Origin of the sequence: Pseudomonas inefficax (assembly GCF_900277125.1) — a bacterium.
Lineage (GTDB): Bacteria > Pseudomonadota > Gammaproteobacteria > Pseudomonadales > Pseudomonadaceae > Aquipseudomonas > Aquipseudomonas inefficax.
Genome location: NZ_OPYN01000025.1, coordinates 1 through 55,042 on the forward strand (window position 1 = coordinate 1; position 55,042 = coordinate 55,042).

50 protein-coding genes, 1 tRNA gene and 2 pseudogenes are annotated in these 55,042 nt (G+C 62.8%); 27 read left to right on the forward strand and 26 right to left on the reverse strand.

The window, feature by feature from the left end:
- A partial coding sequence (locus JV551A3_RS02640) for an integrase core domain-containing protein (protein ID WP_137010652.1) occupies positions 1 to 267 on the forward strand: 267 nt, incomplete at its 5' end.
- Positions 268 to 645: 378 nt separating this feature from the next.
- Positions 646 to 936, forward strand: a complete 291-nt coding sequence (locus tag JV551A3_RS02645) for a DUF3077 domain-containing protein (RefSeq protein WP_003257466.1) — start codon at positions 646 to 648, stop codon at positions 934 to 936.
- A 364-nt stretch (positions 937 to 1,300) separates the two neighbouring features.
- Here JV551A3_RS02645 and JV551A3_RS02650 read toward each other — a convergent pair whose 3' ends face one another.
- The 5 genes from JV551A3_RS02650 to JV551A3_RS02670 all read right to left on the reverse strand — a co-directional run bounded on the left by JV551A3_RS02650 (position 1,301) and on the right by JV551A3_RS02670 (position 5,591).
- Positions 1,301 to 2,506 carry a methyltransferase gene (locus JV551A3_RS02650; protein WP_133978308.1) on the reverse strand — a complete coding sequence of 402 codons (1,206 nt, stop codon included), beginning with the start codon at positions 2,504 to 2,506 and terminating at the stop codon, positions 1,301 to 1,303.
- 108 nt (positions 2,507 to 2,614) lie between these two features.
- Positions 2,615 to 3,304: an ABC transporter permease gene (locus tag JV551A3_RS02655; protein ID WP_015268628.1), complete on the reverse strand. Its 690-nt coding sequence runs from the start codon at positions 3,302 to 3,304 to the stop codon at positions 2,615 to 2,617.
- A complete protein-coding gene (locus tag JV551A3_RS02660; RefSeq protein ID WP_112251370.1) occupies positions 3,304 to 3,996 on the reverse strand; it encodes an ABC transporter permease in 693 nt (230 codons plus the stop codon). Before JV551A3_RS02660 ends, JV551A3_RS02655 begins: the two co-directional genes overlap by 1 nt.
- A 54-nt stretch (positions 3,997 to 4,050) precedes the next feature.
- Positions 4,051 to 4,806, reverse strand: coding sequence for an ABC transporter substrate-binding protein (locus tag JV551A3_RS02665; RefSeq protein WP_133969965.1), 756 nt, complete (start codon positions 4,804 to 4,806; stop codon positions 4,051 to 4,053).
- An 11-nt stretch (positions 4,807 to 4,817) separates the two neighbouring features.
- Entirely contained in the window at positions 4,818 to 5,591 is a 774-nt protein-coding gene (locus JV551A3_RS02670; protein ID WP_003255746.1) for an ABC transporter ATP-binding protein, read from the reverse strand.
- Between the two features lie 664 nt (positions 5,592 to 6,255).
- Between JV551A3_RS02670 and gabP the strand changes: the two genes are divergently transcribed.
- Positions 6,256 to 7,641, forward strand: coding sequence for a GABA permease (gene gabP / locus JV551A3_RS02675; RefSeq protein WP_112251372.1), 1,386 nt, complete (start codon positions 6,256 to 6,258; stop codon positions 7,639 to 7,641).
- 182 nt (positions 7,642 to 7,823) lie between these two features.
- Here gabP and JV551A3_RS02685 read toward each other — a convergent pair whose 3' ends face one another.
- The 6 genes from JV551A3_RS02685 to JV551A3_RS02710 all read right to left on the reverse strand — a co-directional run bounded on the left by JV551A3_RS02685 (position 7,824) and on the right by JV551A3_RS02710 (position 13,408).
- Positions 7,824 to 8,267 carry a hypothetical protein gene (locus tag JV551A3_RS02685; RefSeq protein WP_112251374.1) on the reverse strand — a complete coding sequence of 148 codons (444 nt, stop codon included), beginning with the start codon at positions 8,265 to 8,267 and terminating at the stop codon, positions 7,824 to 7,826.
- Positions 8,268 to 8,513: 246 nt separating this feature from the next.
- Positions 8,514 to 9,494: a polyphosphate kinase 2 gene (gene ppk2 / locus JV551A3_RS02690; protein WP_133969966.1), complete on the reverse strand. Its 981-nt coding sequence runs from the start codon at positions 9,492 to 9,494 to the stop codon at positions 8,514 to 8,516.
- A 168-nt stretch (positions 9,495 to 9,662) separates the two neighbouring features.
- Positions 9,663 to 9,738 (reverse strand) — tRNA-Phe (locus JV551A3_RS02695).
- A 90-nt stretch (positions 9,739 to 9,828) separates the two neighbouring features.
- On the reverse strand, positions 9,829 to 10,101 hold the full coding sequence (locus JV551A3_RS02700) for an oxidative damage protection protein (protein WP_003257478.1): 273 nt from the start codon (positions 10,099 to 10,101) through the stop codon (positions 9,829 to 9,831).
- Positions 10,098 to 11,165 carry an A/G-specific adenine glycosylase gene (gene mutY, locus JV551A3_RS02705; RefSeq protein ID WP_133969967.1) on the reverse strand — a complete coding sequence of 356 codons (1,068 nt, stop codon included), beginning with the start codon at positions 11,163 to 11,165 and terminating at the stop codon, positions 10,098 to 10,100. The genes JV551A3_RS02700 and mutY overlap by 4 nt, the downstream gene beginning before the upstream one ends.
- Positions 11,162 to 13,408 (reverse strand): AsmA family protein, encoded by a 2,247-nt coding sequence (locus tag JV551A3_RS02710; RefSeq protein ID WP_133969968.1) that lies wholly within the window; start codon positions 13,406 to 13,408, stop codon positions 11,162 to 11,164. Before JV551A3_RS02710 ends, mutY begins: the two co-directional genes overlap by 4 nt.
- A gap of 408 nt (positions 13,409 to 13,816) precedes the next feature.
- Between JV551A3_RS02710 and JV551A3_RS02715 the strand changes: the two genes are divergently transcribed.
- The 6 genes from JV551A3_RS02715 (at position 13,817) to hisF (ending at position 18,790) form a co-directional block, all read left to right on the forward strand.
- Positions 13,817 to 15,478, forward strand: a complete 1,662-nt coding sequence (locus JV551A3_RS02715; protein WP_133969969.1) for an OFA family MFS transporter — start codon at positions 13,817 to 13,819, stop codon at positions 15,476 to 15,478.
- A 272-nt stretch (positions 15,479 to 15,750) separates the two neighbouring features.
- Positions 15,751 to 16,344: an imidazoleglycerol-phosphate dehydratase HisB gene (gene hisB / locus JV551A3_RS02720; RefSeq protein WP_003255736.1), complete on the forward strand. Its 594-nt coding sequence runs from the start codon at positions 15,751 to 15,753 to the stop codon at positions 16,342 to 16,344.
- Positions 16,345 to 16,983: an imidazole glycerol phosphate synthase subunit HisH gene (gene hisH / locus JV551A3_RS02725; RefSeq protein ID WP_013970493.1), complete on the forward strand. Its 639-nt coding sequence runs from the start codon at positions 16,345 to 16,347 to the stop codon at positions 16,981 to 16,983.
- The gene (locus JV551A3_RS02730) at positions 16,984 to 17,244 is read left to right on the forward strand and encodes a DUF2164 domain-containing protein (protein ID WP_046614499.1); all 261 of its coding nucleotides are present in this window, start codon (positions 16,984 to 16,986) and stop codon (positions 17,242 to 17,244) included.
- A 27-nt stretch (positions 17,245 to 17,271) separates the two neighbouring features.
- A complete protein-coding gene (hisA, locus tag JV551A3_RS02735) occupies positions 17,272 to 18,009 on the forward strand; it encodes a 1-(5-phosphoribosyl)-5-[(5-phosphoribosylamino)methylideneamino]imidazole-4-carboxamide isomerase (RefSeq protein ID WP_003257484.1) in 738 nt (245 codons plus the stop codon).
- A gap of 10 nt (positions 18,010 to 18,019) precedes the next feature.
- On the forward strand, positions 18,020 to 18,790 hold the full coding sequence (gene hisF, locus JV551A3_RS02740) for an imidazole glycerol phosphate synthase subunit HisF (RefSeq protein WP_025337372.1): 771 nt from the start codon (positions 18,020 to 18,022) through the stop codon (positions 18,788 to 18,790).
- 120 nt (positions 18,791 to 18,910) lie between these two features.
- Here hisF and choV read toward each other — a convergent pair whose 3' ends face one another.
- The 3 genes from choV to JV551A3_RS02755 form a co-directional block, all read right to left on the reverse strand.
- Positions 18,911 to 20,089, reverse strand: a complete 1,179-nt coding sequence (gene choV / locus JV551A3_RS02745; RefSeq protein ID WP_112251390.1) for a choline ABC transporter ATP-binding protein — start codon at positions 20,087 to 20,089, stop codon at positions 18,911 to 18,913.
- Positions 20,086 to 20,934 carry a choline ABC transporter permease subunit gene (gene choW / locus JV551A3_RS02750; RefSeq protein WP_177421243.1) on the reverse strand — a complete coding sequence of 283 codons (849 nt, stop codon included), beginning with the start codon at positions 20,932 to 20,934 and terminating at the stop codon, positions 20,086 to 20,088. Before choW ends, choV begins: the two co-directional genes overlap by 4 nt.
- 80 nt (positions 20,935 to 21,014) lie before the next feature.
- Positions 21,015 to 21,962: a choline ABC transporter substrate-binding protein gene (locus JV551A3_RS02755; protein WP_133969971.1), complete on the reverse strand. Its 948-nt coding sequence runs from the start codon at positions 21,960 to 21,962 to the stop codon at positions 21,015 to 21,017.
- A 453-nt stretch (positions 21,963 to 22,415) separates the two neighbouring features.
- Between JV551A3_RS02755 and JV551A3_RS02760 the strand changes: the two genes are divergently transcribed.
- Entirely contained in the window at positions 22,416 to 23,792 is a 1,377-nt protein-coding gene (locus tag JV551A3_RS02760) for an L-serine ammonia-lyase (protein ID WP_133969972.1), read from the forward strand.
- A 499-nt stretch (positions 23,793 to 24,291) separates the two neighbouring features.
- Positions 24,292 to 25,398, forward strand: a complete 1,107-nt coding sequence (gene gbdR, locus JV551A3_RS02770; RefSeq protein WP_112251398.1) for a choline metabolism transcriptional regulator GbdR — start codon at positions 24,292 to 24,294, stop codon at positions 25,396 to 25,398.
- 120 nt (positions 25,399 to 25,518) lie between these two features.
- Here the strand turns inward: gbdR and JV551A3_RS02775 are convergent, their stop codons facing one another.
- From JV551A3_RS02775 to choX, 5 genes are all read right to left on the reverse strand, one after another.
- A complete protein-coding gene (locus JV551A3_RS02775; protein ID WP_046614493.1) occupies positions 25,519 to 25,776 on the reverse strand; it encodes a hypothetical protein in 258 nt (85 codons plus the stop codon).
- A 421-nt stretch (positions 25,777 to 26,197) separates the two neighbouring features.
- Entirely contained in the window at positions 26,198 to 26,674 is a 477-nt protein-coding gene (locus tag JV551A3_RS02780; protein WP_133969974.1) for a thioesterase family protein, read from the reverse strand.
- Positions 26,675 to 26,684: 10 nt separating this feature from the next.
- Positions 26,685 to 27,650 (reverse strand): L-carnitine dehydrogenase, encoded by a 966-nt coding sequence (locus JV551A3_RS02785; RefSeq protein WP_133969975.1) that lies wholly within the window; start codon positions 27,648 to 27,650, stop codon positions 26,685 to 26,687.
- Between the two features lie 180 nt (positions 27,651 to 27,830).
- On the reverse strand, positions 27,831 to 28,715 hold the full coding sequence (locus JV551A3_RS02790) for a beta-keto acid cleavage family enzyme (protein ID WP_133969976.1): 885 nt from the start codon (positions 28,713 to 28,715) through the stop codon (positions 27,831 to 27,833).
- A 124-nt stretch (positions 28,716 to 28,839) separates the two neighbouring features.
- Positions 28,840 to 29,784: a choline ABC transporter substrate-binding protein gene (gene choX / locus JV551A3_RS02795; RefSeq protein ID WP_133969977.1), complete on the reverse strand. Its 945-nt coding sequence runs from the start codon at positions 29,782 to 29,784 to the stop codon at positions 28,840 to 28,842.
- Positions 29,785 to 29,929: 145 nt separating this feature from the next.
- Here choX and JV551A3_RS02800 point away from each other — a divergent pair, with 145 nt between their 5' ends.
- Positions 29,930 to 30,892 carry a GlxA family transcriptional regulator gene (locus JV551A3_RS02800; protein WP_133969978.1) on the forward strand — a complete coding sequence of 321 codons (963 nt, stop codon included), beginning with the start codon at positions 29,930 to 29,932 and terminating at the stop codon, positions 30,890 to 30,892.
- Here JV551A3_RS02800 and JV551A3_RS02805 read toward each other — a convergent pair.
- The 3 genes from JV551A3_RS02805 to JV551A3_RS02815 form a co-directional block, all read right to left on the reverse strand.
- Positions 30,883 to 31,434, reverse strand: a complete 552-nt coding sequence (locus JV551A3_RS02805; RefSeq protein ID WP_133969979.1) for a hypothetical protein — start codon at positions 31,432 to 31,434, stop codon at positions 30,883 to 30,885. The genes JV551A3_RS02800 and JV551A3_RS02805 overlap by 10 nt on opposite strands.
- A gap of 66 nt (positions 31,435 to 31,500) precedes the next feature.
- Complete coding sequence (locus JV551A3_RS02810) at positions 31,501 to 32,217, reverse strand: hypothetical protein (protein ID WP_235874534.1); 717 nt, start codon at positions 32,215 to 32,217, stop codon at positions 31,501 to 31,503.
- A gap of 116 nt (positions 32,218 to 32,333) precedes the next feature.
- The gene (locus JV551A3_RS02815) at positions 32,334 to 32,735 is read right to left on the reverse strand and encodes a lysozyme inhibitor LprI family protein (protein WP_112251414.1); all 402 of its coding nucleotides are present in this window, start codon (positions 32,733 to 32,735) and stop codon (positions 32,334 to 32,336) included.
- Between the two features lie 286 nt (positions 32,736 to 33,021).
- On the opposite strand from JV551A3_RS02815, the gene JV551A3_RS02820 reads away from it, so the two are divergent.
- The 6 genes from JV551A3_RS02820 (at position 33,022) to etfB (ending at position 40,837) form a co-directional block, all read left to right on the forward strand.
- Entirely contained in the window at positions 33,022 to 33,999 is a 978-nt protein-coding gene (locus JV551A3_RS02820; RefSeq protein ID WP_003257506.1) for a dipeptidase, read from the forward strand.
- A 77-nt stretch (positions 34,000 to 34,076) separates the two neighbouring features.
- Positions 34,077 to 34,607 (forward strand): DUF5943 domain-containing protein, encoded by a 531-nt coding sequence (locus tag JV551A3_RS02825; RefSeq protein ID WP_013970507.1) that lies wholly within the window; start codon positions 34,077 to 34,079, stop codon positions 34,605 to 34,607.
- A 15-nt stretch (positions 34,608 to 34,622) separates the two neighbouring features.
- Positions 34,623 to 36,683: a dimethylglycine demethylation protein DgcA gene (dgcA, locus tag JV551A3_RS02830; RefSeq protein WP_025337383.1), complete on the forward strand. Its 2,061-nt coding sequence runs from the start codon at positions 34,623 to 34,625 to the stop codon at positions 36,681 to 36,683.
- Positions 36,684 to 36,871: 188 nt separating this feature from the next.
- Complete coding sequence (gene dgcB, locus JV551A3_RS02835; RefSeq protein WP_133969981.1) at positions 36,872 to 38,824, forward strand: dimethylglycine demethylation protein DgcB; 1,953 nt, start codon at positions 36,872 to 36,874, stop codon at positions 38,822 to 38,824.
- Entirely contained in the window at positions 38,824 to 40,056 is a 1,233-nt protein-coding gene (gene etfA / locus JV551A3_RS02840; protein WP_133969982.1) for an electron transfer flavoprotein subunit alpha, read from the forward strand. Before dgcB ends, etfA begins: the two co-directional genes overlap by 1 nt.
- A 10-nt stretch (positions 40,057 to 40,066) precedes the next feature.
- Positions 40,067 to 40,837 (forward strand): electron transfer flavoprotein subunit beta, encoded by a 771-nt coding sequence (etfB, locus tag JV551A3_RS02845; RefSeq protein ID WP_133969983.1) that lies wholly within the window; start codon positions 40,067 to 40,069, stop codon positions 40,835 to 40,837.
- A gap of 701 nt (positions 40,838 to 41,538) precedes the next feature.
- Here the strand turns inward: etfB and gbcA are convergent.
- Positions 41,539 to 42,831, reverse strand: coding sequence for a glycine-betaine demethylase subunit GbcA (gbcA, locus tag JV551A3_RS02850; protein ID WP_133969984.1), 1,293 nt, complete (start codon positions 42,829 to 42,831; stop codon positions 41,539 to 41,541).
- A gap of 306 nt (positions 42,832 to 43,137) precedes the next feature.
- Between gbcA and gbcB the strand changes: the two genes are divergently transcribed.
- Positions 43,138 to 44,238, forward strand: coding sequence for a glycine-betaine demethylase subunit GbcB (gbcB, locus tag JV551A3_RS02860; RefSeq protein ID WP_085626183.1), 1,101 nt, complete (start codon positions 43,138 to 43,140; stop codon positions 44,236 to 44,238).
- Positions 44,239 to 44,361: 123 nt separating this feature from the next.
- On the opposite strand, the gene JV551A3_RS31290 is transcribed toward gbcB, so the two are convergent.
- Together JV551A3_RS31290 and JV551A3_RS31295 are read right to left on the reverse strand one after the other, a co-directional pair.
- Complete coding sequence (locus tag JV551A3_RS31290) at positions 44,362 to 45,234, reverse strand: methyl-accepting chemotaxis protein (protein WP_404943662.1); 873 nt, start codon at positions 45,232 to 45,234, stop codon at positions 44,362 to 44,364.
- Positions 45,217 to 45,987, reverse strand: a pseudogene (locus JV551A3_RS31295) (MCP four helix bundle domain-containing protein); the annotation flags it as partial. The gene JV551A3_RS31290 and the pseudogene JV551A3_RS31295, both read right to left, overlap by 18 nt.
- 276 nt (positions 45,988 to 46,263) lie before the next feature.
- Here JV551A3_RS31295 and JV551A3_RS02870 point away from each other — a divergent pair.
- From JV551A3_RS02870 to JV551A3_RS31305, 4 genes and pseudogenes are all read left to right on the forward strand, one after another.
- A complete protein-coding gene (locus JV551A3_RS02870; protein ID WP_025337390.1) occupies positions 46,264 to 46,494 on the forward strand; it encodes a hypothetical protein in 231 nt (76 codons plus the stop codon).
- On the forward strand, positions 46,491 to 46,793 hold the full coding sequence (locus JV551A3_RS02875; protein ID WP_133978310.1) for a cell division protein ZapA: 303 nt from the start codon (positions 46,491 to 46,493) through the stop codon (positions 46,791 to 46,793). The genes JV551A3_RS02870 and JV551A3_RS02875 overlap by 4 nt, the downstream gene beginning before the upstream one ends.
- Before the next feature lie 223 nt (positions 46,794 to 47,016).
- Positions 47,017 to 48,045: pseudogene (locus JV551A3_RS31300) on the forward strand (HAMP domain-containing protein); the annotation flags it as partial.
- Positions 48,046 to 48,180: 135 nt separating this feature from the next.
- Positions 48,181 to 48,909 (forward strand): methyl-accepting chemotaxis protein, encoded by a 729-nt coding sequence (locus JV551A3_RS31305; RefSeq protein ID WP_372239042.1) that lies wholly within the window; start codon positions 48,181 to 48,183, stop codon positions 48,907 to 48,909.
- A 106-nt stretch (positions 48,910 to 49,015) separates the two neighbouring features.
- Here the strand turns inward: JV551A3_RS31305 and JV551A3_RS02885 are convergent, their stop codons facing one another.
- The gene (locus JV551A3_RS02885; RefSeq protein WP_133969989.1) at positions 49,016 to 50,056 is read right to left on the reverse strand and encodes a threonine aldolase family protein; all 1,041 of its coding nucleotides are present in this window, start codon (positions 50,054 to 50,056) and stop codon (positions 49,016 to 49,018) included.
- A gap of 338 nt (positions 50,057 to 50,394) precedes the next feature.
- Here JV551A3_RS02885 and JV551A3_RS02890 point away from each other — a divergent pair, with 338 nt between their 5' ends.
- From JV551A3_RS02890 to JV551A3_RS02905, 4 genes are all read left to right on the forward strand, one after another.
- Positions 50,395 to 51,648, forward strand: coding sequence for a serine hydroxymethyltransferase (locus JV551A3_RS02890; RefSeq protein WP_025337394.1), 1,254 nt, complete (start codon positions 50,395 to 50,397; stop codon positions 51,646 to 51,648).
- A 15-nt stretch (positions 51,649 to 51,663) separates the two neighbouring features.
- Positions 51,664 to 52,914 carry a sarcosine oxidase subunit beta family protein gene (locus JV551A3_RS02895; protein ID WP_003255680.1) on the forward strand — a complete coding sequence of 417 codons (1,251 nt, stop codon included), beginning with the start codon at positions 51,664 to 51,666 and terminating at the stop codon, positions 52,912 to 52,914.
- 14 nt (positions 52,915 to 52,928) lie between these two features.
- Positions 52,929 to 53,264, forward strand: coding sequence for a sarcosine oxidase subunit delta (locus tag JV551A3_RS02900; RefSeq protein ID WP_039613194.1), 336 nt, complete (start codon positions 52,929 to 52,931; stop codon positions 53,262 to 53,264).
- A partial coding sequence (locus JV551A3_RS02905) for a 2Fe-2S iron-sulfur cluster-binding protein (RefSeq protein ID WP_133978312.1) occupies positions 53,261 to 55,042 on the forward strand: 1,782 nt, incomplete at its 3' end. The genes JV551A3_RS02900 and JV551A3_RS02905, both read left to right, overlap by 4 nt.

Genomic DNA, 55,042 nt, shown 5'->3' on the forward strand with positions numbered 1-55,042 from the left:
CAATACACCAGCCAGCGCTTCCAGTCCGAGCTGCTTGAGCATGGGATAACGCAGAGCATGAGCCGCAGGGGACAATGCTGGGACAACGCACCGACAGAGCGTTTCTTTGGGACGCTAAAGTCAGAATGGGTGCCGCCCAAGGGCTACAAGGAAGTTGAAGAGGCCAAGCAGGACATGACCAGCTTCTTCATGCGATACAACCGAATCAGGCTCCACAGCTACAACAACTACTTGTCGCCAATAGCTATGGAGCAGCAGGCGGCTTGATCACCGTAACTGGTGTCCGGAAATACTTGACCAGAACAGTTTACCCGCGAAGGGGCCATCAGTTGTACGAAGATTCTGAACTTGGGGGCCAAAAGCTTCAGGGTTTGGTGGCTTCAGAACTATCCTACGCGCGCCGCCGAAGTATCGCTGTTGTCGGGGAAATGGCTCACGGATACCGTTTTCGGGTCGCTCTGACGACCGGGTGTGAGAACCCGATTTTGAACGTATCGGCTGCGTAATGGCGACCGTGCGCGGGCAGACCTCGGTCTGGCCGAGCTTCCTATGTTCACTCGGTTTCTCACCTCGTGCACGGTTGCCGCCTTTGTTCCGTGAGAAAGAATGAACACGGCAACTCCTTTGAACTAGGGAGTTTGAAAATTGAAAACGATCGATACAGATCCTCGCAGCCCCAAGCCCATCACCACCGCAGGCGTTGAAACCTTCCTCGCAGCCGGTAACCCATCCCTCAATCTGCTACGCGTCGAGCCCGGTGTCCCGGTCGATGCTGCTTACGAGCATGTCTCGATTCTGATGGGCTACATCAAGCATCTGGTGCGCGAGGGGGATATGGAGGATGACCATAAATTCCTGGGCGCTGCCGATTATCTGTGCGACATGGCCAAGGCGCTGATGAACGATATCGAGATTGCCAAGAACAAGGCGCACTGAAGGCTCACGCGGTCAATGTAGGAGCGGCCTTGTGTCGCGATGGGCCGCAAGGCGGCCCCCATTTTCGATGCAGTTTCAGGAATCGCCGGGGCTGCGTTGCAGCCCTTTCGCGACACAAGGCCGCTCCTACAAAAGACCGTGTATGCAGCTCTAACTCCAACCACAAGAAATGTTTATGCACAAGTGGCATCGGCGACGTGCGCGAAAGGCATGCCGGACCGCTACACCGCCGGTCTTTGCGCAAACGCCTGTTTTTACTGGCCTTGACGCACAAGCCGGAATAAGCCAAACGCTTGAAATAGCGCTTGGATCCAACAGGTAATCACAAGCTTGTTCACAGAGTTATCCACAGGTTGTGCTGCGGCTAACGGTCGCGTTCGGCAAGGATTAGCAGGTTGCGCGGGGTGAGTGGGTAGTCGCAGAACAGGCCAAGGCGCACGTTGTAGCCTTGTTCTTCGAGGAACAGGGCGCGATCGAGTACCAACCACAGTTCCAGCGGCCGGCGGAACAGGTTGCGCACGCGCTCCAGGTTGCGGACTTCGGCCAGGCGCTGCCAGCCGGCGGCTTCCAGGGCTGCCCAGTCCGGGTTGCCTGTCAGCTGCAATTGCTTGAGTTCGGCCAGGTCGCGGCAGTATTGCTCGAAGGGCTTCTCCAGCCAGGCCACGGGTAGTGACGGTGTCGGCAGGTACTCGTCGGTCTGGCGCTGCTGACGCTGGAGCAGGTCGAAGCCCAGGCGCCGGGCCATTGAGGTGTCGCGCTGGCGCCGCACGCGGGCGCCGGCGGTAACGGTTTCGCTCAAGGGCAGGCCCAGGTCGTCCAGTGACAGCCGCAGGCAGGAGGCTTGGGCGGCTGTGGATAACGCCTGGTATTGCTGCGCCGCGATGCGGTTGTAGCAGCAGGGGGCCACGGCCAGTTGCCGGCAACCTTGCTGGCTGGCCAGTTGCATCAGGCGCACATGCAGGTCGCCACAGGCGTGCAGGGCGACCACGCTTTTGTCGCCAGCCAGGTGGCGGGCGCTGTCTTTGGCCATCACATCCTGATGCACATGCTGCGCCGGCAAGTGGTGGTGCGCGCTCAGGGCCTGGCCGGCAGCGACCAGTTCGGCGTCGTATTCCAGGCAGGTCAGGTGTTGGCCGGGTTGCAGCAGGCGGCGGCCCAGGTGGCCTTTGCCGGAGCACCAGTCTAGCCAATGATGGGGCTGTTCGCGAAAGGCCAGGTGGCTGGCGAAGGCTTCGATCTGTTGCCATTTGCGGCCGGGGACGGCTACGTCGAGGCGGTGGGAAGCGGGGGGCAGGTCGGTTGCCGGGAGGTTGCCGATGGCCGAAAGCTGTCGGGCTTGCTGGGCCAGTTGCGGAAATGGGGCGGGCAACGGGGCAGCGGGAGTGTCGGTTTCGGCGTCTGCTAGGGAGCATTGGCGCAGATGCGCGGCAAGCTCGGGGTGGGCGGTTTCCCAGGCCAGCTGCAGGCTGGTGAAGGGGCGGGGCTTCCACAGCTGTTGGTGCTCGATCAGGAACTGGTCGAGGTCCTGGAAGTGGGTGCTCAGGTGGGGGCTGTGGAGGTGGTTGGGCATGGCAAGGATGTGTGGTGGTTTTGAGGGCCTCTTCGCGGGCACGCCCGCTCCCACAGGTATAGCGTCACCTGTGGGAGCGGGCGTGCCCGCGAAGCAGTCAGTGAGGTTTCAGCGGCCTTGGCACGCATCCACGCGCAACCAGCGCTCCAGCAGCTTGAAGCCTTGTACCAGTACGAACGAGATCACCAGGTAGAACACCCCGGCGGCAAAGAAGATCTCCACCGGCAGGTAGGTGCGGGCAATGATGGTACGGGCCATGCCGGTCAGTTCCAGCAGGGTCACGGTACTGGCCAGGGCGCTGGCCTTGAGCATCAGGATCACTTCGTTGCTGTACGCCGGCAGGCCGATGCGCGCGGCGCGTGGCAGCATGATGTAGAACAGCGTCTTGCCCCGCGACATGCCAAGCGCCCGTGCCGCCTCGATCTCCCCCTTGGGGATCGACTGCAGCGCGCCGCGCAGAATTTCGGCGATGTAGGCAGCAGTGTGCAGGGTCATGGTCAGCACGGTGCACCAGAACGGGTCGCGCAGGTACGGCCACAGCGAACTCGAACGCACCGCGTCGAACTGCGCCAGGCCGTAGTAGACCAGGAACAGCTGCACCAGCAGCGGTGTGCCACGGAAGAAGAAGATGTAACTGAACGGCACCGCGCGCACGTACCAGTGGCGCGAGGAACGGGCGATGCCCAGCGGGATGGCCAGGATCAACCCGGCAACGACCGCGATGGCCACCAGCTCCAGGGTCAGGGTGGCACCCTGGGCCAGGCGTGGCAGCCATTTGATGATGACTTCCCAATTCATTATTCGGCCCTCGCAAAGCCGCGAGCGGCGCGTTTTTCCATGAAGTGCATGCCGGTCATGGCAATGACGGTCAGGCTCAGGTAGATGCAGGCCGCGACCATGTAGAAGGTGAACGGCTCTTTGGTCACGGTCACGCCGATTTGTGCGTGGCGCATGATTTCTTCCAGGCCGATCACCGACACCAGGGCGGTGTCCTTCATCAGGATCATGAACAGGTTGCCAAGGCCGGGCAGGGCGATGCGCCACATCTGCGGCAGGATGATCCGCGACAGGATGCGCCCCTTGGACAGGCCCAGCGCCAGGCCGGCTTCGCGGTGGCCCTTGGGGATTGCCAGGATGGCGCCACGGAACACTTCGGTGGCATAGGCGCCGAAGCACAGGCCCAGGGCAATCACACCCGCAGCGAAGGCGCTGAGTTCCAGGCCAGGCAGGTTCAGGGCTTCACCCAGGGCATTCATCAAGCCCACGGTGCCGAAATAGATAAGCAGTACCCAGAGCAGTTCGGGCACGCCGCGAACCAGGGTGGAATAGAAGCCACCAAGCCATTGCAGCGGCTTGATCGTGGAAGTCTTGGCCAGGGCGCCGAGCAGGCCCAGCACCAGGCCCAGCAGCAAGGCGCAAAGCGCCAGTTTTACGGTCATCAGGGTGCCGGCCATCATGGCCGGACCGAATCCGTGCAGGTCGATATTCATGGGCAGGTCATTCTAGGGACTGGCGCGCCGCAAGGGCGCGCCGGTCGGGGCGGATCATTCGATGCTGAACGGGAAGTACTTGTCGTTGATCTTCTTGTACGTGCCGTCGGCCTTGATCTCTGCCAGGGCCTTGTTCAGGTCGTCGCGCAGCTTGGTGTCACCCTTGCGCACGGCAATGCCGATCTTGTCGCTGTCCATCACCGGCTCGCCCTTGAACTCGAAGTTCGAACCGTCTTTGCTCTTCAGCCACTCGTACTGCACGTACTTGTCGGCCAGGATGCCGTCAATGCGGCCGGAAACCAGGTCGAGGTAGGCGTTTTCCTGGGTGTCGTACAGCTTGATCTCTACGTCGTCACCGTAGTTGTCTTCCAGCCAGGTGCCAGCCAGGGTGGCGCGCTGGGTGCCGATCACCTTGCCCTTGAGCGCGGCCTTGTCGGTCTTGAAGTCGACGTTTTTCGGCGCGATGAACTGCAGCTTGTTGGAGTAGTACGGCTCGGTGAAGTCCACGGCCTGCTTGCGCTCGTCGGTGATCGACAGCGACGACACCAGGAAGTCGAACTTCTTGGCGTTCAGGGCCGGGATGATGCCGTCCCAGTCGGAGGTGACGACCGAGCACTCGACTTTCATCTTGGCGCACAGGGCGTCGCCGATGTCTTTGTCGAAGCCGACCACGTTACCGCTGGCATCCTTGTTGTTGAACGGTGGGTAGGCGGCTTCGATACCCATGCGCAGTTTTTCTGCGGCCAGGGCGTTGGCCGACATCACCAGCGTGGCAGCAGCTGCCAGGAGGAACTTCTTGTAAGTGTGCATGTATTGCTCCGTTAGCGGTGGCTGGACATGAATTGCTTGCAACGCGCCGAGGTCGGGTTCTCGAAGACCTGCTGCGGCGATCCCTGCTCTTCTACCAGGCCCTGGTGCAGGAAGACGACTTCACTGGACACATGGCGGGCAAAGCTCATCTCGTGCGTCACCAGCAGCATGGTACGGCCTTCTTCGGCCAATGCGCGGATAACGTTTAGCACTTCCTGGACCATTTCCGGGTCGAGTGCCGAAGTTGGCTCGTCGAACAGGATGACCTTGGGCTTCATGGCCAGGGTACGGGCAATGGCGGCGCGCTGTTGCTGGCCACCGGAAAGCTGGGCGGGGTAGCTGTGGCGCTTGTCGTAGATGCCGACCTTGTTCAGCAGGGCTTCGGCGGCTTCGATGGCCTCGGCCTTGCTCTGGCCAAGCACGCGGCGTGGCGCCTCGATGATGTTGTCGAGGATCGACATGTGCGGCCACAGGTTGAAGTTCTGGAAGACGAAGCCGATCTCGCTGCGCAGGCGGTTGATCTGGCGGTTGTCGGCGGCGATCAGGTCGCCGTTCTTGGCTGCCTTGAGCTTGAGGGCTTCACCGGCGACCAGGATTTCGCCCTGGTGCGGGTTCTCGAGCAGGTTGATGCAGCGCAGCAGGGTGGACTTGCCGGAGCCGGACGACCCCAGGATGGAGATCACGTCACCGTCGCGTGCGGTCAGCGAAATGCCCTTGAGAATTTCCTGCTCGCCGTAGCGTTTGTGCAGATTGCGGATTTCCAGCGCGGGCGTGGCCTGAGCCATGTGCGGTCCTCATGTGTACGGGTGCGTTCCCAGCTGTTGGCGGCCTTCCTGGCGTGCGCCAAGCTAGCATAGCGGCATTATCACGGCCAACAGGGTTGCTGGGGACTCGGGGCGCTGGTGGGGCAGTTTGTCGCATCGCTGCAGCGCAACGTCGCGCGGATGTCCGCGCAGGTGTCGCCCAGCACCAGAGCCTTGATGAAAAAAGGCGCGATGGTGCCAGCTTTGGCCCGCTCATGGAAGCGGTTTTAGACCATTCGCGGGCACGCCCGCTCCCACTTGTTCTGTAAAAAGCCGAAATGGTTGCACCCTGCGTGTGGGAGCGGGCGCACCCGCGAACGGGGTCGGCCAAGGCGTCAGGTTGTACCTTAAGGTTGCACTTTAATGCATTGCGCTGGTGCACAGGTGTTACCGTGGAGCACCTTTGGTGCGTTTGTAAGTGGGTATTTCAGTAATCCGATGATTTGGTGGCCTTTCGGTCAGCCGCTGGCCGAAAGCCCTCCAAACCGCATGCTAAAAGGGCCGCCGACTTTTCTGACGAATGCATTCAGCACATGGCGCGCTTATTGCCAGTAGGAAACCGCCGATTGCAGCGACGCCCAGGTCAACCCCGGGCGCGCTCCGTAAACGCAGTCGGAGTGGTCCACTCCTTACAAAGGTAGTTTCAATGAGCGGTAACAATTCCAATGACCTCGCTCAGGGGCTCAAACAACGGCATGTGACCATGCTGTCCATCGCTGGCGTCATCGGTGCCGGCCTGTTCGTTGGCTCCGGCCACGCCATCGCTGCTGCCGGCCCAGCCGTGCTGCTGGCTTACGCTGCCGCCGGTACGCTGGTCGTGCTGGTCATGCGCATGTTGGGTGAAATGGCGGTCGCCTCGCCTGACACCGGTTCGTTCTCTACATATGCCGACCGCGCCATCGGGCGCTGGGCCGGTTTCACCATTGGCTGGCTGTACTGGTGGTTCTGGGTGCTGGTGATTCCGCTGGAGGCCAACGCCGCCGCGGCCATCCTGCATGCCTGGTTCCCTGCGGTAGACCTGTGGGCGTTCTCGCTGGTCATCACCCTGGCGCTGACCTTGACCAACCTGTGCAGCGTGAAGAACTACGGCGAGTTCGAGTTCTGGTTCGCCCTTCTCAAGGTGCTGGCAATCATTGGCTTCATTGCTGTGGGTTGTGCGGCCATGTTCGGCTTTGTGCCGAGCAGCCAGGTGAGCGGTGCCAGCCACCTGTTCGACACCCAGGGCTTCATGCCTAACGGCCTGGGTGCGGTGCTGGCAGCCATGCTGACCACCATGTTCTCGTTCATGGGTACCGAAATCGTCACCATCGCCGCTGCCGAGTCGAAAGACCCGGGCAAGCAGATCAGCCGCGCCACCAACTCGGTAATCTGGCGTATCTGCCTGTTCTACCTGGTGTCGATCTTCCTGGTCGTGGCGTTGGTACCGTGGAACGACCCGGCGCTGGCCGAGACCGGTTCCTACCAGACTGTGCTGAGCCGCATTGGCGTGCCGAATGCCAAGCTGATCGTCGACATCGTCGTGCTGATCGCCGTGACCAGCTGCCTGAACTCGGCGCTGTACACCTCGTCGCGCATGCTGTTCTCGCTGAGCAAGCGTGGTGACGCCCCGGCCATTGCCCAGCGCACCACCAAGTCGGCTACCCCGCATGTGGCGGTTCTGCTGTCCACTGCAGCGGCGTTCCTCTGTGTGTTCGCCAACTTCGTGGCCCCGGCCCAGGTGTTCGAGTTCCTGCTGGCAAGCTCCGGTGCCATTGCCCTGCTGGTTTACCTGGTGATTGCCGTGTCGCAGCTGCGCATGCGTGCCCAGCGCGAGGCCCGTGGCGAGAAGATCACCTTCAAGATGTGGCTGTTCCCGGGCCTGACCTGGGCGACCATTGCCTTCATCGTTGCCATCCTGGTGGTAATGGCGCTGCGTGAGGACCACCGCGCCGAAATCATCGCGACCGCACTGCTGAGCATTGGTGTGGTGGCGGCTGGCTTGCTGGTACACCGCAAGCGCGAAGCTGCCGGGCGGGTGGCGCTGGATAACTGATCCGCGCTGGCTGAAATGAAAAGGCCGCGTCCTATGCAGGACGCGGCCTTTTTTGTTGTCTGTTCCGGCCCTTTCGCGGGTGAACCCGCTCCCACAGGTTCATCACAGGCCTTGATGCCAGTGGGAATCCTTGTGGGAGCGGGTTTACCCGCGAAAAGGCCGGCACAGTTCACGCAGCCATATCAGCCGAACTGCTTCTGCTGTTGCTGCTGCTTGGCCACCGCCTCCGAAGCCGCCACATAGGCTGCCTGGAACTCATCGCTTTCCAGCCAGGCCATGGTGGCTTCTTCATCAGCCCCATCCAGCCATTTACGGTAGGCGTTGAACACCAGCACGATGTAATCGGTGGCGTGTTCTTCCTTGTGCCCCTTGAGCACCAGGGCCAGCAGCGGGTCCACCAGGAACACAGAAATCATCGGTACCAGGCCGCCTTCCTGGGCTTCCTTCATTTTCTTGAACAGCGGGTCGTAGCTACCCGACTCCATGGCCTTGTTGTACACCTGCTCGACGCTGGCGCTGTCACCGGCGCTGGCCTTGACCGCCTGGCCGCTGCGCACCATGCGGTTCTGCTTGGCCTTGCTGGCGGCGCGCTTGGCGCGTTTCTGTTGCTTGGTAGGGGTGGCCATGGGAATCCTTGAGTGTGTCGGAAAAGTGCGCGTATTGAAGCGCAGTTGCCCGGGAAACCCAAGTGTTGCGCAAAGCGGGCCGCTGCGCGCCCCAATCGCCGGCAAGCCAGCTCCCACAAGTACAGCGCCAGGCTCAAGGCCGGTGCAAATCCTGTGGGAGCAACTGTCTTACTCAATTTCTGAAGCTGGCGCGATCCCTGTGGGAGCTGGCTTGCCGGCGATGGGCTGCAAAGCAGCCCCGGCGATTCAGCTGGCGAGCGGAGTAGGCTCATCCTCCTCAAACCCCCGCGATGCCCGCCCCACCAGCTGTGCATCCGGCGCATGCGCCACGCTGTGGTCCTTGCCCGGGTAATCCAGCGAATGCAGGAAGTGCCGGATGCAGTTGATTCGCGCACGCTTCTTGTCATCGGACTTGATCACCGTCCACGGCGCATCAGCCGTGTCGGTATGGAAGAACATTGCCTCCTTGGCGGCGGTGTAGTCGTCCCACTTGTCCAGAGACTTGATGTCGATGGGTGACAGCTTCCAGTGCTTGAGCGGGTCGTCCCGGCGCGAGATGAAGCGGCGCAGCTGCTCTTCGCGGTTCACCGAAAACCAGTACTTGAACAACAGGATGCCGCTGTTGCACAGCATGCGCTCAAGGTCTGGCGCCTGGCGCATGAACTCCAGGTATTGCAGCGGCGTGCAGAAGTCCATCACCTTCTCGACCCCGGCGCGGTTGTACCAGGAGCGGTCGAAGAACACCATTTCGCCCGCCGTGGGCAGATGCTGGATGTAGCGCTGGAAGTACCACTGACCTTTTTCCTGCTCGGAAGGCTTTTCCAGGGCGACGATGCGCGCGCCACGCGGGTTCAGGTGTTCCATGAAGCGCTTGATGGTGCCGCCCTTGCCCGCAGCATCGCGCCCTTCGAACAGGATCACCACGCGCTGGCCGGTTTCCTTCACCCAGCTCTGCACCTTCAGCAGCTCGATCTGCAGCGCGTGCTTGGCCTTCTCGTAGTCCTGACGGCGCAGGCGGGTACGGTAGGGGTAGCTGCCTGGCAGGCGAGCCGAGGTGCTGTCTTCGTTGCTGCCCTTGGGGGCGGTGGCAACTTCCAGGGCTGCGGGTTGCTGGCTGATGCTGGTAATCGTCGGCTCCGGCTTGCGCTGGCGTGGGCGGCGCGTGCGGGCTGTGGTGATGGCGGGCTCGCTGGGGGCGGGGAGCAGGAGGGGGGATTCTTCGCTCATGGAGGTCCTTGCTGGTCGATTCGGATGTCCGTCTTCGAGTATGAAGGTGAGCGCTTGGTGGCTATTTGATGCTGGTCAAAGCAAAAATGACAGACAACAAAAAACCCGCACTAGGCGGGTTTCTTGTTGTCGCTTCGGGTAACTTTGCAACCACCAGAAGCTTGAAGGTGGTGCCCAGAGACGGAGTCGAACCGCCGACACGAGGATTTTCAATCCTCTGCTCTACCGACTGAGCTATCTGGGCGACGAGGTGAATTAAATAGACTTTCAGACCGCTCGTCAACGACTTTTTGAAAAAATTTTAAATTAATTCCGTCGCTTACGTTCCGTGGGGTCATTCCGAGGGTGGAACGTAGCCTTCCGCCTGGGCGTATTCTTCGCCGGCGAAAAACTTGTCCATCTCGCCCTGGAGGAACTTGCGGTCCTCGGCGTTCATCATGTTCAGGCGCTTTTCGTTGATCAGCATGGTCTGGTGCTTCTGCCAGTCGGCCCAGGCTTTCTGCGAGATGTGTTCGAAGATGTCCTGGCCTTTGGCGCCGGGGTAGGGCGGGCGCTCCAGGCCTGGCAGTTCTTCTTTGTACTTGCGGCACATCACGGTGCGGGTCATCGGGCGTCTCCTGCAGTCAGTTCGTCGGCCGCGCGTTTGAGCAGCTTTTTCACCGGGGCGGCGAGGCCCAGGCGCGGCGGGGTGGCGAGGTTATACCAGAGCCAGTCGGCCTCGGCCACGTGCTGGCCGACCGGGTCGACGCGCACCAGCCAGGGCTCGATCGCCAGCTGGAAGTGGCTGAAGGTATGGGTCAGGCCGTCCATGGCGCGGCTGCCAGCCAGGCGCAGGCCGTGCTGGTAGGCCAGGTCGTCGAGCTGGGCGATGTCGTCCAGCTCCGGCAGGCTCCACAAGCCACCCCAAAGCCCGCTGGACGGGCGGCGGTAAAGCAGGATGGCGCCTTCGTGGTTGGCCAGCAGTGGCATCAGGGTGCGGCGTTGCGGCAGTGCCTTGCGCGGCTTCGGCTCTGGGTAACGGGTTTCTTCACCGTGCAGGTGCGCTTCGCAGCCGCGCTGCAGCGGGCAGATCAGGCAACTGGGTTTGCTGCGGGTGCACAGCGTGGCGCCCATGTCCATCATTGCCTGGGTGTAGTGGTTGGCCCGCTGTTGCGGGGTAAAACGTTCGGCTGTGGCCCACAGTTGGTTGGCTACCTTGGGCTCACCGGGGTAGCCGGCCTGGGCGGTGTAGCGGGCCAGTACGCGCTTGACGTTGCCGTCGAGGATCGGTGCGCGGATGCCCATGCTGATGCTGGCAATGGCGCCGGCAGTCGAGCGGCCGATGCCGGGCAGCTCGGTGAGCTGCTCGACACTGCGCGGGAATTCGCCGCCATGCTGTTCGACCACGATCTTCGCGGCCTTTTGCAGGTTGCGTGCCCGGGTGTAGTAGCCCAGGCCCGTCCACAGGTGCAGCACTTCGTCCTCCGGCGCTTCGGCCAGGGCTTGCACGGTCGGCAGGGCCTGCATGAAGCGGTCGAAGTAGTTGAGCACGGTGCTGACCTGGGTCTGCTGCAACATGATTTCCGACACCCACACCCGGTACGGGTTGATGCCCTGTTGCCAGGGCAGGTCGTGCCGGCCGTGTTCGTCATACCAATCCAGCACTGCGCTGGAGAACTGCTCGGGGCTCATCGCTTGAACAGCCCCTTGAGCGCGTCTTTCAATTCCGGGCTCACTTTGTCTCCGAGTTTTTCATCGATCTTGTCTTGCAGGCGGTTGCCGGCCAGTTTGGCAGCTACCTTGCCCAGGCCGTCCTGGTCCAGGCGGCAGGCCTTGGCGCCCAGCTCCAGCGGGCCGCGGCAGCGCAGCGGTATTTCGACACCGACATAGCGTTCGTTGACCTGGCAGGCCGGGTCCGGCATGGCGCGCTGGTCGCCTTCGACGACCACGCCAACGTTGTAGTCCATGCCCAGTACACGCAAGTCGAGGTCACCATGGCCATTGGCGGTCAGGCCCGGAATGCGCGCCTTGAGGTCCGGGTTGCTGGCGACGCCATTACGCACCACCAGGCTGCCGCGCAGTTCCTGGAACGGGGTGTCCTTGCCGCGTGGCTCGCCGGTGAGCGATTTGCGGTTCAGCGTGGCGATGGCCTTGCACAGCTGCTGTTCCAGGTTGGCATTGACCAGCACGCCGTCGTTGATGACGAAGTTGGCGTTGCCGTTCAGGGTATCGACCAGGGCCTTCTGGCTGTTGCCGGTGGCGGTCAGGTCGCTGGTCAGCGTTAGCAGGCCTTTGACTGGTGGCGTCTGTTCCTTGCCCTCGGTCTTGATGAAGTGCTCCACCGGCACCCGCTGGATGTTGGTGTTGACGCCCAGTTGCGGCACGGCAGGGCGCACGTCGACGGTGCCCTTGGCCTCGAAGGTGCCGTTGTACAGTTCACCGCGCAGGGTTTGCAAGGTCAGCAGGCCGCCCTGGCCGATGGCCTTGAGCTGGGCGTCTTCGATCGGCAGTTTGTCCAGGGTCAGCGAGCCGAAGGCCAGGTCGGCCTGCAAGTCGAGGGCGCGCAGGCGGTCGACCGGCAGCAGCTTGTCGTCGCTCCAGGCGACCTGGGTCGGGGCGTTGGGAAGCGGCGTGGTACCAGGGCCGGCGACCGCGCTAGCTTCCTGTTGCTTGACCTCGGCCTGACGCGCGGCGGTGGCGCCCTTGGCTTCTTCACTCTTGGCCGGCAGGTAGCGGTCGGCGTTGAAGGTGTCGCCCTTGAGCTGCAGGCGCAGGGCCTGTTTGGCGAAGTCCTCGATGGCCACGCGGCCACTGAAGGTGCTGTCGTCCAGCTTCACCGCCAGGTCTTCCAGGGCCAGACTGTTCGGCGTGCCCTGCAGGCGGGTGACCAGTTCCAGCTTGGCGAAGGCCGCCGGGTCGTTGGTGGTCGGCAGCGGGCGGCCGATGCTGTCGAGGAAGGTGCGCAGGTCGAACTGGGCGATGGACAGGCCGCCGCTCAGCTGTGGCGCCTTGTCCAGGTCACGCAGGTTCAGTTCGCCCAGGGCGCGCAGCTGGTTGGCCGAGACTTTCAGACCGTTCCACGAGGCGACATTGGCGGCCAGGTCGACCAGCAACTGGCCTTGGGCGGCGAAGGTCACGGTCTTGCCGCCGGTGGGCTCACCCGAGGTTTCGCCCGACAGGCGCATGTCTTCGAAGTTGTAGCGCTTGAGCTTGCGATCGAAGCGCAGTTCGCCGGCCAGTTCGGTGCGAGCCTTGATGTTCGGCTGGCTGGCACTGAGGAAGGCGCTGGCCTTGAGCGGGATGTTCGCCCCTTCGTGGACCGGGCCGGTGCTCAGCTGGATGCTTTCGGCACTGTAGCTCTGGCCGGTCTTGGCATCGGTGTACTGCACGCGGGCGTTGTTGACGGTCAGGCTGTCGATGTCCAGCTTGACGGCGCGCTCGTTGCTGGCGACCGGTGCCGACGCCTGTTCGGCCGGCGCCTGGGCTGGGGCACCGGCCTGCGTATCGGCGCTGGCGCCGTTCTGCGCGGGCAGCGGCTTGCCGATGTCTTCCCAGTTGCCATGGCCGTGTTCGTCACGAGCCAGGGTCAGGTTCAGGCCCTCCACGCGCACGTCGCTCATCTGCACTTCGCGGCGCAGCAGTGGCAGCACACGTACCGACAGGCCGAGCATCTGCAGGTCGGCGAATGGCTCCTTGGGTTTGTTCAAGGTGGCGATGCTCGCCTCGTGCAGCTCAAGGCCCAGCCACGGGAACAGGCTCCAGCCAATGTCACCGTTGAGGGTCAGCTCGACGTGAGCCTTGTCACGTGCCAGCTGGCGAATCTCGTCTTTATAGTCGTTGGGATCGAAGAGGTGGGTCAGGGCGAAGCCCAGCGCCACGATGATCAGCAGCAACCCGAGAAGCCCAAGTCCCAGGATTTTGCCGAACGCTTTCATGGGCGAGTCCTTGTAGTCCGTTTTTGAAATTCAGGCGGCAGAGTATAGCGCCGCAGTGATTGCCCCTGCGTATTCGACTAGAGATACGGGGCATTTCCTACGTGTACAGCAGATGGTACGGCTTTCGACAGTATTTTTGCTGTACGCGATCAGCTGTGGGAGCGGCCTTGTGTCGCGAAAGGGTCGCGCAGCGGCCCCACGTTCCCAGCTTCGCCGCAGATATTGCCGGGGCCGCTGTGCGGCCCTTTCGCGACACAAGGCCGCTCCCACAGCGGCAGCGCAGGACTTCAGAAAGAGGACCGTTTCAGCCGAGCAAAAATTAACGATATCAGATTGCTTTCACGCCACTTGATGCTGCTACCCTTGCGCCGCTTTGCCTGCACCCCCCCTATAAGAAGGATCTGATCCATGAGCAGTACTGTCGCGGCAGGGACCTTGGCCAATGCGCCAGGCTTCCTGTCGAAGGAGCGCATCATCGCCCGCCCGGGCTTCAACCGCTGGCTGGTCCCGCCAGCCGCCCTGGCCATCCACCTGTGCATCGGCATGGCCTATGGCTTCTCTGTGTTCTGGCTGCCCCTGTCGCAAGCCCTCGGCATCACCGCCCCGGTCGCCTGCGCAGCGGACATGGGCTTCATGGCCCGTATGTTCAGCGCCGAATGCGATTGGCCGATTTCCATGCTGAGCTGGATCTACACGCTGTTCTTCGTCTTCCTCGGTTGCTCGGCAGCCGTGCTGGGTGGTTGGCTGGAGCACGCCGGACCGCGCAAGGCCGGCTTGGTGTCGGCGTTGTGCTGGTGCGGCGGCATGCTTATTTCAGCCATTGGCGTGAAAACCCATCAGCTGTGGCTGATGTGGCTGGGTTCTGGCGCAATCGGCGGTATCGGCCTGGGCCTGGGCTACATTTCGCCGGTTTCGACCCTGATCAAATGGTTCCCGGACAAGCGCGGCATGGCCACCGGCATGGCGATCATGGGCTTCGGTGGCGGGGCCATGGTCGGTGCACCGCTGGCCACCGCGCTGATGGGCCATTTCGGCAATGCGCAGGAAGTGGGCGTGTGGCAGAGCTTCGTCGTCATGGCGGCGATCTACTTCGTGTTCATGACCGCCGGTGCCCTGGCGTATCGCGTACCGCCAACCGGCTGGAAGCCCGAAGGCTGGAGCGCCCCGATAAAGAAAGCTGGCAACACCATGGTCACCGACCGCCACGTGCACGTCAGCGTGGCCTGGAAGACCCCGCAGTTCGCCTTGATCTGGCTGGTGCTGTGCCTGAACGTGTCGGCGGGTATCGGCATCCTCGGCATGGCTTCGCCGTTGTTGCAGGAAGTGTTCGCCGGCAAGCTGCTGGGCAACGGGTTGAGCTTCAGCGAGCTGAACAGCACCCAGCTGGCGCAGATCGCCGCGATCGCCGCCGGCTTCACCGGCCTGCTGAGCCTGTTCAATATCGGCGGGCGGTTCTTCTGGGCGTCGTTCTCGGACTACATTGGCCGCAAGAACACCTATTTCGCTTTCTTTGCCCTGGGCGTGGGCTTGTACAGCCTGGTGCCGAACATGGGGCACCTGGGTAACGTGGCGCTGTTCGTGGCGGCGTTCTGCATCATCCTGTCGATGTACGGTGGTGGCTTTGCCACGGTACCGGCCTACCTGGCCGACCTGTTCGGCACGCAGATGGTCGGCGCCATTCATGGCCGCCTGCTGACCGCCTGGGCGGCGGCGGGGGTGCTGGGGCCGGTGCTTATCACCTACCTGCGCGAGTACCAGTTGGCGGCCGGGGTTGAGCGTGCGGCTGCCTATGACATGACCCTGTACATCCTCGCCGGCCTGCTGGTGCTGGGCTTTGTCTGCAACATGCTGGTGCGACCGGTGGCCGACAAGCATTTCATGAGCGATGCCGAACTGGCTGCCGAACGGGCGTTGAGCCATGACAAGGGCGCCGACGGGGCACGCTCGCTGGAGTGGAAGGCGGCACCGGGCAGCCTGCCGCTGGTGCTGCTGGCCTGGGCGGTGGTAGTTGTGCCGTTGGCCTGGGGCGTTTGGATTACCCTGCAGAAGACGGCTGTGCTGTTCCATTGATTGGGGGCGCTTTGCGCCCCATCGCGACACAAGGCCGCTCCTACATTGGTCCCCGTTTCATCTTCGAGCGCGGTCCCCTGTAGGAGCGGCCTTGTGTCGCGATGGGCTGCAAAGCAGCCCCATACCCTGCCGAGCCACCTGGTTGTATAGACCGGTAACGGCATCCAGTCCCCGTAATTACGTGCTTTGCCATATGTCATCCGCGTTTCAAGCGGGCGCGTTCTAGGCCTATAATGAAGCCCTTTTCGCCTAATGATTTTGCGGAGCTGGTGATGGTCGAACGTAAGGCTTCCGTCGAGCGCAATACCCTGGAAACCCAGGTCAAGTGCTCGATCAACCTCGATGGCAGTGGCAAGGCCCGATTCGATATCGGTGTGCCTTTCCTTGAACACATGCTGGACCAGATCGCCCGCCATGGGCTGATCGATCTGGATATCGAGTGCAAGGGTGACACGCATATCGACGATCACCATACCGTCGAAGACGTCGGCATCACCCTGGGCATGGCATTCGCCCAGGCCATCGGTGACAAGAAGGGCATCTTCCGCTACGGCCACGCCTACGTGCCGCTGGACGAAGCGCTGTCGCGCGTGGTCATCGACTTCTCCGGTCGCCCGGGCCTGCAGATGCACGTGCCGTACACCCGTGCCAGCGTCGGCGGTTTCGATGTCGACCTGTTCCAGGAGTTCTTCCAGGGCTTCGTCAACCATGCCCTGGTGACTCTGCACATCGACAACCTGCGTGGCCACAACACCCACCACCAGATCGAAACCGTGTTCAAGGCTTTCGGCCGCGCCCTGCGCATGGCCATCACCCTCGACGAGCGCATGGCCGGGCAGATGCCTTCCACCAAAGGGTGCCTGTAAATGCAGACGGTAGCCGTAATCGACTATGGCATGGGTAACCTGCACTCTGTGGCCAAGGCACTGGAGCATGTAGGGGCCGGCAAGGTGCTGGTCACCAGCGATGCCACGGTCATCCGCGAAGCCGACCGCGTGGTATTCCCAGGGGTGGGCGCGATTCGCGACTGCATGGCAGAAATCCGCCGCCTGGGCTTCGACAGCCTGGTGCGCGAAGTCAGCCAGGACCGCCCGTTCCTCGGCATTTGCGTGGGCATGCAGGCACTGCTCGACCACAGCGAAGAAAACGACGGTGTCGACTGCATCGGCCTGTTCCCGGGCCAGGTGCGCTTCTTCGGCAAAGACCTGCAGGAAGACGGCGAGCACCTGAAGGTGCCGCACATGGGCTGGAACGAAGTCGGCCAGACCAACGACCACCCGCTGTGGCACGACATCCCCGACCGCGCGCGGTTCTACTTCGTGCACAGTTATTACATCAATGCCGGCAAGCCAGCCCAGGTGGTCGGCCGCGGCCATTACGGTGTCGATTTCGCCGCTGCACTGGCCGATGGCTCGCGCTTTGCCGTGCAGTTCCACCCGGAGAAGAGCCATACCCATGGCCTGCAGCTGCTGCAGAACTTCGTCGCCTGGGACGGGCGCTGGTAAATGAGCAGGTCGAAGACCAAGGCCCCGGTAATCACCCTGGCCCCCGAGCAGGAGCGCGAAGCGCTGCACACGCTCAAGCGCTTCCTCGAAGACCGTTTCGAGCTGGAGCTGGGGTCGTTCGAAGTGGCCGAGGTCCTCGAGCTGTTCAGCAAAGAAATTGCACCCCATTACTACAACAGGGCGATTGCCGATGTTCAGCTGCACCTCAAGGAGCGGTTCGAGAGCATCGAAAGCGATCTGTGGGCGCTCGAAAAGCCCTGAAACCCCAAGAACAGACAGGTTCCCAAGATGCTGATTATCCCCGCTATCGATCTGAAGGACGGTGCCTGCGTGCGCCTGCGCCAAGGCCGCATGGAAGACTCCACGGTATTTTCCGACGACCCGGTGAGCATGGCCGCCAAGTGGGTCGAGGGTGGCTGCCGCCGCCTGCACCTGGTCGACCTCAACGGCGCCTTCGAAGGCCAGCCGGTCAACGGTGAAGTGGTCACCGCCATTGCCAAGCGCTACCCGACCCTGCCGATCCAGATCGGCGGTGGCATCCGCTCGCTGGAAACCATCGAGCACTACGTCAAGGCTGGTGTCAGCTACGTGATCATCGGTACCAAGGCGGTCAAGCAGCCGGAGTTCGTCGCCGAAGCGTGCAAGGCCTTCCCGGGCAAGGTCATCGTTGGCCTGGACGCCAAGGACGGCTTCGTCGCCACCGACGGCTGGGCTGAAGTGAGCTCGGTGCAGGTCATCGACCTGGCCAAGCGTTTCGAGGCCGATGGCGTCTCGGCGATCGTCTACACCGACATCGCCAAGGACGGCATGATGCAGGGCTGCAACGTGCCGTTCACCAAGGCGCTGGCAGAGGCCACCTCGATCCCGGTGATCGCCTCGGGCGGCATCCACAACCTGGGTGACATCAAGGCCCTGCTGGACGCCAAGGCACCGGGCATCATCGGCGCCATCACCGGCCGTGCCATCTACGAAGGCACCCTCGATGTCGCCGAGGCCCAGGCCTTCTGCGACAACTACCAAGGCTGAGGACTGAACCATGGCACTGGCCAAGCGCATCATCCCTTGCCTGGACGTGGACAACGGCCGGGTGGTCAAGGGCGTCAAGTTCGAGAACATCCGTGATGCCGGCGACCCGGTGGAAATCGCCCGTCGCTACGACGAGCAAGGTGCCGACGAAATCACCTTCCTCGACATCACTGCCAGCGTCGACGGCCGCGACACCACCCTGCACACCGTCGAGCGCATGGCCAGCCAGGTGTTCATCCCGCTGACCGTGGGCGGTGGCGTGCGCACCGTGCAGGACATCCGCAACCTGCTCAATGCCGGTGCCGACAAGGTCTCGATCAATACGGCCGCGGTGTTCAACCCGGAGTTTGTCGGCGAGGCCGCGGACCGTTTCGGTTCGCAGTGCATCGTTGTCGCCATCGACGCCAAGAAGGTATCCGGCCCGGGTGAGCAGCCGCGTTGGGAGATATTCACCCACGGCGGGCGCAAGCCGACCGGGCTGGATGCCGTTGAATGGGCGAAGAAGATGGAAGGCCTGGGGGCCGGCGAGATTCTGCTGACCAGCATGGACCAGGACGGCATGAAGAACGGCTTCGACCTGGGCGTTACCCGCGCGATCAGTGATGCGCTGGGTATTCCGGTGATTGCCTCGGGCGGGGTGGGTAACCTGCAGCACCTGGCTGACGGCATTCTGGAAGGGCATGCCAGTGCGGTGCTGGCGGCCAGTATCTTCCACTTTGGTGAGTACACGGTGCCTGAAGCCAAGGCTTACATGGCTTCGCGCGGGATCGTCGTTCGCTGATCGATTGTTGGGAGGGCTTTGCCCTCCATTCGCAGCACAAGGCTGCTCCTACAAGGTTACGCGATCCTTTGTAGGAGCGGCCTTGTGTCGCGAATGGGCCGCAACGCGGCCCCAATTGCATCAGCCGTGGTTCTTGCCCAGCAGCGCGTGATACAGCTCGCTGTCGCCAAGAATCCCCACCACCTTGTCATTCTCCTGCAGCACCAGTTTGTTCCCAGTCTGGTAGCGAATCTGTAGCGCATCACGCATGCCGATATCCGCATGCACCAGAGTCGGCTTGCGCCCCAGCCCTTCCACCGACTGCCCCGGTGCCCAGTTCTGCATCTCCAGCCCGTTCTGCCCTTGGCGCGCACGCTTGATCGAGTTGCCTTCGCCCAGGTCCAGCCACGAATCGCCACCCGGGTCCAGGCATACCGAGCCGTTAACCCGTTTGCAGTTGTCCAGGCTACGCATCAGGCTGCGCCCGCACAGCACGTTCAGCGGGTTGGTATGGGCGACGAAGGTACGCACATATTCGTCGGCCGGGTTGAGCACGATCTCTTCCGGCTTGCTGTACTGGATGATCCGCCCGTCCTTCATGATCGCGATGCGGCTACCCAGCTTCAGTGCCTCGTCCAGGTCATGGCTGACAAACACGATGGTCTTGCTCAGCTTGGCCTGCAGGCCCAGCAACTCGTCCTGCAAGCCCTGGCGGATCAGCGGGTCCAGTGCCGAGAACGGTTCGTCCATCAGCAGGATGTCGGCATCCATCGCCAGCGCCCGGGCCAGGCCCACGCGCTGCTGCATGCCGCCAGACAGTTCGTCCGGCTTCTTGTTGCGCCACTGGGTCAGGCCCACCAGCTCGAGCTTCTCGTCGACCAGCTTGCGCCGTTCCTTCTCGGGGCGGCCCTGCATTTCCAGGCCAAAGCTGATGTTCTCGCGCACCGTCAGCCAGGGCATCAGGGCGAATTTCTGGAACACCATGGCAATGCGCTTGGTGCGCATCATCTTCAGTTCGGCGGGGGTACAGTGGGCAATGTCGATGTGCTTGCCTTCGTGCTCGACGAACAGCTTGCCGCGGCTGACGGTGTTGAGGCCGTTGATGCAGCGCAGCAAACTCGACTTGCCCGAACCGGACAGGCCCATCAGCACGCAGATCTCGCCCTTCTGGATATCCAGGTTGGCCTTCTCGACGCCCACAACCAGGCCGGTCTGCTTGAGGATCTGCTCGCGGGTCTGGCCTTGGTCGAGCAGGGCCAGCGCTTCGCGCGGCTTGTTGGAGAAGATGACGTCGACGTCTTCGAAACGAATGATGCTCATGCTTCACCCCTTACCGGCAGTTCCGGTTGCTTGCAGATACGGTCGAGCATGATCGCCAGCAGCACGATCGCCAGGCCCGCTTCGAAGCCCAGGGAAATATCGGCGGTGTTCAGTGCGTTGACCACAGGTTTGCCCAGGCCGTCAGCACCGACCAGGGCGGCAATCACTACCATCGACAGCGACAGCATGATGCACTGGGTAACGCCGGCGGCGATGCTCGGCATCGCGTGCGGCAGTTCGATACGGGTGAGCAGCTGGCGCCGCGAGCAGCCAAAGGCCTTGCCGGCGTCCATAAGCTCCTGCGGGACGTCGCAGATGCCCAGATAGGTGAGGCGGATCGGCGCGGCGATGGCGAACACCACCGTCGAGATCAGCCCCGGCACCACACCCAGGCCGAACAGGGTCAGGGTGGGGATCAGGTAGACGAATGTAGGTACCGTCTGCATCAGGTCGAGTACCGGGCGCATGGCGGTATAGAACATCGGTTTGTGCGCGGCGACGATGCCCAGTGGCACGCCGATGGCCACGCAAACCACCGTGGCGAAGGTGACCTGCGCCAGGGTTTCCATGGTTTCCTGCCAGTAACCCAGGTTGAGGATCAGCAGGAACGACAGGGCGACGAATGCGGTCAGCGCCCACTTGCGCTGGATGAAATGCGCCAGGGCGGCGAACAGAGCGATGAGCACGAACGGATTGAAGAAGGTCAGGGCACTGGTGACGCCATGGATCATGAACTCCAGGCCCTGCGCGATGGCGTCGAAGTAGTTCGCGCCGTTCTGGGTCAGCCACTCGACGAACGACGCGATGTACTCACCCAGGGGTATTTTCTGATCGATAAGCATGATAGCGAGCTTCCACCTGCATAGATTGAAATCAACCCGGGGCAGGCACGGCCTGCCCCGAGGTAGCGCTATGGCGTATTGCGTTATTGCGTCAGCTTGGCCTTGGCCGCCTCCAGGCCTGGTTTGCCATCAACGGTGGTGACACCGGCCAGCCAGGCATCCAGCTTGCCAGGGTTGTCCTTGAGCCACTTCTTGGCAGCCGCCTCGGGTTTCATCTTGTCGTCCAGGACATAGCCCATCATGGTGCTTTCATCCTTGAGCTCGAACGACAGGTTCTTCAACAGCTGGCCAACGTTGCTGCATTCCTGCACATAGCCCTTGCGGGTGTTGGTCAATACGGTCGCCTTGCCGAAGTCGGGGCCGAAGAACTCGTCCCCGCCGGTCAGGTACTGCATCTTGAAGCGGGTGTTCATCGGGTGCGGTTCCCAGCCGAGGAACACCAGCGCCTCGCCGCGTTTCTGCGCGCGGTCGACCTGCGACAGCATGCCGGCCTCGCTGGACTGGACGATCTTGAAGCCGGCGTCCTTCAGGCCGAAGGCGTTCTTGTCGATCATGCTCTGGATGGTGCGGTTGCCATCGTTGCCGGGCTCGATGCCGTAGATCTTGCCGCCCAGTTCCTGCTTGAACTTGGGAATGTCGCTGAAGTCCTTCAGGCCCTTGTCATACAGCGCCTGGGGCACAGCCAAGGTGTACTTGGCGTTTTCCAGGTTGGCGCGCACGGTTTCCACAGTACCTGCGTCGCGGTACTGCTTGATGTCGTTCTCCATGGTCGGCATCCAGTTGCCGAGAAACACGTCCAGGTCCTTGCCGGTGGCCAGCGACTTGTAGGTCACCGGTACCGAGATCATGGTGGTGTGGGTCTTGTAACCCAGTGCTTCGAGCACAACGCTGGTGGTCGCGGTGGTGACCGTGATGTCGGTCCAGCCGACATCCGAGAACCGTACCGTCTGGCATTGCTCGGGTTCGGCGGCCTGGGCCAGCAAAGGCGCGGACAGCATCGCAACCAGCAACAGCGAGGGTGAACCTTTCATGGATGGACTCCTGTGATTTTGTCTTCGGGTTCGCGTGGGTCGCCGGGCTTTCTCAGGGTCCGGTCGACCAGGCCTGCAGAGGGCAGGATGCGTGGCCGTGCTTTACGAGTCGCTTTCGATAATCCTCCAGCGCCGGGCAATCGCCTACTGGTGGGGTCGTAACCAGTACGGAACGGGTCGTATCCAGTATGGGCGATGTCGCTTATGGGTTTTTCCACCCCCTCAGCCGCATTTTTACGTCACCAGGCCGCCGGAAAGCGGCCTGGTGAGGGCTACTCCCCGGTAGAAAACAGCGCGGCGCTGCTGGACAAAAGTACGTCGGTTGCAGACGGCGAGGGGTGCGGTAAAAGCCCGATGATGCGTGCATTCAAGGCGGCCCGCTGCTTCAGCCTAGCAGCTGCCCCGCCCTGCGCATGGCGCGCAGAGACAAGCCCAGCAAGAGGTGATTCGACAATGGCCATCAGCGTGTTCGACCTGTTCAAGATCGGTGTCGGGCCCTCCAGCTCCCACACCGTCGGCCCCATGCGTGCTGGCGCCCTGTTCGTCCAGGGCCTGCGCGAGCGTGGTGAGCTGGAACGTGTGAAGCGGATCGAAGTGCGCCTGTATGGCTCGCTGTCGGCCACGGGTGTGGGGCATGGCACCGACAATGCCACCATCATGGGCCTGATGGGCGAATGGCCGGACGCCATCGACCCGACCCAGATTGCGCTGCGTATCGCCGACCTGCGCGAAACCAATACCCTGCAGCTGGACAACCGCCTGCCCATCGAGTTCGTCTGGGCCCGCGACATGCTGCTGCTGGACGAGAACCTGCCGTACCACCCCAACGCCATGACCTTGATTGCCGAAGGCGAGCAGGGCGAGCTGCACCGCGACACTTATTACTCGGTGGGTGGCGGCTTTGTGGTCGATGCCGCGCAAGCTGCCAGCGGCGTGCTGGATGCCGACCAGACGGTGCTGCCGTACGACTTCAATAGCGCAGCCGAACTGCTGCGCCTGTGCAAGCAAAACGACCTCAGCGTGTCGCAATTGATGATGGCCAACGAGAAGGTCTGGCGCAGCGAAGAAGAGATCCGCGCCGGCCTGCACAAGCTCTGGGAAGCCATGCAGGAATGCGTCAATAACGGCCTGAAATACGAAGGCACGCTGCCCGGCGGGCTGAACGTACGCCGCCGGGCCGCCAAGCTGCACCGCAGCCTGCAGGAAATCGGCAAGCCCAACGTGATCGGCTCGACCATGAGCGCCATGGAGTGGGTCAACCTGTTCGCCCTGGCGGTCAACGAAGAAAACGCCGCCGGCGGGCGCATGGTTACCGCGCCGACCAACGGCGCGGCGGGCATCATCCCGGCGGTGTTGCACTACTACATGCGTTTCAGTGATGCAGTGGACGAGTCCAGCGTGGTCGATTTCTTCCTCGCTGCTGCCGCGGTGGGCATCCTGTGCAAGAAGAACGCGTCGATCTCCGGTGCCGAAGTGGGTTGCCAGGGGGAAGTCGGTTCGGCTTGCGCCATGGCCGCGGCGGGCCTCGCTGAGGTGCTGGGCGCGACCCCACCGCAGGTGGAGAACGCTGCCGAGATCGCCCTGGAGCACAACCTGGGCCTGACCTGCGACCCGGTCGGCGGGTTGGTTCAGGTGCCGTGCATCGAGCGCAACGCGATTGCCGCGGTCAAGGCCATCAACGCGGTGCAGATGGCCCTGCGTGGTGACGGCGAACACTTCATTTCTCTCGACCAGGTGATCCGCACCATGCGCGATACCGGGGCCGACATGCACGACAAGTACAAAGAGACCTCGCGCGGTGGTCTGGCGGTCAGCGCGATCGAGTGCTGACCGTTTGGTCTGACCTCAAGGGCCTCTTCGCGGGTAAACCCGCTCCCACAGGAACTGTGCAATCCCTGTGGGAGCGGGCATGCCCGCGAAGAGGCCCTTGAGTTTGACGCCGGTGCAGTACAGCCCCCAATGCCCCCTTATGGTGCAGCGCGACGCATACCGATCGTCGGGTGTCGTTATCAGTGTGGGCGTTGTCGGTGACACTCAAGAGTGTCGTTTCTGGGCATCCTACACTGCGCATGTCACCAAATTGCTCAGCCGTTACAGGCACAGCGCCTAGCACGCCCGTTCCACGAAGATTGGCCAACTCGATCAAAGCACGTGATTTGCCTGATAAAGGCGTCGTTTTCAGGTTTTTTTGGATAGCCGTTCAATTTCAGGCACGGCGTTTGCGTTGAGATTGGCACCAAGGCCCCTGCACATGAAACCGGGGCCATACATAACAAGAAAACAGTGCTCGCCTGAGGCACACCCTGCATTTGTGTGAGGAGAAATCGCGATGACGTCGTACACCTCCGGGACCCCAACCCAGAACCGCACAGCCCCCCAGTCCATCGGGTTTCTCCTACTGGACAATTTCACCCTCATTTCCCTGGCGTCGGCCGTCGAGCCGCTGCGCATGGCCAACCAGCTTTCCGGTCGCGAGCTATACCGCTGGCACACCCTGACCGTCGATGGCGGCCAGGTGTGGGCCAGCGACGGCCTGCAGATCACCCCTGACGCGGCCATGCACAGCGCCCCGCCGATGGATACAGTGATCGTTTGTGGTGGCGTCGGCATCCAGCGCACCGTTACCCGTGAGCATGTCACCTGGCTGCAGGCCCAGGCTCGCCAGTCGCGACGCTTGGGTGCAGTGTGCACCGGCAGCTGGGCCCTGGCCTGCGCCGGTCTGCTCGACGGCTTCGATTGCAGCGTGCACTGGGAATGCCTGGCTGCCATGCAGGAGGCCTACCCGCGGGTCAACATGAGCACCCGCCTGTTCACCCTCGACCGTAACCGCTTCACCAGCTCCGGCGGCACTGCGCCGCTGGACATGATGCTGCACCTGATCAGCCGCGATCACGGCCGCGAACTGTCGGCGGCAATCTCCGAAATGTTCGTCTACGAACGCATCCGCAACGAGCAGGATCACCAGCGCGTGCCGCTCAAGCACATGCTTGGCACCAACCAGCCGAAGCTGCAGGAAATCGTCGCGCTGATGGAGGCCAACCTCGAAGAGCCGATCGACCTGGACGAACTGGCGGTATATGTGTCGGTATCGCGCCGGCAGCTCGAGCGCCTGTTCCAGAAGTACCTGCACTGTTCGCCGTCGCGTTACTACCTGAAGCTGCGCCTGATCCGCGCCCGGCAGCTGCTGAAGCAGACGCCGATGTCGATCATCGAAGTGGCATCGGTATGCGGCTTTGTGTCGACCCCGCACTTCTCCAAGTGCTACCGCGAATACTTCGGCATTCCACCGCGTGACGAGCGCGTGGGCTCCAACACCGCGCAGCAGGTGGCGATGATGCCGATCCCGCAGGCCATGACCCTGTCGCCGCACAGCGGGCCGATGGCGGCCCTGAGCCAGGCGCGCAACGAGTCGACCTTTGCCAGTGTGAGGCTCTGAAACGGAGCCGGCCTCCTCGCGGGTTTGCCCGCTCCCACAAGTACTGCACCGGTTTCAGTAGCGGTGCGGTCCCTGTGGGAGCGGGCAAGCCCGCGAAGAGGCCGGTGCAGGAATACTCGGTCAGGCGCGCTTGTTGAACTGCGCCAACGCCGGCAACAGCTGTTTGTCGATGGCCTGGCGCACCGCCGGCAGGATCGTCGCACTACCGGTATACATCTGCTCCACCATCCCCTTCAGCGCCCGTGCATTGGGCTCGGTCAGCCCACGCACCACCGCTTCGCACGCCTGCTCGGCAGTGGCCCCGGCCGGAATTTCGAACCCGCGCGCGCGCAGGTGGCCTGCCAGATCGTCCTGGTCAATCAAATCCGCATGCATCATGGCTGTTGTCCCTTTTATCGCTAAGAGAGTGCTGCTGTGATTTACGACCGATTCTGTGACGCCGGCGACATGCCCGCAACAACAGAATGGCGCCATGGCTGCTTTGGCTAAGAACAGGTCGTTCCCGGCTAAATCCACCTGCCGCGAGGTGCGCAAACTCAAGCCATCTACCGCAACGGAGGGTTTGGTCACCCTCGTTCGTGCACAGTGGATGTTGCTCGCTCTTGGCCCCGGATGCTCACGGCTTTCCGGGGTTATTTTTTTGCCTGAAGCATCAGCGCAACTGCTGTTGTGACCCTGTCTTGCTCAATACCTGAAGGCGTGTGCATTCTCTGTGGGAGCGGGTTCACCCGCGAATGCGTCGGTAGCTTCACCATCGCATTCGCGGGTGAACCCGCTCCCACAGGGTACGAAGTTTTGTTCAGGACTGGATGTTCAAACCCATTACACGCCCAACGAACTCAGCCGGGGGCATATCCTGCTGCTCATCCACCAAACCTTGCAGCAACCCGACACTACGCTCACTGAACGGCGCCGACTTCGGCCCCGCCAGGTCCACATGCAGCAGCATCTGCTCGCTGGCCGCCAGCGTTTCGTCGAACCCTTCCCGATGCAGGCTGTGGTAGACATGCAGGCGCTTGCGATCGAACCCGATGATCTGCGTCTGCACCCACACCTCGGTCCCTAGCTTCACCTCGTGCAAGTAGTTGATGTGCGCCTCCAGGGTGAACAGCGAGTTACCGCTCTGGCCGCGACTGTCGGCATCCAGGCCGATGCGCTCCATCAGCGCATCGGTGGCGTAGCTGAAGATAAGCAGGTAGAAGGCATCGCGCAGATGCCCGTTGTAGTCGACCCAGTCCTCCTGGACCGGGGTGCGGTAGGTGATCAGTGCGGGCATCGCGTTCTCCTCAGTCGCCGAAAGCCATACCGTGGCTGGCCTTGCTGGTCTTCACCGCTTCCAGCACTGCCAACAGCGTGTCATCACGATAGCGCTCCAACGCGGCGATGCTGCGATCACCCAGTTGCTCGGAGGTCCCTTCGACCACATCGTCGATCAGCTTGTCGGTCAGCTCTGGTGCCGGCAGGTAAGTCCACGGCAGTTGCAGCGCAGGGCCGAACTGGGCCATGAAGTGACGCATGCCGGCATCGCCACCGGCCAGGGTGTAGGTGAGGAAGGTGCCCATGAACGACCAGCGCAGGCCGGCGCCAAAGCGGATGGCATCGTCGATTTCGCCGGTGCTGGCCACGCCGTCGTTGACCAGGTGCAGGGCCTCGCGCCACAGGGCTTCGAGCAGGCGGTCGGCGATGAACCCGGGCACTTCCTTGCGTACGTGCAGCGGGCGCATGCCCAAGGCTGTATAGATGGTCTTGGCGGCTTCGATGGCTTCGGGGGCAGTGCGGTTGCCGCCGACGATCTCGACCAATGGCAGCAGGTAGACCGGGTTGAACGGGTGGCCGACCACGCAGCGTTCGGGGTGGGTGGCCGATTCGTAGAACTCGCTGGGCAGCAGGCCCGAGGTGCTGCTGCCGATGATCGCGTCTGGCTTGGCGGCAGCGCTGATCTTCGCATGCAGGTCGAGCTTCAGGTCCAGTCGCTCTGGCGCGCTTTCCTGGATGAAGTCGGCGTCGCGGACGCATTCCTCGATGGTGGCGACGAACTTCAGCCGGTCTTGTGCTGCACCTGGCGCCAAGCCTTGCTTTTCCAGTGCCGGCCAGGCGTTGGCGATGCGCTTGCGCAAGGCCTGCTCGGCGCCTGGCGCCGGGTCCCAGGCGATCACGTCCAGGCCGTGGGCCAGGGCGCGGGCAACCCAGCCGCTGCCGATTACGCCGCTACCGAGGGCGGCGAAGGTCTTGATCTCGGTGATGAAGGGCATATCGGGTCCTCAGGGTAAACACAGTCGTTAGGGTTAGTACCGATCCTGTGGGAGCGGGCGAGTCGAGGCGTCGAACCGCCGCGAACACCGGCAAAGCCGGTGCCATCCACCGTGTCGCCTGCTTCGCGGGCATGCCCGCTCCCACAGGATTTGTGGCGCTGCTGCAATCTTTGAAAGGAATCAGCGGCGCTTGAGGTTCATTTTTTCCCGGCCTTCTGCCGGGCTGAGCACGCGGCCACCCATGCGAGTGATGATTTCTGCCGCGCGCTCGACCAGCTGGCCGTTGCTCGCCAGCACGCCACGGTCCAGGTACAGGTTGTCTTCCAGGCCCACCCGCACGTTGCCGCCCAGCAGAACCGCCTGGGCGGCCATCGGCATCTGCATGCGGCCGATGCCAAACCCGGCCCAGGTGACGTTTGCCGGCAGGTTGTCGACCATCGCCTTCATGGTGGTGGTGTCGGCCGGCGCGCCCCACGGGATGCCCAGGCAAAGCTGGAACAGCGGGTCGTCGAGCAGGCCTTCCTTGATCATCTGCTTGGCGAACCAAAGGTGGCCGGTGTCGAAGATTTCCAGCTCGGCTTTCACCCCCAGCTCGGTGATGCGCTTGGCGCCGGCGCGCAGTTGGGCCGGGGTAGAGACGTAGATCGAGTTGCCATCGCCGAAATTGAGGGTGCCGCAGTCGAGGGTGCAGATTTCCGGCAGCAGCGCTTCGACATGGGCCAGACGTTCCAGTGGGCCGATCAGGTCGGTACCCGGGCCGAATTCCAGTGGGGTTTCACCCGGGCCGATTTCCAGATCGCCACCCATGCCGGCGGTAAGGTTGACGATGATGTCCACGTCAGCTTCGCGGATGCGTTCCATGACTTCGCGATACAGCGCCACATCACGGCTGAAGCGGCCGGTTTGCGGGTCGCGCACGTGGCAGTGGACTACGGTGGCGCCGGCTTTGGCGGCCTCTACGGCAGACTCGGCGATCTGCTTGGGGGTGACGGGAACAAAATGGCTTTTCGAGGCGGTGTCGCCGGCGCCGGTGAGGGCGCAGGTGATGATGACGTCGTGGTTCATGGCGGGGGTCCTTGTGGTGTCTGTGGTGGCCTTTTCGCGGGTGAACCCGCTCCCACAGGAGCACCGTGGTGTTCCTGGCATGCGCGTAACCTGTGGGAGCGGGTTTACCCGCGAAGGGGCCGGATCAGTTGGCGCCGAGCTTGAGGTTGTCCGCAGCCGGCTTGCCGTCGAAGGTGGTCACACCCTCCAGCCAGCGGGCCTTGTCCTCGGGGTGGTCTTTCAGCCACTGTCGGGCCGATTCCAGCGCATCCTTGTGGTCGAGCAGCGGCTGCATCATGCGGCTCTCGTCCTCGGCGCTGAAGTTCAGGTTGGCCAGCAGGCGGTGGGCGTTGGGGCAGCGTTCGGCATAGTCCGGCGCGGTCACTGTCCACACTGTCGCGCGGCCTTCGTCAGGGCCCAGGGCGTCCTGGCTGTCGCCCAGGTAGACCATGTCGATATTCACGTTCATCGGGTGTGGCGCCCAACCGAAGAACACCACTGCCTCGTTGCGCCGCACCGCGCGGTCGACGGCGGCTAGCATGCCGGCCTCGCTGGATTCGACCAGCTGGAACTTGCCCAGGCCGAACTGGTTCTTGGCGATCATCGCCTTGATCTGGGTGTTGGCGCCGGAGCCTGGTTCGATGCCGTAGATTTTCCCGCCCAGTTCCTTTTCGAACTTGTGAATATCGGCGAACGTCTTCAGGCCCTTGTCGGCCAGGTACTTGGGCACCGCCAGGGTGGCCCGGGCGTCTTCCAGGCTGGGCTTGTCGAGCACCTTGACCTGCTTGGCATCGACGAACGGGGTGATGGTCTGGGTCATGATCGGGTTCCAGTAACCCAGGAACATGTCCAGGCGTTTGTCGCGGATGCCGGCGAAGATGATCTGCTGTGAAGCGCTGGTCTGCTTGGTCTGGTAGCCAAGGCCATCGAGCAGCACCTGGGCCATGGCGCTGGTGGCAATGACATCGGTCCAGTTGACCACGCCCAGACGGACGTTCTTGCAGGCCGCGGGTTCCGCGGCATACAGCGGGGAAGCGACGATAGTGGTCAGGGCTACGGATAACAGGCTGCGGCGGATCAAGCGTTGCATGGTGGCTCTCCATCGGCAGGGCATTTTTTATAGGGGCCGGCCTCTCTGGGCCGTGTGAACACGCTACGCTGCTGCCAGGGTGGTGAATCGCACCCTGGCGACCAACATTTGCACGGAGGCGACCACCTTTGCCGTGGAGCATGCAATGCCGCAAATCATTCATTTCCTGTTGTTGCCCGGGTTTTCGGCCATGGGTTTCATCAGTGCCATGGAGCCACTGCGGGTGGCCAATCGTTTCAAGGGCCCGCTGTACCGCTGGCAGGTGTTGAGCCTGGACGGCGGGCCGGTGCTGGCCAGCAATGGCATGTCGGTAAACGCCGATGCAGCGCTGGCGGCGGGCGAACCTGGCGGCATCCTGCTGATCGTCGCGGGCTTCGAGCCACTGGCCTGTTACGGGCCGGCACTGCAACAGGCGCTACGCCGCCTGGACCATGAGGGGGTGGTGCTGGGGGGTATCGATACCGGGGCGGTGGTGCTGGCCGAGGCCGGCCTGCTCGACGGCCACCGCGCCACCGTGCACTGGGAGGCGCTGGAGGCATTCAAGGAGAACTACCCGAGCCTGCAGGCGACCCAGGAACTGTTCGAAATCGACCGACGGCGCATCACCTGCGCGGGTGGCACTGCCTCGATCGACCTGATGCTCGACCTGATTGCGCAATCCCATGGCAGCGAGCTGGCAGTGCAGGTATCGGAACAATTCGTATTGGGCCGTATTCGGCCGCGGCAGGATCATCAGCGGATGCAGATTGCCTCTCGCTATGGCATCAGCAACCGCAAGCTGGTGCAGGTGATCGGCGAGATGGAAAAGCATACCGAGCCACCGTTGAGTACATTGGAGCTGGCTGCCCGTGCCATGATCACCCGGCGTCAGCTGGAGCGTCTGTTTCGCTTGTACCTGAATGATACGCCCAGTGGTTTCTATCTTGACCTACGTCTGGACAAGGCGCGTCAGCTGCTGTGCCAGACACAGATGAGCATCACGCAGGTCAGCGTGGCATGCGGTTTCGAGCTGCCGTCCTACTTCACCCGCCGCTACAAGAGACGCTTTGGGCGCTGTCCGCGTGAAGAGCGTCAGGCGCTCAAGCCGCAGCTGCCAGATCAGAGTTGATCGAGATCGCATAGCGCCTGGAGGCGGTTTTCGACCTGTTTTCGCCGCGTCTCGAAAGCCCGGAGGTCGAGTTTCGCGCCCAGGTGGTCCAGCTGCAGGGCAAGGCGCGTCCGCGGGGCATCCGGGTCGGTCGAACAGCACAGGTTGAAGATAATCGCCAGCGGGCTGCCGCTGTCATCCACGTCAAACTCGAGGCGCAGGTGCGAGCTGGCCGAGGTGCTGCGCAGCAGGGCGAGGTCTGGCTGTTGCAAACCATGGAGTATGTCCTTGGCAACCCGCTCGAACCCGAGGTTGCGCCTCTGGGGCGCTGGAATCCAGCCGCTGAATACTTCTTGGAACACAGCATCCGTGGGTACGCAATTGATGCTTTTCGTCGTCTGTTCGATCAGTTCGACGCCGCTGTCTTCCAGCCTCTGCAGAAAACGGCTGAACCAGCGCTGGCCATCCTGTTGGCGATCGTGAGCCTGGCTGGCTTCCAGTTGCGCCAGGCGCAGGCAGGCATGAAGGTCTTCCATGGCTTGGGTGGCAGGTTTGGTGGGCATGCTTCTGGCCCTCGCAGCAGGAGTAGGAAGGGGAGCCTGGCGCCGCAGGGCGGCGCCAGGTCCAGGTCAGATGTCCAGCGCCAGGATGTCGAACGCCTGGCTGGCCAGTTTCAGCCTGACGGCTTCGCGCATGGCGCCGAAGTGGCGAACACTGAACGAGCCCTGTTGCGAGGCCCGGTATACCCGGGTGTTCGACTTGTCGATGATGCGGCCAGCGGACCCTGCGGTTTTTTCGGCCTTGTCATAGCTCAGCTGAACGCTGGTCATGTGCATGATCGGCAGGCCTTGCGGAGTCATCTCGCAGGCGGAAATCTGAATGGTGCTGGATTTGCCCGAAACGCTCACGCTGCTTTCTTCAAGCAGTTGCTGCGCCTTCGGTGTTTGCACGATCACTTCGAAGGAGCGTTTTACGCAACGGCTCAGGCGATGGCTGGCGCCGATCTGGACGGTGACGATTTGAGGCACCAGGGTGGCCAGCGTGTGGGTGTCCTTGTCGATTGCTTCCTCGACATGGGCGGCGCCGGTCAGCGTCCAGCCGAACTTGCCCAGGCCGTCGTTGTAGAAGTTGTACCACTCGCGCTGCTGGGTTTCCTTGTCGAACTTCTTGTTCGCCGACAGGTTCATCAGGCGCATGCCATCGAGCACGTCTTCGGCAATGCTGGCGGGTACATCCGGGGCAAAGATGCAGACGGTGTTGGCAACCATGACAGCGCGTTCTTCGCCTTCTTTCTTCAGGGCGGCGATGGCGCTGTTCATGTCGGTCTTGCTGATAGTGGAGGTCATGTCTTGGTTTCCGATCCAGTTCATCATCGGCGCCTCGGGCGAGGCGCCTGGGACGTACTTTGGTTCGGGTCGTCAAGACAGATAAGCCGAAAGCCTTTCCTGCCGAGGAAGTCCCCCTACTGCTGGCCGATGGACTGCAGGTACTCCGAGCGGTCATCGCTGCGCTGTGCCACGCAGGTGTTCCACGCCGCTTCGAACGCCTTGCTGCCGGGCTTCTCGGCGTAGGTTTCGACCTTGCAGTCGGCATCGCGCAGTTGCGTCCACAATTTCTCCGCCGCCTCCATGCGCCCGGCCAAGGCAGCGGCCTTGTCGCCTTCGTCGGCGTACTGGTCGCGAATGCGCTGGATCAGGTCGTCATACGCAGACTTCAGTTCTCGCTCCGCCGTCTGCTTGTTGAACGCCGCGCAAGCGAATGTCTGCTGGTCGCTCTCGACGTTGTCGCATGGGGTGCTTTCTTCCTCGCCGGCCTGGGCGCCCGATACCACCGCCAGCAATACCAGCCATGCCATTGATTTCATCCGTTTTCTCCTCAACAAGGCTGACGAATCGGCTGGATTCTCGCTCAGCCGCAGACAAGACGATAGATCCCTGAAGAAATGTTCATGAAACGGCCGGAAATGTCGTTATCGAGACTGTCTCTCATCGCCAGACGGCGCGCCAGAGGGCGCGATGTCGCGCATTGACGCTTTCGGCAAACCCCCTGTCGTTTTTGCATCGGGGCGCCTTTGGGCACAGGCATATGCTGGCCCCAAAGCGCCGACACAAGGTTTGGCGCAAACCCATTCAATAAAAGGGGACAGCCTGATGAGCCCAGCCGAACTTCACGCCGACAGCATCGTCATCGACGGCCTGATCATTGCCAAATGGAACCGCGAGCTGTTCGAGGACATGCGCAAAGGCGGTTTGACTGCGGCCAACTGCACGGTATCGGTCTGGGAAGGCTTCAAGGCAACCGTCGACAATATCGCCGCCAGCCAGAAGCTGATTCGCGACAACAGCGACCTGGTGATGCCGGTACGCACCACTGCCGACATCCGCAAGGCCAAGGAACTGGGCAAGACCGGTATCCTCTTCGGCTTCCAGAACGCCCATGCCTTCGAAGACCAGATCGCCTACGTCGACGTGTTCAAGCAGCTGGGCGTGGGCATCGTGCAGATGTGCTACAACACCCAGAACCTGGTCGGCACCGGCTGCTACGAGCGTGACGGCGGCCTGTCGGGCTTCGGCCGCGAGATCGTTGCCGAAATGAACCGCGTCGGCATCATGTGCGACCTGTCCCACGTAGGCTCCAAGACCTCCGAAGAAGTCATCCTCGAGTCGAAAAAGCCGGTCTGCTATTCGCACTGCCTGCCATCTGGCCTGAAAGAGCACCCGCGCAACAAGTCCGACGAAGAGCTGAAGTTCATCGCCGACCACGGCGGTTTCGTCGGCGTGACCATGTTCGCGCCGTTCCTGGCCAAGGGCATCGACTCGACCATCGACGACTACGCCGAAGCCATCGAATACACCATGAACATCGTCGGTGAAGACGCCATCGGTATCGGTACCGACTTCACCCAGGGCCACGGCCAGGACTTCTTCGAGTACCTGACCCATGACAAGGGTTACGCCCGTCGCCTGACCAACTTCGGCAAGATCATCAACCCGCTGGGCATCCGCACCGTGGGCGAATTCCCCAACCTCACCGAAACCTTGCTCAAGCGCGGCCACTCCGAGCGCGTGGTGCGCAAGATCATGGGTGAGAACTGGGTCAACGTCCTCAAGGACGTGTGGGGCGAGTAAGCCGCTCTCCAAGCCTGAAAGCCCCTGCCAGCAACGCCGGGGCATCCCAATAAAAAATTTTATGGAGTTGAGTTTCCATGGCCAAGATCGCCCCGCAATTGCCAATCGAAGTAGACAGCGAGACCGGTGTCTGGACCAGCGACGCCTTGCCGATGCTGTATGTGCCGCGCCATTTCTTCGTCAACAACCACATGGGTATCGAAGAAGTCCTGGGCGCTGACAAATACGCCGAGATTCTTTACAAGGCCGGCTACAAGTCCGCCTGGCACTGGTGTGAAAAAGAGGCCGAGTGCCACGGCCTGGAAGGCGTTGCGGTGTTCGAGCACTACATGAAGCGCCTGAGCCAGCGTGGCTGGGGCCTGTTCGAAATCCAGGACATCGACCTCGACAAGGGCACCTGCAGCGTCAAGCTCAAGCACTCTGCCTTCGTGTACGTCTATGGCAAGTGCGGCCGCAAGGTCGACTACATGTTCACCGGCTGGTTCGCCGGCGCCATGGACCAGATTCTCGCTGCCCGCGGCAGCTCGATCCGCACCGTGGCCGAACAGGTCTATGGCGGGTCGGAAGAAGGCCACGAAGATGGCCTGTTCGTTACAAAGCCGTTGTAAGCCGGAGATAGCGTCATGGCATTCGAAGCAATGTTCCAGCCGATCCAGATCGGCAAACTGACCATCCGCAACCGTGTGCTCAGCACCGCGCACGCGGAGGTCTACGCCACTGACGGCGGCATGACTACCGACCGCTATGTGAAGTACTACGAAGAAAAGGCCAAGGGCGGTATCGGCCTGGCGATCTGCGGCGGTTCGTCGGTGGTGGCCATCGACAGCCCGCAGGAGTGGTGGGCATCGGTCAACCTGTCGACCGACCGCATCATCCCGCACTTCCAGAACCTGGCCGACGCCATGCACAAGCATGGCGCCAAGATCATGATCCAGATTACCCACATGGGTCGTCGCTCGCGCTGGGACGGCTTCAACTGGCCGACCCTGATGTCGCCGTCGGGTATCCGTGAACCGGTGCACCGCGCCACCTGCAAGACCATCGAGGTGGAAGAGATCTGGCGCGTGATCGGCAACTACGCCCAAGCTGCGCGTCGCGCCAAGGAAGGTGGCTTGGACGGCGTTGAACTGTCGGCCGTGCACCAGCACATGATCGACCAGTTCTGGAGCCCGCGGGTCAACAAGCGTACCGACGAATGGGGCGGCACCTTCGAAGGCCGCATGAAGTTCGGCCTGGAAGTATTGAAAGCTGTGCGTGCCGAAGTCGGTGACGACTTCTGCGTGGGCATGCGTATCTGTGGTGACGAGTTCCACCCCGATGGCCTCAGCCACGAGGACATGAAGCAGATCGCCGCCTACTACGATGCCACCGGTATGCTCGACTTCATCGGCGTGGTCGGCTCGGGTTGCGACACCCACAACACCCTGGCCAACGTCATCCCGAACATGAGCTATCCGCCGGAGCCGTTCCTGCACCTGGCGGCCGGCATCAAGGAAGTGGTCAAGGTCCCGGTGCTGCACGCGCAGAACATCAAGGACCCGAACCAGGCCACGCGTATCCTCGAAGGCGGCTACGTGGACATGGTCGGCATGACCCGTGCGCACATGGCCGACCCGCACCTGATCGCCAAGATCAAGATGGGCCAGATCGACCAGATCAAGCAGTGCGTCGGTGCCAACTACTGCATCGACCGCCAGTACCAGGGCCTGGATGTGCTGTGCATCCAGAACGCCGCGACCTCCCGTGAATACATGGGCGTGCCGCACATCATCGAGAAGACCACCGGCGCCAAGCGCAAGGTGGTAGTGGTTGGCGCCGGCCCGGCCGGCATGGAAGCGGCCCGCGTGGCTGCCGAACGTGGCCATGACGTGACCCTGTTCGAGAAGAAGGAGCAGATCGGCGGGCAGATCACCATCGCCGCCAAGGCGCCGCAGCGTGACCAGATCGCCGGTATCACCCGCTGGTATCAGCTGGAGCTGGCGCGCCTGAAGGTCGACCTGCGCCTGGGCACCGCCGCCGACGTGGCCGCCATCCAGGACCTGCGCCCGGACATCATCGTGCTGGCGGTGGGTGGGCATTCCTTCCTGGAGCAGAACGAGCACTGGGGCGCCGCCGAAGGGCTGGTGGTCAGCAGCTGGGACGTGCTCGACGGCAAGGTTGCGCCGGGCAAGAACGTGCTGGTGTACGACACCATCTGCGAGTTCACCGGTATGTCGGTGGCGGACTTCATTGCCGACAAGGGTAGCCAGGTCGAGATCGTCACCGACGACATCAAGCCGGGTGTGGCCATGGGCGGTACTACCTTCCCGACCTATTACCGCAGCATGTACCCGAAAGAAGTGATCATGACCGGCGACATGATGCTGGAAAAGGTCTACCGCGAAGGCGACAAGCTGGTGGCGGTGCTGGAGAACGAATACACCGGCGCCAAGGAAGAGCGCGTGGTCGACCAGGTGGTGGTAGAGAACGGCGTGCGTCCTGACGAGCAGCTGTATTACGCGCTGAAGGAAGGTTCGCGCAACAAGGGCCAGATCGACGTGGAGGCGCTGTTCGCCATCAAGCCACAGCCGATCCTCAGCCAGCCGGGCGAAGGCTACCTGCTGTACCGCATCGGCGACTGCGTGGCCCAGCGCAACGTGCATGCGGCGATCTACGACGCCTTGCGCCTGTGCAAGGACTTCTGATCGCACTGGCATGAACACCGCCCCCGAGGGCGGGATTGGCCCCCTGTGGGAGCGGGTTTACCCGCGAATGCGTCAGCACTGACAACATCGTTGCCTGATCGGACGCATTCGCGGGTGAACCCGCTCCCACAGGGTCCGCGCCCCCTCTTCAGAGTGGCGCAAGAATCCAGCTGTTGTGGGAGCCTCCCATGTTGAACACCCTTCTACCCATCCTGCTGTTCGCTGCCCTTGGCCTGGCGGTGCTCGGCGCCCTGCGCCGTGTGCGCATGTGGCGCCGTGGCCGGCCGTCCAAGGTCAACCTGATCGGCGGCCTGCTGGCCATGCCGCGCCGCTATCTGGTGGATTTGCACCATGTGGTCGAACGCGACAAGTACATGTCCAAGACTCACGTGGCCACCGCTGGCGGCTTCGTGCTGTCAGCCGTGCTGGCGATCCTGGTGCACGGCTTCGGCCTGCAGAGCAAGATCCTTGGCTATGCGTTGCTGGTGGCCACCGTGATCATGTTCAGCGGCGCCATCTTCGTCTTCAAGCGCCGCCTCAACCCGCCTTCGCGCCTGTCCAAGGGCCCGTGGATGCGCCTGCCGAAGAGCCTGCTGGCGTTTGCCGTGAGCTTCTTCATCGCCACCTTGCCAGTCGCCGGCATCCTGCCGGCCAACACCGGCGGATGGGTGATGGTGGGCATTCTCGGCCTTGGCGTGCTGTGGGGCGTGTCGGAGCTGTTCTTCGGCATGACCTGGGGCGGCCCGATGAAACATGCCTTCGCCGGTGCGTTGCACCTGGCCTGGCACCGCCGCGCCGAACGCTTCGGCGGCGGCCGTTCCACTGGCCTCAAGCCGCTGGACCTGGAAGACCCGAACGCGCCGCTGGGCGTGGAAAAGCCGGTGGACTTCACCTGGAACCAGCTGCTGGGCTTCGATGCCTGCGTGCAGTGCGGTAAATGCGAAGCCATGTGCCCGGCTTTTGCTGCCGGCCAGCCGCTGAACCCGAAAAAGCTCATTCAGGACATGGTCATCGGCCTGGCCGGTGGCACCGACGCGCAGTTCGCCGGCAGCCCATACCCGGGCAAGCCGATCGGTGAGCATGGCGGCCACCCGCACCAGCCGATCGTCAATGGCCTGGTCGACGCCGAAACACTCTGGTCGTGCACCACCTGCCGTGCCTGCGTCGAGGAATGCCCGATGATGATCGAGCACGTCGATGCCATCGTCGACATGCGCCGTCACCTCACCCTGGAAAAAGGCGCCACCCCGAACAAGGGCGCCGAAGTGCTGGACAACCTGATCGCCACCGACAACCCGGGCGGCTTCGCCCCTGGCGGGCGCATGAACTGGGCCGCCGACCTCAACCTGCAACTGCTGTCGGAGGTGAAATCCACCGAGGTGCTGTTCTGGGTCGGTGACGGTGCGTTCGACATGCGCAACCAGCGCACCCTGCGCTCGTTCGTCAAAGTGCTCAAGGCTTCGGGCGTGGACTTTGCCGTGCTCGGCCTGGAGGAGCGTGACAGCGGCGACGTGGCGCGCCGTCTGGGCGATGAAGCGACCTTCCAGCAATTGGCCAAACGCAATATCCAGACGCTGGCCAAGTACAAGTTCCAGCGCATCGTCACCTGCGACCCGCACAGCTTCCATGTGCTGAAGAACGAGTATGGCGCTCTCGGCGGCGACTATCAGGTGCAGCACCACAGCACCTACATCGCCGAACTGATCGCAGCGAAAAAACTCAACCTGGGCCAGCACAAGGGTGGCAGCGTCACCTACCACGACCCTTGCTACCTGGGCCGTTACAACGGCGAATACGAAGCCCCGCGTGAAGTACTCAAGGCGCTGGGCATCGAAGTGCGCGAAATGGAGCGCTCGGGCTTCCGCTCCCGCTGCTGCGGTGGTGGCGGCGGTGCGCCGATCACCGACATCCCTGGCAAGCAGCGTATCCCGGACATGCGCATGGACGACATTCGCCAGACCGAGGCCGAGCTGGTGGCCGTGGGTTGCCCACAGTGCACCGCGATGCTCGAAGGCGTGGTCGAACCGCGCCCACAGATCAAGGACCTGGCCGAGCTGGTTGCCGACGTATTGATCGAAGAGGATGCGCCGGCCACCGCAAAGCCGCAAACGGCCAAACGTGAACCTGCGGAGGTGCACTGATGAGCGACATTATCCGCCGCGACCCGCGCGCCGAGTGGATCGCCCGTAACCGTCTGCACCCGCTGCATGCAGCGATGCAGACGCAGCAGACCAGCTGGATGGGGCCCAACGGCCTCATCCGCAAGAACCCCCATGCGATTGCCGCGGGTTTCATCGGCCCGGCCGGGCTCAAGCGTATCGACCGCAGCGGCGCCCAGCAGGGTACCGCTGTGGGCGGGCGACGCACGGCGGCGGCCGAGGTCAAGCTGCCCCTGTACCAGGTGCCGGCGCCGGCGTTCTACATCGCCGTTGTACCGGACATGGTCGGTGGTCGCCTGAGCAGCCACGACCGTGACCTGCTCGGCCTGGCCCACAGCCTGGCCGGCAGCGACGGTGCGGTGCTGGCAGTGGTGTTTGGCGAGCACAAGGAAAGCAACTTTTCCACAGCCGGGGTCGACCGCCTGCTGGTCATCGAGGGCGAAGCCTTCGAAGGTTATGCACCGGAGCAACTGGTGCAGGGCCTGCGTGCTGTGGATAACCAGTTCACCCCACGTCACTGGCTGCTGCCCGACAGCCGCACTGGTGGCGGCGAACTGGGCCGGCGCCTGGGCGCGGCACTGGGCGAGCGCCCGGCGACGCGGGTTTGGCAGGTCAAGGACGGCCAGTGCATCGGCCGTGCCGGTGCCGGCCAGCAAGACCTGCAGCGCGCCGTCCCACGCTTGATCCTGGCGGCGGCAGAGTGCGCCGAGCCAGTCAGCGAGACCCGTCACGAAGCGCTGCCCGTGGAGTTGTCCACAAGCGTGGCGCGCAGCCTGTCGCGCATCGAAGACCTCGGCTCGGTGGCCGTGGACCCGGCCACCATTGCCATGGCCGAGGCCGAGTTCATCGTCTCGGGCGGCAACGGCGTCAAGGACTGGGACCTGTACCACAGGGCCACCGCGGCCCTGGGCGCCACCGAAGGCGCCTCGCGGGTGGCGGTGGACGACGGTTTCATGCCGCGTAACCGCCAGGTGGGTGCCACCGGCACCTGGGTTACCGCACGGGTCTACGTGGCTGTGGGTATCTCGGGCGCGATCCAGCACCTGCAGGGCATCGGTGCCTGCGACAAGGTGGTGGCGATCAACATGGACCCGGGCTGCGACATGATCAAACGGGCTGACCTGTCGGTGATTGGCGACAGTTCGGCGATTCTCCAGGCACTGATCGAGGCTGTGGACAACTACCGCAGCGGCGGCCAGCGCGACGCGGCATAAGGGCACGACCATGAGTACGAAAGTGATCAGCCTGGTTTCCATCGGTGCCCACCCCAGCTCGGGCCGCGCTCGCCGCGCCGAGCAGGATGCGCGCGCTGTGGAGCTGGGTTTGCAGCTGGCTGGGGATAACTTGCAGGTGGTGCATGCCGGCGACCCCCGGGAAGAAGCGCTGCGCGCCTACCTGGGCATGGGCCTGGACCATCTGGATGTGCTGGAGCAGCCCGCCGGTGCCGACGTCCTGGGCGTCCTCGGCGATTACCTGCGCGACGCCGGGGCACAGCTGGTGCTGACCGGCAGCCAGGCCGAGACCGGCGAAGGCTCGGGCATGCTGCCCTTCCTGTTGGCGGAAAAGCTCGGCTGGCCGCTGATTGTCGGGTTGGCTGAAGTGGAATCGATCGACAACGGCACCGCCCAGGTACTGCAGGCGCTGCCGCGTGGTCAGCGGCGTCGGCTGAAAGTGCGCCTGCCGTTGCTGGCGACTGTGGATAACGCTGCGCCCAAGCCGCGCCAGAGCGCTTTCGGGCCGGCGCGCCGGGGCGTACTGGCGGCGCGCAACGTAGCGATTGTCGAAGATGCGCTGCTGGCCGAAGCCGAACTGCAACCAGCTCGCCCGCGGCCCAAGCGGCTTAAGGTGATCAAGGCCAAGAGCGGTGCCGACCGGATGAAGGCGGCGACTGCCAAGGCCAGTGGCGGCGGGGGCAAGGTGTTGAAGGACGTTTCTCCACAGGAAGGCGCCGAGGCCATCCTCAAGCTGCTGGTTGAAGAGGGCGTGCTGCGCTGAAGCCGTACGCGGTCCCGTGTAGGAGCGGCCTTGCGTCGCGATGGGCTGCGCAGCAGCCCCGGCAATCTTGAGTCGTAGTCGAGATCCTGGGGCCGCGCTGCGGCCCATCGCGACACAAGGCCGCTCCTACATTCGATGCTCAGCATTGAGCAAATGTTTTTGCCCACCAAATCTGTTCGCCAACATGTGGATAAAATGTTGGCGCATGGCCGCAGCCCTTGTATCACGCCACTTCCCTCTATTTGATCAAAAAGCGATCAGCCTCTGTCGCGGCATGCACATACCCTGCACATCAGCAGCTTCGTGATTTTGCCCACAATCGCTGTTAGCCGGTCTGTGGATAATCTGTTCGATAGCGGCTGCAAGCCGCGCAGTCAGAGGCTTCTAGAGATTTGATCAAAAAATGATCAAAGCTGCGTTTCTGGAACTCAAACCTTGCTAATCAGTAACTTCGGGCGCTTATCCACAACCCCGCTGCAATTGGTTTCGCGGTTGCTAACAATCTCTGTTGGTGTCTCTGTGGATAAGATGTATGAACACCGCTGCACCCTAGTGGGCATGCGGGATTGACCGGGTTGATCAAATAATGATCAGCCTGCTGGGGCGAGTGGTGCGCAGGGAGGGGGTGACACGCGGGCGGGGGAGCAAACGGGGAAGGCAGTCCCCGCCACCGAACAACGTTCAATGGCGGGGGATCGGGCTTATTGTGCCTGTACTTCCTTCAGGTAAGGCGCAGGTTCTGCGCCCAGGTTGTTCAGCACACGCTGGCTGTACCAGTCGATGAAGTTGACCACACCAAACTCATAAGTCTTCGAGTAAGGCCCAGGCTGATACGCAGTGGAGTTGATCCCGCGCTGGTTCTCTTCCGCCAGACGACGGTCCTGGTCGTTGGTGGCGTCCCACACCTTGCGCATGTTTTCCGGGTTGTAATCCACGCCTTCCACAGCGTCCTTGTGCACCAGCCACTTGGTGGTGACCATGGTTTCCTGGGCGCTGATCGGCCACACGGTGAACACGATCATGTGGTCGCCCATGCAGTGGTTCCAGGAGTGCGGCAGGTGCAGGATGCGCATCGAGCCCAGGTCCGGGTTCTTGATGCGGCCCATCAGCTTCTTGCAGGCCTGCTTGCCGTCCATGGTCATCGACACGGTGCCTTTGAGCAGCGGCATGCGCACGATACGGTTACGCAGGCCATGGCTCTTGTGCAGGTACGGGATCTTCTCGGCTTCCCAGGCGGCAGCGGAGGCGGCCACGTGGTCCTTGAATTCCTGGCTGGCGCGTGGGTCGTTGGTGTCGTCCCATTCCAGCAGGGTTTGCAGCAGCTCCGGGTGCGAACCGTTGCAGTGGTAGCACTCGCGGTTGTTTTCCAGTACCAGCTTCCAGTTGGCCTTTTCCATCAAGGTGGTCTGTACCGCCACCTTGGTGTTTTCCATGTCGTACGGTTCCATGTAGTGGTCCAGAGTGGCCAGGAACTCGTCGATGGCAGGCGGGTTTTCCGCCAGGCTGATGAAGATGTAGCCGCCGGCGACCTTCACGTTCACTGGCTTCAGGCCATACTGGTTCATGTCGAAGTCGGCACCCATTTCGGTGCCGGCGAACAGCAGGCGGCCGTCCAGCTCGTAGGTCCACTGGTGGTATGGGCAGACCAGCTTGGCCACTTTGCCCTTTTCGCTGACGCACAGGCGCGAACCACGGTGGCGGCAGACGTTGTGGAAGGCATGCACCTTACCTTCGGCGCCACGCACCACGATGATCGGGTTCTTGCCGATCTGCAGGGTGATGTAGTTGCCCTTGGCCGGGATCTCGCAGGTCATGCCGGCGATCAGCCACTCCTTGTGGAAGATCTCCTGCATGTCGATCTGGAACAGACGCTCGTCGGTGTAGAAAGGCTGGGGCAGCGAGTAGGTGCGCTCGCGGGTCTGCAGCATCTCGGCGGTGGCCTTGCGTGCAGGTTCCAGTGGATCGCCCAGGCTCAGGGTTGCGGTGACGTCCATCGTGTATTCCTCGGGGCCGTGTGCGGCCGGCAAAAGGTGGCTAATCGTTGTTGTGCCGCAAGGCTGTTCTCACGGCTCTTTGTTTCAACAGCAGGCTGGTTGTTTTGCCGTGGAGTGTGCGTCCGAAGGCGTCGTGAACCGTATCCATGGGCGACATGGCCGAATTGAATTACGACTCCGCAGCCCTTGTGGTGCGCGGCTGGTCGCGATAAGCACGCCGATGTCGCTGGCAGGAATGTACGTTGCTCTCAGCTTGCGCATTATCCAAGCCATAAAAAGGCCAATAGTCGGCTGCTGGAGATGAACATGTCCGATACCTTCCTCAATCCGGTCACTACCCAGACCTGGGCCAACGGCCGCCACATCGTGCGCTGCGTCAAGGTCATCCAGGAGACCTGGGACGTGCGCACGTTCTGCTTCATGGCCGACCAGCCGATCATGTTCTTCTTCAAGCCAGGGCAGTTCGTCACCCTGGAGCTGGAGATCGAAGGCAAGCCGGTGATGCGTTCCTATACCATTTCCAGTTCGCCGTCGGTGCCGTACAGCTTCTCGATCACCGTCAAGCGCGTGCCGGGTGGCCTGGTTTCCAACTTCCTGCACGACACCATGCACGAAGGCGCCGAGCTGCCGGTGCACGGCCCGGTGGGGCTGTTCAACGCCATCGATTTCCCGGCGCAGAAGGTGCTGTACCTTTCCGGCGGTGTCGGTATTACGCCGGTCATGTCGATGGCCCGCTGGTTCTACGACACCAACGGCAATGTCGACATGGTCTTCGTGCACAGCGCCCGTTCGCCGAAGGACATCATCTACCACCGCGAGCTGGAGCAGATGGCCTCGCGCATCCCCAACTTCAGCCTGCACATCATTTGTGAAAAGCATGGCCTGGGTGAGCCTTGGGCGGGTTATCGCGGCTACCTCAACCAGCGCCTGATGGAGCTGATCGCGCCGGACTACATGGAGCGCACGGTGTTCTGCTGCGGCCCGACGCCCTACATGAGCGCGGTCAAGCGCATGCTCGAAGCGGTCGGCTTCGACATGAAGAACTATCACGAGGAATCGTTCGGTGCGACGCCGCCCGAGGCCAAGGCCGATGCGGTGGAGCACGCCGAGCAGGCGGCCGACGCGCCGGAGCTGGATGCGGCCGATCTCAACCTGGTGGAGTTCATCGGCAGCGAGAAGAGCATCCGTATCGCCCCGGGCGAGACCGTGCACGCGGCGGCCGCCAAGGTTGGCCTGATGATCCCGAAAGCCTGTGGCATGGGTATCTGCGGCACCTGCAAGGTGCTCAAGCTGGGCGGCGAAGTGGAGATGGAACACAACGGCGGCATTACCGAAGAGGACGAAGCCGAGGGCTACATCCTGTCATGCTGCAGCGTGCCGAAAGGGGATGTGCGGATCGATTACTGATCCGCAATCACAGGGGGCTGCTTTGCAGCCCATCGCGACACAAGGCCGCTCCTACAGGGGATCGCGTACTTCCTGTAGGAGCGGCCTTGTGTCGCGATGGGCCGCAAAGCGGCCCCAGGTTTTTCAGGTACGGAAGCGCGCCACCAACCCATTCAGATCCACGGCCAAGCGCGACAACTCCGCACTCGCCGCACTGGTCTGATGCGCCCCGGTAGCACTCTGCACCGACAGATCATTGATGTTCACCAGGTTGCGGTCCACTTCCCGCGCCACCTGCGCCTGCTCTTCCGCCGCGCTGGCAATCACCAGGTTACGTTCGTTGATCTGTGCCACCGCCCCGGCGATGGTGTCCAGCGCCATGCCTGCGCCACGTGCAATGTTCAGGGTGGATTCGGCGCGCTCGGTGCTGGTGCGCATCGATTCCACCGCTTCTTCCGTACCCCCCTGAATACTGCCGATCATCCGCTCGATCTCACTGGTCGACTGCTGGGTACGATGAGCCAGCGCCCGCACCTCATCGGCCACCACGGCAAAACCACGGCCCGCCTCACCTGCACGCGCCGCCTCGATGGCGGCGTTCAGCGCCAGCAGGTTGGTCTGGTCGGCCAGGCCACGGATCACATCCAGCACCTTGCCAATATCGCGCGACTGTTCGGCCAGGTGAGTGATCAATTTGGCAGTAGCCTGCACATCGCCGCTCATGCGCTCGATGGCACCCACGGTCTCCATTACCAAGTCACGCCCATCACCGGTGGAGCGGCTGGCTTCACTGGATGCTTCCGAGGTGCTCACGGCATTGCGCGCCACTTCTTCCACAGCGCTGGTCATTTCAGTCACCGCAGTGGCAGCCTGTTCGATCTCGTTGTTCTGCTGTTGCAGGCCACGGGCACTTTCGTCGGTGACGGCATTCAATTCTTCGGCCGCCGAGGCCAGCTGGGTAGCGGAGCCAGCGATCTGTTGCAGGGTGTCGCGCAGCTTGTCCTGCATGCGGGCCATGGCGCGCAGCAGGCGTGCGGCTTCATCGGTGCCTTCGGCGCGGATGATGTGGGTCAGGTCTCCGTCGGCGACCTGTTCGGCGCTCTTGAGTGCTTCTTCGATCGGCTTGACGATGCTGCGGGTCAGCAGGAAGGCGCAGACGAAAGTCAGTACGGTGGCGGCGACCAGCAGGCCGATCACCAGGGCGAAGGCAGCGGCATACTGGTTGGCAGCCTTTTCGTTGGTGGCGCGGGTCTGGTCGGTATTGATACGCACCAAGGTGTCCATGACCTTGTTGATCTGTTCGGAGTTGGCCAGCAGGTCGCGGTTGAGCAGGTCGCGCAGTTCGTCGACGCGGTCGGCCTGGCTCAGGCTGCGCATGCGCGACTCAAGCTGGCGGTACTGGTTGAGCAACAGGCCGTACTGGTCGAACGCGGCTTGTTCGTCGGCGGCGCCGATCATTGGCAGGTAGGCCTGGCGTGCGCGGTCGATCTGGCTGTTGCGCTCGTCCAGCAGGCTCAGGGTCTCGCGCTGGGTTGCCGGCTCGCGGTTGAGCAGCAGGCGGTAGGAGAGGGTGCGCATGCGCAGGTTCAGGGCGGTGAGCTCGTCGAGGATCTTGATGCTTGGCACGCTGACCTGTTCGATGACGACGCCGGCCTGGCGGATGTTGCCCATCTGGATGAGCGAGAAGATACCGAGGCCAAGCATCAGCAGGCCGATGAGCGCGAAACCGAGCAGCGCGCGCGGGGCGATGTTCATATTGCGTAGAGACATGGAGGGGACGATCCAGGCAAGGAAAAAATGGGTGCGCAAGTGCGACAAAACATGACTTGCCGGGCTATCGGTTGTGACTGCTCAGTCTTGAGTGCTATTGGCGAAAATTGTGAGGTTGCTAACCTTTTCCTGACCGGCGGTTGACCCAGGTCGGAACAAGGGGGTGGTTCCTCTGTCAATCTGCGGGTTAGACACCTTGTGAATCCGATATTTAATGGCGATGGGCCGCACTTTTCTTTATCGTGTGCGCCCCTCGCAACAACCTGAGATAGACCCATGCTGGAAGCTTCCCTTAACCAAATCGAGCAACTGGTCAGCGACCTGATGCAGAAGAACGCTCAACTCACCGAGCAGAACACCGCCCTCGGCCAGGAACTGGCCCAGGCCAAGGAAGAGAACGAAACCCTGCAGCTGTCGCTGATGGAGCAGGAAGAGAAGAACGGCAGCACCGCCGCACGCCTGCAGGCCCTGCTCGAGCGCGCCAACGCCGGCGTCGTAGGCGCATGACACTGCGAGCGCAGCCGATCAATGTCGTGTCGATCCTCGGCAACGACTATTCGATCAAGGCGCCTGAAGGCCAGGAAGCGACCCTGGCCCAGGCGGTGCAGATGCTCAACACCGCCCTGGCCCAGACCAAGCGTCAGTACCCGACCCTGATCGGCGACAAGTTGCTGGTACTGGCCGCGCTGAACCTGTGTTCGCGGCAGATCGAACTGCAGGATGAGCACCGCAAGACGCTGGAGCGTACTCAGGCGCAGATCGACGCCACGGTGGATGCCATCGTTCGGACCATGGCCGAACAATAAGGTCTTGCTTCGATCTCTGTGGGAGCGGGTTCACCCGCGAATGCGATAATTGATCCACTGACGCATTCGCGGGTGAACCCGCTCCCACAGGGGCATCTGATTGCTTCAGGTCACTGGATTAACTGGATACGCAAGTGTATACACTTTCCGCAAAACAATAATTATGCGGGAGTAGAGTATGCGTATCTGGCGTAAGAGCATCCAATGGCAGTTGATCACCAGCATGGGCGCCGCCCTGCTGGCGAGTATCCTGGTGGTGGTCATCATTTTCACGGTGGCGCTCAACCGCCTCACTGAGCGCTACCTGGTCGACACCGCCCTGCCCGCCAGCATCGAGGCCATCCGCAACGACATTGAGCGCATGCTTGGCCAGCCGCTGGTGGCGGCGGCGGACATCGCCGGCAACACCCTGCTGCGCGACTGGTTAGCCGCCGGCGAAGACCCCGCGCAGGTCGCACCATTCATCGAATACCTGACCGCCGCCAAGCAGCGCAACCAGGCCTTCACCACTTTGTTCGTCTCGACCGAAACCGGCCACTACTACAACGAGAATGGCCTGGACCGTACCCTCAGCCGCAGCAATCCCAAGGACAAATGGTTCTACGGCTACATCGACAGCGGCGCCGAACGCCTGATCAACATCGATATCGACGGCGCTACCGGCGAGCTCGCCCTGTTCATCGACTATCGCGTGGAAAAGAACGGCCAACTGGTCGGTGTGGCCGGCATGGGCTTGCGCATGACCGAGCTGTCGAAATTGATCCATGACTTCAAGTTTGGCGAGCACGGCAAGGTGTTCCTGGTGCGTAACGATGGCCTGATCCAGGTTCATCCGGACGCTGCCTTCAGCGGCAAACGCCAGCTCACGGAACAGCTTGGCACGGATGCCGCCAAGGCGCTGATGACCGGCGGCCAAGGCCTGCGCAGCAGCCGCTTCAGCCGTGACGGTGAAAGCTACCTGGCGCTCGGCCTACCCCTGCGCGACCTCAACTGGACCCTGGTTGCCGAGGTGCCCGAGGAGGAAATCTACGCGCAAATGCATCAGGCGGTATGGCTGACCAGCCTGATTGGTGGTGCGGTGGCCCTGGTCTCGCTGCTGCTGGTGGTGCTGCTGGCGCGTGGACTGGTGCGGCCGATCCGCCGCGTGACCGCGGCGTTGGTGCAGATTGGCAGTGGCGCAGGTGACCTCAGTCACCGGCTGGACGATTCACGCCAGGACGAACTGGGTGACCTGGCGCGTGGCTTCAACCGTTTTCTCGACAGCCAGCGCCGCTTGATCGGCGAGGTACTGCACACTTCCGAGCGGCTGCACCTGGCGGTCGAGCAGGTGACACAGGTGGTGGACAACACCGCCGAGCGTTCCGGACGCCAGCAGGAAATGACCGAAATGGTCGCTACCGCCGTGCACGAAATGGGTTTGACCGTGCAGGACATTGCCCGCAATGCCGGCGATGCGGCCCAGGCCTCGCAGTCGGCGCGGGAGGAAGCCTTGCAAGCGCGTGAAGTGGTGCAACGCTCGATTCGTGGTATCGAGGGGATGTCGGGTGATATCGGCAAGGCGGCCGATGCAGTCAGCCGGTTGGCTGATGAAGTAGCCTCGATCGACGAAGTTCTCGCAGTGATCCGTAGTATTTCCGAGCAGACCAACCTGCTGGCGCTGAATGCCGCCATCGAGGCGGCCAGGGCAGGGGAGATGGGGCGTGGGTTTGCCGTGGTGGCTGATGAGGTGCGTACTTTGGCCCGGCGCACGCAGCTGTCCACCGACGAAGTGCAGCAGATGATCCAGCGCTTGAAGCAGGGCGCGGGTTCGGCGGTGAGTTCGATGCAGGCGGGGCAGCAGGCTACCGGCAGTGGCGTGGAGTCGAGCCAGCGTACCGGGGCGTCGTTGGGCGCGATTACCGACCAGGTGGAGCACATCAGCGACATGAACCATCAGGTGGCTACTGCGACCGAAGAGCAATCGGCGGTGACCGAGGAGATCAACCGTACGGTGCAGGGGATTTCCGACCTGGCGCGGGAGACGGCGGCAGAGGTGCAGGGCTGTCGCGAAGAGTGCCAGGCGCTGCGTGGCCTGGCCGATGACCTGGCGCGGCAGATGGGTGGGTTCAGGCTTTAGATCAGTGTTGGCTTCTTCGCGGGTAAACCCGCTCCCACAGGTGAATAACCAGCCTTGAGGCTTTTGCTATCCCTGTGGGAGCGGGTTTACCCGCGAAGAGGCCCGGTCAGGCGGTGATGATGCTGCGGATATCCGCCGCCAGCTCGCGCACCCGCTCTTCCTCGGTATCCCACGAGCACATGAACCGCGCCCCGCCGCTACCAATGAAGGTGTAGAACCGCCACCCCCTGCCGCGCAGCGCTTCGATCGCGTGCTCCGGCATCTGCAGGAACACCCCGTTGGCCTCCACCGGGAACATCAGCTCCACCCCCGGCAGGTCACTCACCAGCGAGGCGAGCAGCTGCGCACAATGGTTGGCATGCGCGCCATGGCGCAGCCAGGCGCCATCTTCCAGCAGGCCTACCCAAGGCGCCGACAGGAAGCGCATCTTCGATGCCAGCTGCCCGGCCTGCTTGCAGCGGTAGTCGAAGTCCTCGGCCAGCTGGCGGTTGAAGAACAGGATCGCCTCGCCCACTGCCATGCCGTTCTTGGTGCCACCGAAGCACAGCACGTCGACGCCGGCCTTCCAGGTCAGCTCTGCCGGGCTGCAGCCCAGGAACGAGCAGGCATTGCTGAAACGTGCGCCGTCCATGTGCAGGTTCAGGCCCAGCTCCTTGCAGGTGGCGCTGATCGCCTTGAGCTCATCGGGGCGGTAGACGGTCCCGACCTCGGTGGCCTGGGTCAGGGTCACCACCCGTGGCTTGGGGTAATGGATGTCCTGGCGCTTCAGCGCCACTTCGCGGATCGACTGCGGCGTCAGCTTGCCGTTGACACTGGGCGCGGTCAGCAGCTTGGAGCCGTTGGAGAAGAACTCCGGCGCGCCGCACTCATCGGTTTCGACGTGGGCGGTCTCGGAGCAGATCACGCTGTGGTAGCTCTGGCACAGCGAGGCCAGGGCCAGGGAGTTGGCGGCGGTGCCATTGAAGGCGAAGAACACCTCGCAGTCGGTTTCGAACAGCTTGCGGAAGTATTCCGCAGCGCGTTCGGTCCACTGGTCGTCGCCATAGGCGCGGTCGTGGCCATGGTTGGCTTTTTCCATCGCCGCCCAGGCTTCGGGGCAGATACCGGAATAGTTGTCGCTGGCGAATTGTTGGCTCTTGTCTGTCATGGCACTGTCCTGTGAACGACGCAGAACAGCACTCTAAACCATCGATTCAGCAGTTGCCTATACAAGCGGTGCAGCGTTTGATTTCGGCATTGCCTGTACTGGCCTCTTCGCGGCTAAAGCCGCTCCCACAGGGAGATTGCAAGCATTGAGGCACCGCCGTACCTGTGGGAGCGGGTTCACCCGCGAAAGGGCCGGCACGGTCAACACAAAAGCGAATGTCGTAAACGCGCCATTGCAAGGCGTGCGCAGGCATCTGACCCGTCCCGGCCAGTCATAACATCGCCACAAAGGGCCACAGTGCCCCAAGACAAGAAATGATCGCTGCCGGGAGATACACGATGTTCAGCAAGCAAGACCAGATCCAGGGTTACGACGATGCACTGCTGGCGGCGATGAATGCCGAAGAACAGCGCCAGGAAGACCACATCGAGCTGATCGCCTCGGAAAACTACACCTCCAAGCGCGTGATGCAGGCCCAAGGCAGCGGCCTGACCAACAAGTACGCCGAAGGCTACCCGGGCAAGCGCTACTACGGTGGCTGCGAGCACGTGGACAAGGTCGAGGCCCTGGCCATCGAGCGCGCCAAGCAGCTGTTCGGTGCCGACTACGCCAACGTCCAGCCGCACTCCGGCTCCTCGGCCAACGGCGCTGTCTACCTGGCCCTGCTGCAGGCTGGTGACACCATCCTCGGCATGAGCCTGGCTCACGGCGGCCACCTGACCCACGGCGCCAAGGTGTCGTCCTCGGGCAAACTGTACAACGCTGTGCAATACGGCATCGACACCAACACTGGCCTGATCGACTACGACGAAGTCGAGCGCCTGGCTGTCGAGCACAAGCCGAAAATGATCGTTGCCGGCTTCTCGGCCTACTCCAAGACCCTCGACTTCCCACGCTTCCGCGCCATCGCCGACAAGGTCGGTGCGCTGCTGTTCGTCGACATGGCCCACGTAGCTGGCCTGGTTGCCGCTGGCCTGTACCCGAACCCGATCCCGTTCGCCGATGTGGTTACCACCACCACCCACAAGACCCTGCGCGGCCCACGTGGTGGCCTGATCCTGGCCAAGTCGAACGAAGAGATCGAGAAGAAGCTGAACGCCGCGGTGTTCCCTGGCGCCCAGGGCGGGCCGCTGATGCACGTGATCGCCGCCAAGGCCGTTTGCTTCAAGGAAGCGCTGGAGCCTGAATTCAAGGCCTACCAGCAACAAGTGATCGAAAACGCCCAGGCCATGGCCCAGGTGTTCATCGACCGCGGCTACGACGTGGTTTCCGGTGGCACCGACAACCACCTGTTCCTGGTCAGCCTGATCCGCCAGGGCCTCACCGGCAAAGATGCCGACGCCGCCCTGGGCCGCGCGCACATCACCGTCAACAAGAACGCCGTGCCGAATGACCCACAGTCGCCATTCGTCACTTCGGGCCTGCGCATCGGCACCCCGGCCGTTACCACCCGTGGCTTCAAGGTCGCGCAATGTGTAGCCCTGGCCGGCTGGATCTGCGACATCCTCGACAACCTCGGTGACGCAGACGTCGAAGCCGATGTAGCGAAGAACGTCGCGGCCCTGTGCGCAGATTTCCCTGTTTACCGCTGAGTGGAGTCACACACCATGCAACGTTACTCGGGCTTCGGCCTTTTCAAGCACTCCCTCAGCCACCACGAGAACTGGCAGCGCATGTGGCGCACGCCAACTCCTAAAAAGGTCTACGACGTGGTCATCGTCGGCGGTGGCGGCCATGGCCTGGCAACCGCCTACTACCTGGCCAAGGAACACGGCATCACCAACGTTGCCGTGATCGAGAAAGGCTACCTGGGCGGCGGCAACACCGCCCGTAACACCACCATCGTGCGTTCCAACTACCTGTGGGACGAGTCGGCGCACCTGTACGAGCACGCCATGAAGCTGTGGGAGGGCCTGTCTCAGGACCTCAACTACAACGTGATGTTCTCCCAGCGCGGCGTGTACAACCTGTGCCACACCCTGCAGGACATGCGTGACTCCGAGCGCCGGGTCAGCGCCAACCGCCTGAACGGCGTGGACGGCGAGCTGCTCAACACCGCCCAGGTCGCAGCCGAGATCCCGTACCTGGATTGCTCGAAGAACACCCGCTACCCGATCCTCGGTGCTACCGTGCAGCGCCGTGGCGGCGTGGCCCGTCACGACGCCGTGGCCTGGGGCTTCGCCCGTGCCGCCGACGCTCTGGGCGTGGACCTGATCCAGCAGACCGAAGTGATCGGCTTCCGCAAGGAAAACGGCGCGGTCATCGGCGTGGAAACCAACAAAGGCTTCATCGGCGCCAAGCGCGTCGGCGTGGTCACCGCCGGTAACTCCGGGCACATGGCCAAGCTGGCCGGCTTCCGCCTGCCGCTGGAATCGCACCCGCTGCAAGCACTGGTATCCGAGCCGATCAAGCCGATCATCGACAGCGTGATCATGTCCAACGCCGTGCACGGCTACATCAGCCAGTCCGACAAGGGCGACCTGGTGATCGGTGCCGGTATCGACGGCTGGGTCGGCTACGGCCAGCGCGGTTCGTACCCGGTGATCGAACACACCCTGCAGGCCATCGTCGAGATGTTCCCCAACCTCTCGCGCGTGCGCATGAACCGCCAGTGGGGCGGCATCGTCGATACCTCGCCGGACGCTTGCCCGATCATCACCAAGACCCCGGTCAAGAACATGTTCTTCAACTGCGGTTGGGGTACTGGCGGCTTCAAGGCGACCCCGGGTTCGGGCAACGTCTTCGCCGCGAGCCTGGCCAAGGGCGAAATGCACCCACTGGCCGCGCCGTTCTCCATGGACCGTTTCTACAACGGCGCACTGATCGACGAACACGGCGCCGCCGCCGTCGCCCACTAACCGGAGACACCGTCATGTTGCATATTTTCTGTCCCCACTGCGGCGAGCTGCGCTCCGAAGAAGAGTTCCACGCCTCTGGCCAGGCGCACATCGCCCGCCCGCTGGACCCTAACGCCTGCTCCGACGAAGAGTGGGGTACCTACATGTTCTACCGTGACAACCCGCGCGGTATTCACCACGAACTGTGGGACCACGTTGCCGGCTGCCGCCAGTACTTCAACGTCACCCGTGACACCGTGACCTACGAGATTCTGGAAACCTACAAGATTGGCGAGAAGCCGCAAGTGACCGCCAGCGGCAAGCAAAGCAGCGCCGCGTCGACCGTCAAAGGCCAAGGGGAAAAAGTATGAGCCAGACCTATCGCCTCGCCAGCGGCGGCCGTATCGACCGCAGCAAGGTCCTGAACTTCACTTTCAACGGCAAGACCTACCAGGGTTATGCCGGTGACAGCCTGGCCGCCGCGTTGCTGGCCAACGGCGTCGACATCGTCGGCCGCAGCTTCAAGTACTCGCGTCCGCGCGGCATCATCGCTGCCGGTACCGAAGAGCCGAACGCAATTCTGCAGATCGGCTCCAGCGAAGCCACCCAGATCCCCAACGTGCGTGCCACCCAACAGGCGCTGTACGCAGGTCTTGTAGCCACCAGCACCAACGGCTGGCCGAACGTCAACAACGACGTCATGGGCATCCTTGGCAAGGTTGGCGGCAGCATGATGCCGCCGGGCTTCTACTACAAAACCTTCATGTACCCGAAATCGTTCTGGATGACTTACGAGAAGTACATCCGCAAAGCCGCAGGCCTTGGCCGCGCGCCGCTGCAGAACGACCCGGACAGCTACGACTACATGAACCAGCACTGCGACGTGCTGATCGTCGGCGCCGGCCCTGCTGGCCTGGCCGCCGCGCTGGCCGCTGCCCGCAGCGGAGCCCGCGTGATCCTGGCTGACGAACAGGAAGAGTTCGGCGGCAGCCTGCTCGACACCCGCGAAACCCTCGACGGCAAGCCTGCCACCGACTGGGTCAACGCCGTGGTCAAGGAGCTGGAAAGCCTGCCGGAAGTGACCCTGCTGCCACGCGCCACGGTCAACGGCTACCACGACCATAACTTCCTGACCATTCACGAGCGCCTCACCGACCACCTTGGCGACCGCGCCCCGATCGGCCAGGTGCGCCACCGCGTGCACCGCGTCCGCGCCAAGCGCGTGGTGCTGGCAGCTGGCGCCCACGAGCGCCCGCTGGTTTATGGCAACAACGACGTGCCGGGCAACATGCTGGCCGGTGCTGTTTCCACCTACGTGCGCCGCTACGGCGTGGCCCCGGGCCGCAAGCTGGTGCTGTCGACCAACAACGACCACGCCTACCGCGCCGCGCTGGACTGGCACGATGCCGGCCTGCAAGTGGTGGCCATTGCCGACGCTCGCCACAACCCGCGTGGCTCGCTGGTTGAAGAAGCACGTGCCAAAGGCATCCGCATTCTCACCTCCAGCGCCGTGATCGAGGCCAAGGGCACCAAGCACGTTACCGGCGCCCGTGTGGCCGCCATCGACGTGCAGGCACACAAGGTCACCAGCCCGGGCGAAACCCTCGACTGCGACCTGATCGCTACCTCCGGTGGTTACAGCCCGATCGTGCACCTGGCTTCGCACCTGGGTGGTCGCCCGGTATGGCGTGAAGACATCCTCGGCTTCGTACCGGGCGATGCTCCGCAGAAACGCGAATGCGTGGGTGGCATCAACGGCGTCTACGCCCTGGGCGACGTGATCGCCGATGGCTTCGAAGGCGGCGTGCGCGCAGCCACCGAAGCGGGCTTCAAGGCCACTGTCGGCAGCCTGCCGAAAACCGTTGCGCGCAAGGAAGAGGCCACCGTGGCACTGTTCCAGGTGCCGCACGACAAGGGCACTGCCCGCGCACCCAAGCAGTTCGTCGACCAGCAGAACGACGTCACCGCGGCCGCCATCGAACTGGCCACCCGCGAAGGCTTCGAGTCGGTCGAGCACGTAAAACGCTACACCGCGCTGGGCTTCGGTACCGACCAGGGCAAACTGGGTAACATCAACGGCCTGGCCATCGCCGCCCGTTCGATCGGCATCACCATCCCGGAAATGGGCACCACCATGTCTGTCTCTTAT

Coding starts and splice junctions, on each gene's coding strand:
- JV551A3_RS02650 (WP_133978308.1), bottom strand. CDS start 2,506: ATGCCCAACCACCTCCACAGCCCCCACCTGAGCACCCACTTCCAGGAC.
- JV551A3_RS02655 (WP_015268628.1), bottom strand. CDS start 3,304: ATGAATTGGGAAGTCATCATCAAATGGCTGCCACGCCTGGCCCAGGGT.
- JV551A3_RS02660 (WP_112251370.1), bottom strand. CDS start 3,996: ATGAATATCGACCTGCACGGATTCGGTCCGGCCATGATGGCCGGCACC.
- JV551A3_RS02665 (WP_133969965.1), bottom strand. CDS start 4,806: ATGCACACTTACAAGAAGTTCCTCCTGGCAGCTGCTGCCACGCTGGTG.
- JV551A3_RS02670 (WP_003255746.1), bottom strand. CDS start 5,591: ATGGCTCAGGCCACGCCCGCGCTGGAAATCCGCAATCTGCACAAACGC.
- gabP (WP_112251372.1), top strand. CDS start 6,256: ATGAGCGGTAACAATTCCAATGACCTCGCTCAGGGGCTCAAACAACGG.
- JV551A3_RS02685 (WP_112251374.1), bottom strand. CDS start 8,267: ATGGCCACCCCTACCAAGCAACAGAAACGCGCCAAGCGCGCCGCCAGC.
- ppk2 (WP_133969966.1), bottom strand. CDS start 9,494: ATGAGCGAAGAATCCCCCCTCCTGCTCCCCGCCCCCAGCGAGCCCGCC.
- JV551A3_RS02700 (WP_003257478.1), bottom strand. CDS start 10,101: ATGACCCGCACCGTGATGTGCCGCAAGTACAAAGAAGAACTGCCAGGC.
- mutY (WP_133969967.1), bottom strand. CDS start 11,165: ATGAGCCCCGAGCAGTTCTCCAGCGCAGTGCTGGATTGGTATGACGAA.
- JV551A3_RS02710 (WP_133969968.1), bottom strand. CDS start 13,408: ATGAAAGCGTTCGGCAAAATCCTGGGACTTGGGCTTCTCGGGTTGCTG.
- JV551A3_RS02715 (WP_133969969.1), top strand. CDS start 13,817: ATGAGCAGTACTGTCGCGGCAGGGACCTTGGCCAATGCGCCAGGCTTC.
- hisB (WP_003255736.1), top strand. CDS start 15,751: ATGGTCGAACGTAAGGCTTCCGTCGAGCGCAATACCCTGGAAACCCAG.
- hisH (WP_013970493.1), top strand. CDS start 16,345: ATGCAGACGGTAGCCGTAATCGACTATGGCATGGGTAACCTGCACTCT.
- JV551A3_RS02730 (WP_046614499.1), top strand. CDS start 16,984: ATGAGCAGGTCGAAGACCAAGGCCCCGGTAATCACCCTGGCCCCCGAG.
- hisA (WP_003257484.1), top strand. CDS start 17,272: ATGCTGATTATCCCCGCTATCGATCTGAAGGACGGTGCCTGCGTGCGC.
- hisF (WP_025337372.1), top strand. CDS start 18,020: ATGGCACTGGCCAAGCGCATCATCCCTTGCCTGGACGTGGACAACGGC.
- choV (WP_112251390.1), bottom strand. CDS start 20,089: ATGAGCATCATTCGTTTCGAAGACGTCGACGTCATCTTCTCCAACAAG.
- JV551A3_RS02755 (WP_133969971.1), bottom strand. CDS start 21,962: ATGAAAGGTTCACCCTCGCTGTTGCTGGTTGCGATGCTGTCCGCGCCT.
- JV551A3_RS02760 (WP_133969972.1), top strand. CDS start 22,416: ATGGCCATCAGCGTGTTCGACCTGTTCAAGATCGGTGTCGGGCCCTCC.
- gbdR (WP_112251398.1), top strand. CDS start 24,292: ATGACGTCGTACACCTCCGGGACCCCAACCCAGAACCGCACAGCCCCC.
- JV551A3_RS02775 (WP_046614493.1), bottom strand. CDS start 25,776: ATGATGCATGCGGATTTGATTGACCAGGACGATCTGGCAGGCCACCTG.
- JV551A3_RS02780 (WP_133969974.1), bottom strand. CDS start 26,674: ATGCCCGCACTGATCACCTACCGCACCCCGGTCCAGGAGGACTGGGTC.
- JV551A3_RS02785 (WP_133969975.1), bottom strand. CDS start 27,650: ATGCCCTTCATCACCGAGATCAAGACCTTCGCCGCCCTCGGTAGCGGC.
- JV551A3_RS02790 (WP_133969976.1), bottom strand. CDS start 28,715: ATGAACCACGACGTCATCATCACCTGCGCCCTCACCGGCGCCGGCGAC.
- choX (WP_133969977.1), bottom strand. CDS start 29,784: ATGCAACGCTTGATCCGCCGCAGCCTGTTATCCGTAGCCCTGACCACT.
- JV551A3_RS02800 (WP_133969978.1), top strand. CDS start 29,930: ATGCCGCAAATCATTCATTTCCTGTTGTTGCCCGGGTTTTCGGCCATG.
- JV551A3_RS02805 (WP_133969979.1), bottom strand. CDS start 31,434: ATGCCCACCAAACCTGCCACCCAAGCCATGGAAGACCTTCATGCCTGC.
- JV551A3_RS02810 (WP_235874534.1), bottom strand. CDS start 32,217: ATGACCTCCACTATCAGCAAGACCGACATGAACAGCGCCATCGCCGCC.
- JV551A3_RS02815 (WP_112251414.1), bottom strand. CDS start 32,735: ATGAAATCAATGGCATGGCTGGTATTGCTGGCGGTGGTATCGGGCGCC.
- JV551A3_RS02820 (WP_003257506.1), top strand. CDS start 33,022: ATGAGCCCAGCCGAACTTCACGCCGACAGCATCGTCATCGACGGCCTG.
- JV551A3_RS02825 (WP_013970507.1), top strand. CDS start 34,077: ATGGCCAAGATCGCCCCGCAATTGCCAATCGAAGTAGACAGCGAGACC.
- dgcA (WP_025337383.1), top strand. CDS start 34,623: ATGGCATTCGAAGCAATGTTCCAGCCGATCCAGATCGGCAAACTGACC.
- dgcB (WP_133969981.1), top strand. CDS start 36,872: ATGTTGAACACCCTTCTACCCATCCTGCTGTTCGCTGCCCTTGGCCTG.
- etfA (WP_133969982.1), top strand. CDS start 38,824: ATGAGCGACATTATCCGCCGCGACCCGCGCGCCGAGTGGATCGCCCGT.
- etfB (WP_133969983.1), top strand. CDS start 40,067: ATGAGTACGAAAGTGATCAGCCTGGTTTCCATCGGTGCCCACCCCAGC.
- gbcA (WP_133969984.1), bottom strand. CDS start 42,831: ATGGACGTCACCGCAACCCTGAGCCTGGGCGATCCACTGGAACCTGCA.
- gbcB (WP_085626183.1), top strand. CDS start 43,138: ATGTCCGATACCTTCCTCAATCCGGTCACTACCCAGACCTGGGCCAAC.
- JV551A3_RS31290 (WP_404943662.1), bottom strand. CDS start 45,234: ATGGCCCGCATGCAGGACAAGCTGCGCGACACCCTGCAACAGATCGCT.
- JV551A3_RS02870 (WP_025337390.1), top strand. CDS start 46,264: ATGCTGGAAGCTTCCCTTAACCAAATCGAGCAACTGGTCAGCGACCTG.
- JV551A3_RS02875 (WP_133978310.1), top strand. CDS start 46,491: ATGACACTGCGAGCGCAGCCGATCAATGTCGTGTCGATCCTCGGCAAC.
- JV551A3_RS31305 (WP_372239042.1), top strand. CDS start 48,181: ATGGTCGCTACCGCCGTGCACGAAATGGGTTTGACCGTGCAGGACATT.
- JV551A3_RS02885 (WP_133969989.1), bottom strand. CDS start 50,056: ATGACAGACAAGAGCCAACAATTCGCCAGCGACAACTATTCCGGTATC.
- JV551A3_RS02890 (WP_025337394.1), top strand. CDS start 50,395: ATGTTCAGCAAGCAAGACCAGATCCAGGGTTACGACGATGCACTGCTG.
- JV551A3_RS02895 (WP_003255680.1), top strand. CDS start 51,664: ATGCAACGTTACTCGGGCTTCGGCCTTTTCAAGCACTCCCTCAGCCAC.
- JV551A3_RS02900 (WP_039613194.1), top strand. CDS start 52,929: ATGTTGCATATTTTCTGTCCCCACTGCGGCGAGCTGCGCTCCGAAGAA.